The sequence below is a fragment of the Candidatus Alcyoniella australis genome (assembly GCA_030765605.1).
GTDB classification, from domain to species: Bacteria; Lernaellota; Lernaellaia; order JAVCCG01; family Alcyoniellaceae; genus Alcyoniella; species Alcyoniella australis.
The window spans coordinates 1-53,771 of record JAVCCG010000146.1; the positions used below are offsets into that span (position 1 = coordinate 1).

The 53,771-nt window shown below is 62.3% G+C and carries 50 protein-coding genes; 18 read left to right on the top strand and 32 right to left on the bottom strand.

What is annotated here, in order from left to right:
* Nucleotides 1-456 precede the first annotated feature (456 nt).
* Entirely contained in the window at nt 457-2,685 is a 2,229-nt protein-coding gene (locus P9M14_17545; GenBank protein MDP8257554.1) for a S8 family serine peptidase, read from the bottom strand.
* 156 nt (nt 2,686-2,841) lie between these two features.
* On the opposite strand from P9M14_17545, the gene P9M14_17550 reads away from it, so the two are divergent.
* Both P9M14_17550 and P9M14_17555 read left to right on the top strand, forming a co-directional pair.
* The gene (locus P9M14_17550; GenBank protein MDP8257555.1) at nt 2,842-3,444 is read left to right on the top strand and encodes a class I SAM-dependent methyltransferase; all 603 of its coding nucleotides are present in this window, start codon (nt 2,842-2,844) and stop codon (nt 3,442-3,444) included.
* Nucleotides 3,441-4,001 carry a hypothetical protein gene (locus P9M14_17555; protein ID MDP8257556.1) on the top strand — a complete coding sequence of 187 codons (561 nt, stop codon included), beginning with the start codon at nt 3,441-3,443 and terminating at the stop codon, nt 3,999-4,001. Before P9M14_17550 ends, P9M14_17555 begins: the two co-directional genes overlap by 4 nt.
* Here the strand turns inward: P9M14_17555 and P9M14_17560 are convergent.
* The 4 genes from P9M14_17560 to P9M14_17575 form a co-directional block, all read right to left on the bottom strand.
* Nucleotides 3,998-5,707: a metallopeptidase TldD-related protein gene (locus P9M14_17560; GenBank protein MDP8257557.1), complete on the bottom strand. Its 1,710-nt coding sequence runs from the start codon at nt 5,705-5,707 to the stop codon at nt 3,998-4,000. The genes P9M14_17555 and P9M14_17560 overlap by 4 nt on opposite strands.
* A gap of 57 nt (nt 5,708-5,764) precedes the next feature.
* Nucleotides 5,765-6,091, bottom strand: coding sequence for a DUF3467 domain-containing protein (locus tag P9M14_17565; protein ID MDP8257558.1), 327 nt, complete (start codon nt 6,089-6,091; stop codon nt 5,765-5,767).
* Nucleotides 6,091-7,440 (bottom strand): M20/M25/M40 family metallo-hydrolase, encoded by a 1,350-nt coding sequence (locus P9M14_17570; GenBank protein MDP8257559.1) that lies wholly within the window; start codon nt 7,438-7,440, stop codon nt 6,091-6,093. Before P9M14_17570 ends, P9M14_17565 begins: the two co-directional genes overlap by 1 nt.
* 73 nt (nt 7,441-7,513) lie before the next feature.
* Entirely contained in the window at nt 7,514-8,599 is a 1,086-nt protein-coding gene (locus P9M14_17575; protein MDP8257560.1) for a CoA ester lyase, read from the bottom strand.
* A gap of 394 nt (nt 8,600-8,993) precedes the next feature.
* Between P9M14_17575 and P9M14_17580 the strand changes: the two genes are divergently transcribed.
* Nucleotides 8,994-10,037, top strand: coding sequence for an SGNH/GDSL hydrolase family protein (locus P9M14_17580; GenBank protein ID MDP8257561.1), 1,044 nt, complete (start codon nt 8,994-8,996; stop codon nt 10,035-10,037).
* On the opposite strand, the gene P9M14_17585 is transcribed toward P9M14_17580, so the two are convergent.
* From P9M14_17585 to P9M14_17605, 5 genes are all read right to left on the bottom strand, one after another.
* The gene (locus tag P9M14_17585; protein MDP8257562.1) at nt 10,034-10,693 is read right to left on the bottom strand and encodes an HAD family phosphatase; all 660 of its coding nucleotides are present in this window, start codon (nt 10,691-10,693) and stop codon (nt 10,034-10,036) included. The two genes, P9M14_17580 and P9M14_17585, sit on opposite strands and share 4 nt — an antisense overlap.
* 97 nt (nt 10,694-10,790) lie before the next feature.
* Entirely contained in the window at nt 10,791-11,879 is a 1,089-nt protein-coding gene (locus tag P9M14_17590) for a hypothetical protein (protein MDP8257563.1), read from the bottom strand.
* 320 nt (nt 11,880-12,199) lie between these two features.
* Nucleotides 12,200-14,326, bottom strand: coding sequence for a GMC family oxidoreductase (locus P9M14_17595; protein MDP8257564.1), 2,127 nt, complete (start codon nt 14,324-14,326; stop codon nt 12,200-12,202).
* Nucleotides 14,323-14,769 carry a hypothetical protein gene (locus P9M14_17600; protein MDP8257565.1) on the bottom strand — a complete coding sequence of 149 codons (447 nt, stop codon included), beginning with the start codon at nt 14,767-14,769 and terminating at the stop codon, nt 14,323-14,325. The genes P9M14_17595 and P9M14_17600 overlap by 4 nt, the downstream gene beginning before the upstream one ends.
* 107 nt (nt 14,770-14,876) lie before the next feature.
* The gene (locus P9M14_17605; protein MDP8257566.1) at nt 14,877-16,079 is read right to left on the bottom strand and encodes a hypothetical protein; all 1,203 of its coding nucleotides are present in this window, start codon (nt 16,077-16,079) and stop codon (nt 14,877-14,879) included.
* Between the two features lie 191 nt (nt 16,080-16,270).
* Here P9M14_17605 and P9M14_17610 point away from each other — a divergent pair, with 191 nt between their 5' ends.
* The 4 genes from P9M14_17610 to P9M14_17625 all read left to right on the top strand — a co-directional run bounded on the left by P9M14_17610 (nt 16,271) and on the right by P9M14_17625 (nt 20,212).
* Nucleotides 16,271-17,107 (top strand): QueT transporter family protein, encoded by an 837-nt coding sequence (locus P9M14_17610; GenBank protein MDP8257567.1) that lies wholly within the window; start codon nt 16,271-16,273, stop codon nt 17,105-17,107.
* Between the two features lie 14 nt (nt 17,108-17,121).
* Nucleotides 17,122-18,819: an energy-coupling factor transporter ATPase gene (locus tag P9M14_17615; protein MDP8257568.1), complete on the top strand. Its 1,698-nt coding sequence runs from the start codon at nt 17,122-17,124 to the stop codon at nt 18,817-18,819.
* A complete protein-coding gene (locus P9M14_17620) occupies nt 18,819-19,595 on the top strand; it encodes an energy-coupling factor transporter transmembrane component T (protein MDP8257569.1) in 777 nt (258 codons plus the stop codon). Before P9M14_17615 ends, P9M14_17620 begins: the two co-directional genes overlap by 1 nt.
* A 368-nt stretch (nt 19,596-19,963) precedes the next feature.
* Nucleotides 19,964-20,212, top strand: a complete 249-nt coding sequence (locus P9M14_17625; GenBank protein MDP8257570.1) for a hypothetical protein — start codon at nt 19,964-19,966, stop codon at nt 20,210-20,212.
* Nucleotides 20,213-20,254: 42 nt separating this feature from the next.
* On the opposite strand, the gene P9M14_17630 is transcribed toward P9M14_17625, so the two are convergent.
* Nucleotides 20,255-20,728 (bottom strand): ferritin family protein, encoded by a 474-nt coding sequence (locus P9M14_17630; GenBank protein ID MDP8257571.1) that lies wholly within the window; start codon nt 20,726-20,728, stop codon nt 20,255-20,257.
* Between the two features lie 111 nt (nt 20,729-20,839).
* Here P9M14_17630 and speB point away from each other — a divergent pair, with 111 nt between their 5' ends.
* Both speB and speA read left to right on the top strand, forming a co-directional pair.
* The gene (gene speB / locus P9M14_17635) at nt 20,840-21,742 is read left to right on the top strand and encodes an agmatinase (GenBank protein ID MDP8257572.1); all 903 of its coding nucleotides are present in this window, start codon (nt 20,840-20,842) and stop codon (nt 21,740-21,742) included.
* A complete protein-coding gene (gene speA, locus P9M14_17640; GenBank protein ID MDP8257573.1) occupies nt 21,742-23,643 on the top strand; it encodes a biosynthetic arginine decarboxylase in 1,902 nt (633 codons plus the stop codon). Before speB ends, speA begins: the two co-directional genes overlap by 1 nt.
* Nucleotides 23,644-23,659: 16 nt before the next feature.
* Here the strand turns inward: speA and P9M14_17645 are convergent, their stop codons facing one another.
* From P9M14_17645 to rhaD, 3 genes are read right to left on the bottom strand one after another with little or no spacing between them, the layout of a single operon-like run.
* Nucleotides 23,660-24,928: an L-rhamnose isomerase gene (locus P9M14_17645; GenBank protein ID MDP8257574.1), complete on the bottom strand. Its 1,269-nt coding sequence runs from the start codon at nt 24,926-24,928 to the stop codon at nt 23,660-23,662.
* Nucleotides 24,929-24,931: 3 nt separating this feature from the next.
* Nucleotides 24,932-26,401 carry a rhamnulokinase family protein gene (locus P9M14_17650; GenBank protein MDP8257575.1) on the bottom strand — a complete coding sequence of 490 codons (1,470 nt, stop codon included), beginning with the start codon at nt 26,399-26,401 and terminating at the stop codon, nt 24,932-24,934.
* A 3-nt stretch (nt 26,402-26,404) separates the two neighbouring features.
* On the bottom strand, nt 26,405-27,217 hold the full coding sequence (gene rhaD / locus P9M14_17655) for a rhamnulose-1-phosphate aldolase (GenBank protein ID MDP8257576.1): 813 nt from the start codon (nt 27,215-27,217) through the stop codon (nt 26,405-26,407).
* A gap of 216 nt (nt 27,218-27,433) precedes the next feature.
* Here rhaD and P9M14_17660 point away from each other — a divergent pair, with 216 nt between their 5' ends.
* From P9M14_17660 to P9M14_17670, 3 genes are all read left to right on the top strand, one after another.
* Nucleotides 27,434-29,041: a VWA domain-containing protein gene (locus tag P9M14_17660; protein ID MDP8257577.1), complete on the top strand. Its 1,608-nt coding sequence runs from the start codon at nt 27,434-27,436 to the stop codon at nt 29,039-29,041.
* A 233-nt stretch (nt 29,042-29,274) separates the two neighbouring features.
* Nucleotides 29,275-31,035 carry an OmpA family protein gene (locus P9M14_17665; GenBank protein MDP8257578.1) on the top strand — a complete coding sequence of 587 codons (1,761 nt, stop codon included), beginning with the start codon at nt 29,275-29,277 and terminating at the stop codon, nt 31,033-31,035.
* Nucleotides 31,036-31,178: 143 nt separating this feature from the next.
* The gene (locus P9M14_17670) at nt 31,179-32,282 is read left to right on the top strand and encodes a Ca2+-dependent phosphoinositide-specific phospholipase C (protein ID MDP8257579.1); all 1,104 of its coding nucleotides are present in this window, start codon (nt 31,179-31,181) and stop codon (nt 32,280-32,282) included.
* Nucleotides 32,283-32,497: 215 nt separating this feature from the next.
* Here P9M14_17670 and P9M14_17675 read toward each other — a convergent pair whose 3' ends face one another.
* The 4 genes from P9M14_17675 to P9M14_17690 are packed head-to-tail and all read right to left on the bottom strand — an operon-like array spanning nt 32,498 to nt 36,147.
* The gene (locus P9M14_17675) at nt 32,498-33,268 is read right to left on the bottom strand and encodes a zinc-dependent peptidase (protein ID MDP8257580.1); all 771 of its coding nucleotides are present in this window, start codon (nt 33,266-33,268) and stop codon (nt 32,498-32,500) included.
* Nucleotides 33,269-33,291: 23 nt separating this feature from the next.
* Nucleotides 33,292-34,971 (bottom strand): tetratricopeptide repeat protein, encoded by a 1,680-nt coding sequence (locus P9M14_17680; protein ID MDP8257581.1) that lies wholly within the window; start codon nt 34,969-34,971, stop codon nt 33,292-33,294.
* A gap of 44 nt (nt 34,972-35,015) precedes the next feature.
* Nucleotides 35,016-35,243: a hypothetical protein gene (locus P9M14_17685; protein ID MDP8257582.1), complete on the bottom strand. Its 228-nt coding sequence runs from the start codon at nt 35,241-35,243 to the stop codon at nt 35,016-35,018.
* 22 nt (nt 35,244-35,265) lie between these two features.
* Nucleotides 35,266-36,147 (bottom strand): ion transporter, encoded by an 882-nt coding sequence (locus tag P9M14_17690; protein MDP8257583.1) that lies wholly within the window; start codon nt 36,145-36,147, stop codon nt 35,266-35,268.
* A gap of 162 nt (nt 36,148-36,309) precedes the next feature.
* On the opposite strand from P9M14_17690, the gene P9M14_17695 reads away from it, so the two are divergent.
* The 5 genes from P9M14_17695 to P9M14_17715 are packed head-to-tail and all read left to right on the top strand — an operon-like array spanning nt 36,310 to nt 39,321.
* Nucleotides 36,310-36,525, top strand: coding sequence for a 4Fe-4S binding protein (locus P9M14_17695; GenBank protein ID MDP8257584.1), 216 nt, complete (start codon nt 36,310-36,312; stop codon nt 36,523-36,525).
* The gene (gene vorB, locus P9M14_17700) at nt 36,518-37,600 is read left to right on the top strand and encodes a 3-methyl-2-oxobutanoate dehydrogenase subunit VorB (protein ID MDP8257585.1); all 1,083 of its coding nucleotides are present in this window, start codon (nt 36,518-36,520) and stop codon (nt 37,598-37,600) included. The genes P9M14_17695 and vorB overlap by 8 nt, the downstream gene beginning before the upstream one ends.
* A complete protein-coding gene (locus P9M14_17705; protein ID MDP8257586.1) occupies nt 37,600-38,355 on the top strand; it encodes a thiamine pyrophosphate-dependent enzyme in 756 nt (251 codons plus the stop codon). Before vorB ends, P9M14_17705 begins: the two co-directional genes overlap by 1 nt.
* Nucleotides 38,349-38,885, top strand: coding sequence for a 2-oxoacid:acceptor oxidoreductase family protein (locus tag P9M14_17710; GenBank protein ID MDP8257587.1), 537 nt, complete (start codon nt 38,349-38,351; stop codon nt 38,883-38,885). Before P9M14_17705 ends, P9M14_17710 begins: the two co-directional genes overlap by 7 nt.
* A gap of 10 nt (nt 38,886-38,895) precedes the next feature.
* Nucleotides 38,896-39,321, top strand: coding sequence for a hypothetical protein (locus tag P9M14_17715; GenBank protein ID MDP8257588.1), 426 nt, complete (start codon nt 38,896-38,898; stop codon nt 39,319-39,321).
* 81 nt (nt 39,322-39,402) lie between these two features.
* Here the strand turns inward: P9M14_17715 and P9M14_17720 are convergent, their stop codons facing one another.
* The 14 genes from P9M14_17720 to P9M14_17785 form a co-directional block, all read right to left on the bottom strand.
* A complete protein-coding gene (locus P9M14_17720) occupies nt 39,403-39,858 on the bottom strand; it encodes a Zn-ribbon domain-containing OB-fold protein (GenBank protein ID MDP8257589.1) in 456 nt (151 codons plus the stop codon).
* 10 nt (nt 39,859-39,868) lie between these two features.
* Nucleotides 39,869-40,354 (bottom strand): OB-fold domain-containing protein, encoded by a 486-nt coding sequence (locus P9M14_17725; protein ID MDP8257590.1) that lies wholly within the window; start codon nt 40,352-40,354, stop codon nt 39,869-39,871.
* A 2-nt stretch (nt 40,355-40,356) separates the two neighbouring features.
* Complete coding sequence (locus P9M14_17730) at nt 40,357-41,550, bottom strand: hypothetical protein (protein ID MDP8257591.1); 1,194 nt, start codon at nt 41,548-41,550, stop codon at nt 40,357-40,359.
* A 10-nt stretch (nt 41,551-41,560) separates the two neighbouring features.
* Nucleotides 41,561-42,703, bottom strand: a complete 1,143-nt coding sequence (locus tag P9M14_17735; GenBank protein ID MDP8257592.1) for a thiolase family protein — start codon at nt 42,701-42,703, stop codon at nt 41,561-41,563.
* Nucleotides 42,704-42,731: 28 nt separating this feature from the next.
* Nucleotides 42,732-44,597, bottom strand: a complete 1,866-nt coding sequence (locus P9M14_17740) for a long-chain-fatty-acid--CoA ligase (GenBank protein ID MDP8257593.1) — start codon at nt 44,595-44,597, stop codon at nt 42,732-42,734.
* 16 nt (nt 44,598-44,613) lie between these two features.
* Nucleotides 44,614-45,753, bottom strand: coding sequence for an acyl-CoA dehydrogenase family protein (locus P9M14_17745; GenBank protein ID MDP8257594.1), 1,140 nt, complete (start codon nt 45,751-45,753; stop codon nt 44,614-44,616).
* Nucleotides 45,753-46,907, bottom strand: coding sequence for an acyl-CoA dehydrogenase family protein (locus P9M14_17750; GenBank protein ID MDP8257595.1), 1,155 nt, complete (start codon nt 46,905-46,907; stop codon nt 45,753-45,755). Before P9M14_17750 ends, P9M14_17745 begins: the two co-directional genes overlap by 1 nt.
* A 66-nt stretch (nt 46,908-46,973) precedes the next feature.
* Nucleotides 46,974-47,525 (bottom strand): PHP domain-containing protein, encoded by a 552-nt coding sequence (locus tag P9M14_17755; GenBank protein ID MDP8257596.1) that lies wholly within the window; start codon nt 47,523-47,525, stop codon nt 46,974-46,976.
* A 1-nt stretch (nt 47,526) separates the two neighbouring features.
* Nucleotides 47,527-48,180: a TetR/AcrR family transcriptional regulator gene (locus tag P9M14_17760; GenBank protein ID MDP8257597.1), complete on the bottom strand. Its 654-nt coding sequence runs from the start codon at nt 48,178-48,180 to the stop codon at nt 47,527-47,529.
* Between the two features lie 94 nt (nt 48,181-48,274).
* Nucleotides 48,275-48,991, bottom strand: a complete 717-nt coding sequence (locus P9M14_17765) for a hypothetical protein (protein ID MDP8257598.1) — start codon at nt 48,989-48,991, stop codon at nt 48,275-48,277.
* 134 nt (nt 48,992-49,125) lie between these two features.
* Nucleotides 49,126-49,422, bottom strand: a complete 297-nt coding sequence (locus tag P9M14_17770; protein ID MDP8257599.1) for a hypothetical protein — start codon at nt 49,420-49,422, stop codon at nt 49,126-49,128.
* 30 nt (nt 49,423-49,452) lie between these two features.
* Entirely contained in the window at nt 49,453-51,000 is a 1,548-nt protein-coding gene (locus P9M14_17775; protein ID MDP8257600.1) for a GMC oxidoreductase, read from the bottom strand.
* Nucleotides 50,990-51,604, bottom strand: a complete 615-nt coding sequence (locus P9M14_17780) for a hypothetical protein (protein MDP8257601.1) — start codon at nt 51,602-51,604, stop codon at nt 50,990-50,992. The genes P9M14_17775 and P9M14_17780 overlap by 11 nt, the downstream gene beginning before the upstream one ends.
* A 9-nt stretch (nt 51,605-51,613) precedes the next feature.
* On the bottom strand, nt 51,614-52,456 hold the full coding sequence (locus P9M14_17785; protein ID MDP8257602.1) for a CxxxxCH/CxxCH domain-containing protein: 843 nt from the start codon (nt 52,454-52,456) through the stop codon (nt 51,614-51,616).
* 181 nt (nt 52,457-52,637) lie between these two features.
* Between P9M14_17785 and P9M14_17790 the strand changes: the two genes are divergently transcribed.
* Nucleotides 52,638-53,585 carry an EFR1 family ferrodoxin gene (locus tag P9M14_17790; protein ID MDP8257603.1) on the top strand — a complete coding sequence of 316 codons (948 nt, stop codon included), beginning with the start codon at nt 52,638-52,640 and terminating at the stop codon, nt 53,583-53,585.
* The last annotated feature ends 186 nt before the right edge of the window (nt 53,586-53,771 follow it).

The following is a 53,771-nucleotide window of genomic DNA, read 5'->3' on the forward strand; positions in this document are numbered from 1 at the left end:
GCAACTTACAGACCTGCGAAAACTCAACCTATGCGATCAACTAAGCCCTATCGTACTTAGGCGGAATTACAGGGAAATCGCGGATTTTTTCGAAAGATTATCGCATGCGTGCGGTTTCAGGATTATCCTGATTAATCAGCAACTTACGCGGCAGAGGAAAGCAGTATATGAACATCGCATGGAGCCAAATCGCGATTACTTTGCAATTTCAACGACTATACGCGCGCCGTAACCTATACGAAATCTGTGATTTGAAATCCCAATTCGCATGCAAGTCCTAAAGTATTTTACCAAGGACGGAGGCTCAACTAGTTGCTTAGCAACGGTTATCAGCGTAAAAAACGGCAAAACCGACAGGTAAGGTATTACTTGACCTTTTGCGCTCTATCAGTCGATATTGCAAGCTGTTTCCCGAGCAGCAGCGGCGAGAAGCCTGCATCGCGATCAAGGAATCAATCAGCCGCAGCACTCCGAGTCGTCGTCGTCGTCGCCCGAGACGTCGTCGTCATCATCCTCGCCGCTCTGGCAGGCCGGGTCGTCGGCGTCGATCAGGTCGTTGCAGTCGTTGTCAATGCCGTCTTCGCACAGCTCCTCGTGGCCCGGGTAGGCCTGGTCCGACTCGTCGTTGCAGTCGTCGCCGCCGCAGTACAGGGCCTCGTGGCCGTCGGCGTCGCCATCGCACGAGAGCACGCCGATACCCGTGCCGGTCAGGCCGAAGTCCTGGGGCCCCTCGGGAATGCCCGAGCCGATGATCTGCACCATGTAATAGCCAGGGGTCGGGCCGGGAATCACGATCTGCTCGATGTTGTCCAACACGTTGACGCCGCTGGTGGCAGGCGCGTCCGGGCTTCCCGGGTTGAGGGTCCAGGCATTGTAGACCGTGGCGCCGTCAGCGCCGATCACGGTCAGGTCCAGGTTGTTGACGTTCATCAACACAGCGCTGGGAGTGGCCGGAGCATCGTCCCAGGCCAGGGTGACTTTGAACTCGGGTTCGGCCGTGATCTCGACAGGATAGCGCAGTACGTCGTCCTGCTCGATCGAGCCTTGAAGCACGGTCTGGTTGACAATTAAATCCACGGCGGGGACCGCCTGGATCTTGCCGTAGCCGTACTTGTAATCGGGCCCGGGGTTGCCCAGGTCCAGGGCGCTCTGCGCCAGGATCGCCTTGATTGTGGCCGGCAGCGGCTCCGGGGTCTCGGGGAAGTGGATCCTCCAGGCCTGGATCAGCAGCGAGCCCACGCCCACGGCCGTGGGGCAGGCCATGGAGGTGCCGCACATCTGGCTGTAGCCGTTGGGCGGAACCGTGCTGGTCACGCCGCCGTCGCCACCGGTCTGGCAACCCGGCGCGCAGACATCGGGCCGCATCCGGCCGTCGTCAGTTGGGCCCCACGAGCTGAAGTCGGTCATGGTGTCGTCATCGGAGTTGATCGCGCCGATCACGATCGCGTTCTTGTTCGGCGCGGGCGGAGCCGAAGTGTAAAAGCTCGATCCGCATGAACCGCCGCGCTCGTTGCCCGCGGCCCAGAAGATCGGAATGCGTCGGCCCAGGGAGCCACGAACAATGGAATCGATCAGCGCGGCCGAGCTCTCGTAGTCGCCCTCCCAGGAACAGGGGTTGCCGTTCCAGGCCACGTTGGAGCCGATGGAGTTGTTGGACAGGTCGACCAGCCGGGTATTGATCGCCTGGTTGTAGTCGGCCTGGATATCGCCGGGGTTGTTGTAGAAGAAAGGATACGTGCCGTCGAAGGCCATTGAGTAGATGAACGTGGCCGGGGCCATGCCCGTGTACGTGGCGTTACCCGTGCCGTTGCCCGCGATGCTGCCCGCCACGTGGGTCGGATGGCTGTTCTGAGTTCCGCTCTGTCCCCATTCGACGTGACCGGCAAGGTCGGAGTGGCCGGTTGCAACCATGCCGCCGTCGAACACAAAGGCTGTGATGCCCGTGCCGTCGAACCCGTAGGGAGCGGCCCAGAGGGGCTCCACGCCAACGTCGGCGCGGTTGGAGTCGTTGAGATGGGTTAGGCCCGGCGCGACCTGGTCGACCCACAGCACCGCGTCGTCCGCGGCCAAAGAGTCGATCTCGTCCGCAGGCAGGGCCACGCTGAGCATGTTGATCGCGTCCGCACCGTTGATCACCTCGCCGCCGTAGAGTTCGGCCACGTCCATCGCGCGCTCAAAGGGCACGTCAGCGCAGAACATCACCGCCAGGTGCACGCGCTGCTGCTGATCAACGGCAAACCCGTCGAACTCGCGCTCGGCCACGCGCCCGGTGAGCTTGTACTCGGCGAGATATTCGCCCGCCCAACGCAGCTCGGAAAAACCGTTCGCCTCAAGCCGGATGTCGCGCGGCACAGAGGCAATCCAGGCGTGATCCGGCACGTAGTGCAACAGCTCGATGCCGCGTCGCTCCAGGTCCGCGCGCTGAGACAGCGAGGGGAACTCGCGCAGTTGCACCAGCAGATGCACACGGTCGGACTTGGTCGCGATCAGGCTGGGCGCGATGTTGCTCACCAGCTCGGGGTCCAATCCCTGCGCGGGCAGGAAGCTTTGGGACTTGAACTGGATCGTGTAGGCCTCGGCCGATCCATAAATCGGGGACTGGTCCGCGGCGAGCGCGCCGAAGCTGAACAGGATTATCGCTGCGGCCAGCAGTGCGCCGGTCGACCTGGTCGTTGGTTTTCTCATTGAGAGGCTCCTTAAAAGGGGCAAAGGGGCGTGTTCGGACCGGAGACTACTTGTTTTGCTAACGTCGTTCAAGCATTGCTCTCTACGTCAGCCGCGTAGATTAATCCGTTGCATCGCCTTTGTCAGTTATCCCACCACTCGGGTATTATCATCAACATGCCGCAGACAAGACCGCTCTCTCCGCGCCTGTATTCCGGTTTGCGCCGGGTGGTCGAACTCGGGTTCGGCCGCGACTTGCGGCTGCTCGAACCGCTGCTGCGCGGCTACGCGCATGTCGCTGACCTCGGTTGCGGCAGCGGGGAATTGACCCCGGCCATTGCGAGCGGCAGCTACCTGGGGCTCGACTGGGACCTGGGACAGCTTGGATACGCGGCTGATAAATACGGCACTCAAGCAAAGAGATTTGCCTGCGCTGATCTGACCCGGCTGCCCTTGGCCGATGCCGCCCTGCCCGCGCTGCTGTTCTCCAAGGCGGCGCATCACATGGATGACGACCAGGTGCAGGCGGTGCTGGCTGAGGCGTTGCGGATCGCGGTTGTCGGGGCAAAGCTGGTGATCGTGGACGTCTATCCCGCGGGCCACGGCCTGATGCACGACCTGCTGGTCAACCGCGAACTAGGCGAGCATCATCGTCAACCCGGCGAGCTCGAGCGCCTGGCCATCGAGGTCGGCTGGACCGCCATCGAGCGGCATGAGCTGCGCAAGCCGACCCTGGCCTGCTACGTGCTGGTGATGCGCAAGCCCGAGGAGTTTGGATGAGCATGATCCAGCCCCGGCGGCAACGGACCTCGGCCCAAAGCCGCAAATTACGGATTATCGGGATGATCGTGGTGGCCTGCCTGACCCCGCTGTGCTGCCTGGCCCTGTACGCAGGCCGCGTTGCCCAGGACGAGCAGCTGCGCACTTGGCAGCAGGCCAACCTACTGCTGGCTCAGGGACTGAGCGCAGGGGATTGCCGTGTAATCGCGCAGGCCGGGGAGGGCTATGACGAGGCACTCAGCGCGTTGCGGCTCTACGGCAACCCCGTACCCCGCGCACGCGTGGTGTTTCGCGCCTCGTTGGCGCGCAGGCTGAGCCAAGTGTGCGGAAGCGACCTGGACCAGCGGCTGCAACAAGCGCAACAGACCGTGGATCTCAATCCGGGGAACGCCGAGCTGCTGTTGGAGCTGGCCGTAGTGCAGTTGGCCCGCGGCGAACTTATCGACGCTACGCTCAGCGCGCAACAGGCCCTGGCATTGGGTGATGATCAGCGCGCCGCGCACGAGCTGCTCGCGCTGCTGGACGAGCTACAGGCGTACCGCGATAGTTCCGATTAATCGCCGGGCGGCGGCAGGATCGGCGGCCGCTGTGGTACGTCGGCGACTTTCTGCAACTCGAGCTCACTGACCAGGATCGCCGGAGCCACGGCGCTGACCGGCACGTATCCGCTCTCCGCACCGCAGAAGCCGTTGAACACACCGTCGCGCGAGCCGGTGGCCACGATCTTGTTGATCGAGGTCAGGGGCGTGCCCACGATCTCCGCACCGCGCACCAGAGTCTCCTCGCCGGTTTGGGCATCGACCTTGTAGATCTGCAGCGGCCGGTGGCTGAACGCCTGGTAGTTCCAGGTGCTGGTCGAGGTGTGGCCGCCCACCGAGCCGCGGATGATCAGGCCGTAGGGCTTGCCCGCCTCGCGGGTCAGCTCCATCAGCCGCTGCTTGAGCTGCTCGTCGCTCAGCCGATTGTCGCTGAGCACGATGGTGTTGGCCATCCGCGCCATCGGGTCCTCATAGGATGCGGAGCGTCCGTGGCCGTTGGATTTGTCAAAGCCCTCCACCGGCGCGCGCGACAGCAGGTAGTTCCTGAGCACGCCGTGGTCGATCAGCTCCACTCGCCACGCCTTAACGCCCTCGTCGTCGTAAAGGTAGTGGCCGTTGAGCTGCGTCCCATCGAAGCTCGCCAGGGTCGGATCGTCGATCACGCTGAGAAACGTTGGGATCACCTGCTCGCCGACTTTATTGGCGAAGGTCTGGCCCTCGTCCTCGTTGCGCTGGCGCTCGCCCTCAAGTCGATGGCCCACCGCCTCGTGGAAGAAGACCCCCGCGACCTCGGGGCCGAGGATCGCCGGGCCGGTGTAGGGATCGATCACCTCGGCTTGGCTCAGCGCTTTAAGGTCGTCCACTAACTGCGTCAGCTTGGTGTGCAGTGCGCGTTGATCGATAAACGTCGCCGGATCGCGGCCGTACTCGGAGAGCGTGCCGAGCAGCAGCATGCCGTCGTCCGCGCGCAGCGAGGCCCTGCCGCTGACGCTGAGCAGCACGCTCTCGGTGATCAGCCGGCCGCCCTCGGAGTTGACGTAGATCCGCGTCTGACGTCGGGCGTGGAACATCAGGTCAAAATCGATCAGCCCCGGCACCGAGGCCAGGTAGGCCGACTCCTGGGCAAGTATCTTCTCCCACGGCTGGCGCAGCCCCTGTAGATCGATCTTGGGCACCGGATCGACGTGGCGCGCCGGCTGCTCGCGGGTGAAGTCGTCCACCTGCACCTTGGGGTCGATCTCGAAGATTTGCCGCGACTTTTTCTGTTGGTAGGCGCTCAGCGCGCCTTTGTAGCGCAGGTCCGTGACGCGCCACAACATACGCCGCAGGGCCTTGCCGTCGTCGATGGGCGCGTCGAGGTAGTCCAGGTACGTCTCGTAATCCATCTCCGGGCCCATCGAGAACTCGAATCCGCCCTTGCCCGAGTTATCGAAGGAGTAGTCGCCCACGCGCACCTCAACGTAGCCCCTGCGGTTGCGTCCGCCGTGGGAGCCCAGCAGTGCGCCGTAGGCCGCCTCAACGGCCACACTCTGCACGTCGCGTAGCAGGTAGCTGATGAAGTACGGCCCGTCGAACCCGGGCAGCTCAATGCGTTCCATCGAACGCTCGAGTTCAGCCTGCATCGCTTCGAGAGTGAGGACTCGCGGATCGTCCGCAGCAAGGGCCGCGGTCGCGGCGAGCAGCACCAACAGGATCGACAATATGCTGCGGCAGAAACGCTTCATCTGTTCTCCGTGGATGTAGGCCATAAGACTATCGACCGGTCTGCCGCAAAAAAGTTCCTAGTTGACGATCTCCACGTCACCTTGATCCGGGGTCTTGATCGACAGCGGGCCGAAGCGCGCCTCATAACGCCGCAGGTGCTCGCCGAGGATAGTGTGCAGGCGCTTGGCGTTAAGCGGGTTGAGGATGATCCGGCTGATCACCTTGGCCACCGGCCGCTCAGGCTGTAGGAAAAGGAAGTCGACCACGAATTCGGCCTCGGAGTGCTTGAGCACGGCCATGTTCGAGTAGTGTCCCGCGGCTGTCTGGTCGTCGATCTTGACGTTGATCTTGACCGCCTTCTTTTTTTTATCGCCCATCGGCTGATCCAATTTATCCTCCGTCATTACGTTGCCAGCTCCCATACCAGCTCGACAAAGGCGCGCAGGCCGAAGCGGAACCCCTCGAGTGGAATCCGTTCGTCGTGGCCGTGGAAGCGTTTGGTGAATTTCTCGTCCGCGGGCAGTCGGATCGGGCCGTAGCCGAAGCAGCGGGCGCCCAGCGTCGAGAACCAGTTGGAATCGGTGAACCCGGAGACCAGGAACGGCACCACGTGCCCCTCGGGATCGTGGCGGCGGTTGACCTCGCTGATCTTATGAAACACCGGGTCGTCGTGGGGCGTCTCGTAGGCCGGGACCTCGCGGATCACCTCGATCTCGATTTCGGGGCCGATCAGCTGCTGCACCTCGCGCACTAGGTCGGCCGGGAGCTGTCCGGGCAGCAGTCGGCCGTCGCACTCGGCCTGGGCCACGGTGGGCATCACGTTGATCTTCTCGCCGGCGCGCAGGACCGTGGCGTTGACCGTGTTGTGCAGCTGGGCGGTGAAGCTCGGGCGCACCTCCTCGGGCAGCGCGCGGTCGATGATCAAGTCCGCGGTCTGCGACAACAGCAGCCCTTTGAGCAGCGTGCCCACGGCCGGGCCCTGGAGCTGCGCCACTTGGCTGACGAAGTCGCGCATGGTGTCGGTCAGGCGGTAGGGCAGCAGCCGCGATCCCAGTCGCTCCAGTGCGTGGTTGAGTCGGATCACTGCGCTGTCGCGGCGCGGGAAGCTGCCGTGTCCCGGCTCGCCGCGCGCTGTGAGCCGCAGCCAGGCCACGCCCTTGGCCGCAGTCATCACCGGATAGAGCCGCACCCCGCGAAAGTCCATGCTGAACCCGCCGACTTCGCCCAGGGCGATCTGGGCGCGCACCTTGTCCGGGTGGTTTTCGACCAGCCAGCGACTGCCCAGCTCACAACCCTCTTCCTCGTCGGCCACCGCGGCAAGGATCACGTCGCGCCGCAGTTGCGCCTTGTGGCGCTTGAGCAGCCGCACGGCCATCAGCTGGTAGGCCACGATGTTCTTCATGTCCACCGTGCCGCGGCCGTAGAGGTAGGTGCCGTCGTCCTCGGCGGCGAACGGTGGATGGCTCCAGTGCTCGGGCTCGGCCAGCACCACATCGGTGTGGCCGTTGAGCAGCAGCGGACCATCGGACTCGCCCTTGGAGCCAAGCCGCGCCAGCAGGTTGCCGCGGCCGCTGCGGGGCTCGATGATCTCGGAATCGATCTTGTCGGCCTTGAGTTGCTCGGCAATGTACTGGGCCGCGACGGTCTCGCGGCCGGGAGGATTGGTGGTGTCGATCCTGATCAGATCGCGCAGCAGGGCCAACCCTTCCTGGTAAATCTCGTCCCATTGTTTGTCGCTAAGTTCGAGCCTCATGCTTATCCTCCGACGCTTGTCTGCGATATACGATAGGCCAAGCTTGGCAGTGTAGCAATCGATCGACCAGCTCTCAGTCGTCGATGCCCAGCTCGCGCACCTGCTGCGGATCGAGGCGCCCCAAGGCCAGAGCGACCCGCAACAGCCTACGGTTGATGCGGTCCGTGGCCCGATCGGCCATCCGGCCGTTGATCATCGTCGCTCCGCGGCCGGATTGGTTGGCTCGGCGGTATTCCAGCGCCTCGTGCAGCGCACGTTCGATGGCGGCCTGGTCCGGCGCGAACGCCTCGAGCACCACGTCGACCTGGGCCGGGATGCCGGTCCACTTGCCGCTGAAGCCCAACCCGCGGGCCAGCTCGCAGTCGCGCCGCAGCTGTTCCAGGGCCTGTGTTCGCTGCTGCTCGGTCTTGTCGCTGGTAGGGTAGTCCAGCGTCATCTCGGCAATCGCCGGCACCCCGATTCCGGCCGCGGCCTCGACGATCCGCACCCGGGCCGCGTTGACCAGCGGATGGTCGGGTCGGTATTCCTCGGCGGGCATTCCCAGGTCGGCCCAATAATCGAAAGCGCCGAAGATCAGGCCCCGCAATCGACGGCCGACATCGGCAATCTCGTGGGCACGCTGGCAGGCCTGGACCGATTCGATCAGCACCTCGACCTTAATCCGCCCCGGCTCAAGGCCGTGAGTTTGTTCAAGCTCGTCCAGGCATTGCTCGAGGCTGCGCAGCTCGTCCGGGCCCTCGATCTTGGGGTAAACCAGGCCCTCGAGGTTGCGGCCCGCCGCGGCCACAACGATCGCCAGATCCTCGAACCCCGGGTCCAGGCGCATACCGCGCGGCCGAAAGAAGCGCAGCCGCGGACCCCAGTCCAACTCGTTGAGTGCGCGAATCACGTTGCTCCGCCCCTGGGCCAAGGCCCGATGATCGCCCTCGGGGATCGAGTCCTCGAGGTCGAGCATCACCAGGTTGGCGCGGCTGCGCTGCACCGCGCCTTCAACGTACTTCCAGACCGTGGCCGGACAGGTCAGGTGGGCGGTCTGCGCCATGTAGCGCGGCTCGAGCTCGATGCGGCGTGCGTCATCGGTTGCGAGCAGCAACGCGTTGCGCTCCGCAGCGCGCTGTGTGATTCGGCCATCGAACTGAAACTTCGTTTGATCGTCCATGGTCGCCCCCCTTGCCGTCCGCATGATGTTAACCTATCAGTGGCCGTCGTAAGACGCCATTGGGTCAAATGCCCGACATCTTTCAACGACCGCTTGACCGATAATTGGTCGGCGATTGGGTGTCTCGCTCGATTGCGAACGATAAAGGATCAGCATGGACGATTATTCGATTCTGATATTCGTCGGCGTTTTCGTCGGCTGGCTGTTGTTGCAAAAGGTGATCCTGCCGCGCCTGGGCGTCAGCACCTGAATGAGTCCTGACGCCGCCTCGTGCAGGCGGCCCGACTCAAAGGACGACCAGAAACCGCAGACCCCGGAGCGCTGAACAAGCACTTGGCCCAACCGTTGACGGGCTTTGGCCCGGCCCGTTGATCCTGCTAAGATCTGCGGCGTAATGAGCAACAAGCGTACCCCGCATCCGAAGAGATCCAACCTGCTGTTCGTGGTGCTGGCCGTGCTGCTGGCGTTGGGCGCGGCCGAGGTTGTGCTGCGCTTGGTCGAACGCTTCGGTTCCGGGCCGGAGCAATTCTACTCGGACATCTACGACGTCGAATACGTGATGTCTCAAGACGCTCGCAACCCCTACGGCGAACAGCACGACCCGATGAACGCCTGGGGTCTGCGCGGTCCGGACTTCCCGCGGGCCAAGCCGCAAGGCGAGCTACGGCTGGTCTGCCTAGGCGACTCCACGACCTACGGCTTCACCTCGCTGGAGGATTCCTTCCCCGGCATCCTTCAACGGCTGCTCGATCAGCGCGACGGCCCGGGCCGCTGGCGCGTGATCAACGCCGGCATCCCCGGCACGGGATTCTTTCAGCAACTGCTGTTCTTCAACAAGACCCTGCTGCCGGCCTCGCCGGATTGGGTGGTGGTCTTCTCCGGGCCCAACTATTGGCCCGCGGTCAAGACCTACCGCGACCGGATGGAGTCACGAATCTACCGCTCGACGCGGCCGCTGCAGCTCGTGCTGCGGCGGCTGGCGCTGTACCGCGGACTGCGGCGGCTGATAAAGGGCGGAGTCAGCCCCGAGATCCTCGACGACAGCCAGATCGAGGACAACCCGGAGTTGCAGTACGACTCGGCCGAGTACAAGGCCGACTACCGCAGGGACCTTGAAGCGTTCGGCCGCTTGGCCATTGAGCATGGGTTCAGGCCGATCTTCATGCGGATCCCCGACGAGCACAACATCCCGCAAGTTTTGGAGCAGGGGGTAGAGCCAGGGGACGAGTGGTTCGAGCAGGCCTGCGACAAGGTGCACTCCGAAACTGTAACCAAGCGCTTCGCCCTGGAACAGGGCCATCCTTGGCTGGACATGTACGCCGACTTCATCGAGCGCCGTGACGCGCCCGGGCTCTACGCCGACGACACCCACCCCGACGCCCTGGGCAACGAGATGATCGCCCGGCGGCTGCTGGAATTAATCCCTAAACCTGACTAATCAGTCTGGGCAATACGGTCGAGCAACCCAGGCACCTGTTCAATGGAATCAAGGTAGAAGTCCGCGCCGGGAAGCTGGTCGATGGGCAACGAGGTCGGGACCACCGCCACCAGGGCTCCGGCGTCCTTTGCCGAGCGCAGCCCGAACGGAGCGTTCTCCACTGCCAGACACACCTCGGGGGCCAGACCCAGGCCCATCGCCGCTTTGAGATACGGCTCGGGGTTGGGCTTGCCGTGAAGCACAGCGTCGCCGGTAATCAGCACCTTGAACATCGACCGGATCGGCGCGGGCAGCACCGTCTCCAGTTCGTCAGCGCTGGTGCCGGTGACCAGGGCCATGGCCAGGCCGCGGCGGGCAACCTCGGCCAGCACCTGCTCGATGTTGGGAAACGGCCGCGCCGGTCCCATGGCGGCGAAGATCTGTTCTTTGGTCTCGAGCAGCTGCCGGACCCGCTTGCGCGTGGGCATCATATCGTGGGCCTTGATGAAATCGCGGGCGCTGACCTCCCCCCTTTCACCCTCGCGGCGTAAGATTTCCTGGGGGTCGATCTCGTTCAGGCCCAACTCGCCCGCGGCCCTGATCCAGGCCTGGGCGTGGCGGTCCATCGAATCGATCAGCACACCGTCCATGTCCCACAACACAGCCCGCAGTTTCATTCACGCTCCTCGCCACTGGGTTATAAATGATTGACGGGATCGAAAAAAAGGCCCGGGAAAATCCCGGGCCCTTTGAAATATCAGCAGTTCAGGTCGCTTAGAAGGACCACTGCATGTGAACGTACACGAGGGTGTCAGGATCGATGGTGTTCTCGTCCGCGTCCTCGGCAGTGTAAGCTTTCTGCTGGTAGTCCAGCGCGATATCCACGGACTTGTGGATCTGGTAGCTCACACCGGCGATCAGCAGGCTCGTCTCGTCCAGGTAGCCGATGCCCTTGTCTTCGTCGTTCTCGGTGTTCGGGTCGCTCATGTCGTAGCGCACGAACAGCGCGGCGCCCTTGTAGAAGCGGAAGCGCAGCCAACCACTGTAGGCCATGTAGTTGGTGTCCTGGTAGTCTTCGTCGGCGATGGTCTCGTCGGTGTAGGTGCCCATGAAGGCGCCGCCGCCGACGTTGATGCCCATGTTGTCATTGATCTCGTAGCGGTAGTTCAGCCATCCGCCGTAGAGCATGTCGGTCTGGTTACGGCCGCCGGCAATCTTGTCGTCCTTGTCGTAACGCGCGAACAGGGAGATCTCGAAGCCCTTCATGGCGTCGACCATCTGGATCGGGGTCACGGTCACGCGGAGCTCAACAGCCTTGTACTCGTTGTCGGACAGGCTCTGGACGCCTTCGCCGTTGACCACGGAGATCTGGTACTCACCGAAGTTGCTCGGGAAGCTACCGTGGACCGCAACACCGAGGTCGGCCGAGGGGATTCCGCTCCACAGGTTGACGAAGTCTTTCTGCACGTAGCGGTATTCCCAGGCACGGCAGGCGGCGCCGACGATCGGGGTCGGATGCGCACCAGCGGTGATCTGGAAGAACGGGAAGATCTTGAAGGTTACGTACGCGTACTTGATGTACAGCATGTAGCCGCCGCCACTGATCGAAGCGGACTTACTTTCGCCTTCGCCCTCGTCCTCGTCCTCGACAACATCCACGCCGAGCTTGGTGATGTCAGCGGTGATGTTGGCGCTGATTGCAGGATGCATTTTGGCTTTGAGGGTGATGTAGGAACGGGTCAGATAGAAGCCGTTGTAGTCTGTGGAGGGGAACCGGGGATCCGGTGCCGTATCAGCGTCTCCCTCTTCATAGGCCTGAACGTTGTACTGGTAGTGGAAGAACACTTTGCCGCTAACCTTCACTTCCGGCTGGAAGTCGCCGGCAAAGGCCGGAGCAACCGAAAGCAGGAAAAGGGCAGCGATCGCCAATGTTACGATACGCTTCATACCGTTTCTCTCCTCTTCAAGTTATTAAATTATCTCGGGTTGCATGCTGCCGCCCGAGACGGAAGGTGTAATGCAGGGTACACCTTCCTCCCCTTTGTTTACTTCTTGGCGCGGAACATATCCCCGAATCCGCACTTCGTCAAGCATATATATTTATTATACGTCAACCGGTAGAAAATCATTCTTGCCCAATTGTCGGTAGATGCGATAGCCTTGGTTCTTCCCCTTTTTACAGCTTACAGCCGGTGGCCCTTTGGATCCTGCGCCGGATCGTAGGTCGCTTGGTTGTAGCGCTCCAAAATAAAGAAATTGGAGAAGACCCGTAGCGGCCCCAGGGCGAGGTATGCCTTGCCCAGGTAGAGATCTGGATTATCGGGGTCCACCTGCACCAGGTAGTCGCGCAGCAACCGCGGCGGCGCCAGCCCGTTCTTGCGCACCCCGTAGTTCAGCAGCAGCGCGTGGGGGGCCTTGTTCTCCTTGGAGTCGGCGTCCACCGGCGCTACCGAGTACCAGCCGAAGGGCTTGGAACGGGCCTCGGTGGGCTTGCCGGTGTGCGGCAGATCCAGGCCGTTGACGCGGATCGGCCGGTTGTACCCCATGAAGCGCTGCTCCCCGGGCACCCGGTAGAAGCCCTTCTTGAATTTCTGGATGCCGACCAATTTGGTGAAATACGGAGTGTTCCAACCGCGGAATTCCCACCCGGCCAGCTTGTCCGGGTCGGGGCGCACGCCTTGATCAAAAAGTCGCTTGAGCCTGGACGTGCTCGCCTTGGCCAGGTTCTCGAAGGTCAACAGCGGGTTCGCGCCCTCGTGCCGCTCGGGCTTTTGATCGGCGAACAGCCGGCGCTCCTCCTGGTGCAGGTGGGTGGCCATGCGCAGGGCCATGGCCATGATCGGCAGCTGGCTGTTGACGCTCAGGGCCGTGGGGAACACGCTGCCGTCGATCACGTACAGCCCCTGCATTCCATGCACGCGGCCCCAGACGTCGACCACTGAATCTTCGGAGCTGTGTCCCATACGCGCGGTGCCCAGGGGGTGGAACGCGGCGCACTCGATCTGATTGCCCTTGATCTGATCAGCGTCCACAGCGCGCACTTGATCCATGTTCTCAAAGCGTTCCAAGCCGTGGAAGCCCGTAAGCACCTGCTTGGCCCCGGCCGCGAAAAAGATCTCGGCCAGCATCTGCATCGCCTTGACCGCCAGGTTCTTCTCCGGCACGGGCATGCGGTAGAGGATCATCGGATCTGGTCCGGATGTAGGTACGATACGGCCGTTGGGCCCGTCGTGGATCATCGCCCCGAACGCCGCGATGTTCGGCCGTTGCTGCGCGAACTCGCGGTTCTTGGCGCCGATCCCCGGCAGGGTGGCCATCATAATCGCCTCGGGAACGTAGATCGCGTTGAAAGTGATGTCGGGCATGAACTTGTCGACGTAGATCGGCTGCAACGCGGACTGATTGGCGTTGAGCTCCTCGTCGAACAGTCCGTAGGTGCGGAATCCCGGATGGAGCGTCATGCCCCGGCCGAGCTGCCCCGAGCCGTTCCCCACGCCGTTTTTAAGCATGAACGCCGAGGTGTGCACGCTGCCCATGGCCAGCAGCACGGTCTTGGCCTTGATCTTGAAACGCGCGTGGGGTTTGCGGTGCTCGTTGAGCAGCACGCCCGAGAGACCCGTGGCCCGGCAATTGCGGACCTGCAGCTTCGTGGCCCGTGCCTCGCAGATTAGGGTCGCGCCGCCCTGCATCGCATGCGGCAGCGCCGAGATATCGACGCTGGTCTTGGCGCCGTGGGGACAGACGAAGTTACAGCGCCCGCAGCCGCGGCAGGCGTCGGTCATGTTGCGATTGATCACCTTAACTTCGTAGTCGAGCTTGTTGCAGCCCTCGATGATCTTGCGGTTGCCCTTGCCCCACATCTTTTCCGGCGTGGGCCCGATCGACAGCCAGTCTTCGATCGTCTCGTAGAATGGGGCCATCTTGTCCGGTGCCAGATCGCTCAGGCCCAGCCGACCGACCCAATCGTCGACCACGGTATCGGGCACGCGGTAGCACACCCCGCCGGTAAGCACCGAGCTGCCGCCGGGACCCCAGCCCATTGTCAGGCTGATGCTCGGCGATCCGCCCAGGCCCATGGTGAAGGTCGCGCCCTGGTTGCGATAGAGCCGGTACATCGACTCGGTGACCGAGAAGTTGCGCTTCTCCTCGTTGGAAAACCACGGGCCCTCCTCGAGCACGATCACATCGAGACCGGCCGCGGTCAGCTCGCGCGCCGCGATCGCGCCCGAGGCGCCCGATCCGGCGATAGCAACGTCGCAGGAGAATTCGTAATCCCGTCCGCCCAGTGCGTCGCGCCCCTTGATGATCATTGGGGCACCTCCTCGAGCACGTCGAGCAGGCAGCGTTGGTCGCTGCCCAGATCCTTTTTAACCTCGTCCAAATCGAAATAGACGATCGCACCCATCAGGTAGATGCCGAACAACAGCATCCGCACCGGGTAGAAGTCGAGGTTCAGCCAGCGCTCGACCAGCCGCAGCTTGCTCTCGTCGCTCAGCGAGACAAAGCGCCGCAGCTTGCCCAGGAACAGCAACGGGGCGATCCAGTTCAACGCCCAGATCGCGAATTTAAAGCCCAGCAGCGTCAGCTTCTCGCCTTGGCTGAGCCAATGGCTGAAACGCCCAGCCACATCGACCTGCGAGGGCTTGGTGTGGTTCGGGTCGTCCGAGGCATAGACCGTGTCGAAAAACGCCTGTAGCACCCGGCGTTGCCTGGCGCTGATCGCGTGTCCAAGAGGGAGGTGATCGTTGCTCATAGCTGTCTTTCCTCTGGTTGAATGTGCCTGCCCGAAGATATCGCAATCGCCCGCCGGGCTCGTCGCGGGCTTGGTCGTCTGTGTTTGCAGTCCATCGGCGCTCCTGGCTATTTGGGCTCGATCAGGCCCAGTACGCTGCGATCCGCGCCGGTGATGCGGCCATCGTTGTTAACGTCGCTCCACAGGTCGATCAGAAAGCGCCGCGAGTTGGGACTCGGCGCTAGATAGACCTTGAGCGCACTGTTGAAACAGCAGTAGATTTCGGATGCCTTGTCAGCACCCAGCGGCGCGGCCATCAGCCGGATGCCGCGGAAGTGCTCATAGGTCGAGGGCGCCGCGCTGAGATACAGTACTCGGCCGTGCTCGGCCCAAACTCCGCCGAGCAGGTTGCCCGTGGGCGGAGCCAGGGTCAGCGACTCGACATCGCCGGTGTGCACGTTGACCACCAGGATCTGCCCCGGCTCGTCAAGGGCCACGTTGCCGTCGCCGTCCGCGTCCACGCCCACGTGGGCCAGCACACGCGTGCCATCGTCGGACCAGCGCGGGGCGAAGTAGAGCAGCGAAACTCCTTCGAGCAGGCTACGGCGGCTGTAGTTGTCCGCCGGGTCGACCAGTTCCAGCGCCATACCCGCCTGGCCCTCGATCACCGCGACGAACCGATCGCCCTCGGGCGAAAATACTGCCGAGACCATCCCGGGAATCGGCACGCGCACCGGGCTAGCGCCGGAGGCGGTGGCCAGATAGAAGTCGCGCCCGAGGCCGACGTTGCGCACCGAGTAGAGAATACGCTGCGCCTGCTGCGAGACGTCGGCCAACCGCGGGTTGCCCTGCGCAATCAACGACCGCTGGTCCGAGCCGTCCCGGGCCATCGACCACAGCTCGACCTTATCGGCGGTGGTTAAAAGTCCGTCGCCGTCGCTGTCCGCGCTCACGCGATGAAACAGGATCCGGCCGTCGATCACTGGACGTGTACCGATGGCAAAACCCGAGTCGGGTAAAAAGCAGTTGGAGCTCTGGGAGTCGGTCAGCTCGCTCCAGCGCCCGCTATCCAGGTCAATGCTCCAGATCGCGCTGCGGTCCGCGCCGGTGAGCAGTCCGTCGCCGTCGAAGTCGCGGATGAAAGCGGCGATCACGTGGTTATCGTCAAAGAACGCCGCGGCCTGGACCGTGGTTGACGCTTGCAATGATACCGGCGGAATCAGCTCGCTGATCTCGACCCGCGCGTTCTCTAAAAAGCGTGGACCGCAGTGACAGCCGCCGATGGTAACGGTAAACAACAGCAGCGAGATCCAGAGCCTGGCGTGTCTCATCCGCCTCCGGTGATCTGTGGGGTGGGTCCTAACGCCCTGCGTCAATTCAAACGTTGCGCAAGTCGGAGTGGTGCGGGCTGGAAATGAATACTACATTTTTTTCTCGATATTTCCAATGCCGATAGTCGTGGGTTGACAGTGCGCCGCGACCACGGCATCTATGCAACTGGATCCAAGGGGGCGCGTTTACCATGAAAGAGCTGTTGACGATCTGGACCAATACCCGGGGCATCGTGCTGATCTCGGTCTGCGCCGCGGTATACGTGGCGGTGCTGCTGCCCTTCAAGCTGTTCACCATCGTGCCTGGACTGACTGAGTTTCGTCCGGGCGCGGCGCTGCCGATCTTCCTGAGCTTTATGTTCGGCCCGGCGGCCGCCTGGGGCGCCGGCATCGGCAACCTAGTGGGCGACCTGCTCGGCGGGATGTTCGGTCCGGCCTCGTTGTTCGGCTTTGCCGGCAACTTCTGTATGGGCTATATCCCCTATCGCGCCTGGCGGGCCTGGACCGGCAAGGTCGATCCGCGGCCGCAAAGCGCGAGTCAGTGGCTGTTGTTCGTACTGATCCTGTTACTGAGTTCCGCGGCCTGCGGGCTGTTCGTAGGCTGGGGCGTTCACATGCTCAAGCTGTTCCCGTTCATCGTGCTGGGCAACGTGATCACGATCAACAACTTCCTCGTAAGCGCCATTGTCACCACGGCCCTGGTCTTCGCGGCCTCGGCGCGAATCACCAAGTGGAACATGCTCTACACCGACATCCTCGAGCCGCGGCAGATCTCGTCGTTCCGCTTTTCCAGGGCCGCCTCGATCGTGCTCGCCGTGGCGATCGTCGGCGGAATGGTGCTCGCCAACTGGATCAGCGTGGCCAACCTGGGCAGCGATATGGGCGTGCAAGGCGCGAGCGTGGACCTGCTCGACACGTTCCAGCAGGGGGTCGGCGGCTATTACGGCAAGGTGCTCTCCACCCAATCGCTGGGACTGGGCGTCGCTCCGGCGATCGTGCTGCTGATTGCGGCGCTGATCGTACTCTAGCCGTTGCACAACAGATGCAGGATCACGACGGCGTAAAGCTCTCCGGCGTCGGCTTCTCCTACCGCAACAGCGACCGGCAGGCCCTGGGGCCGATCGATCTCGAGCTGCGGCCCGGTCAAGTGCTGGCCGTGCTCGGGGCCAACGGCGCGGGCAAGTCGACCCTGGTGCGCACGCTCAACGGCCTGGTGCCCAAGTTCTTTCACGGAGAACTCCGCGGCCGAATCCGCGCGGCGGGCCTGGACCCGGCCGAACACTCGGTGGCGGGCATGGCCCGCGGCGTGGGCATGGTGTTCCAGGATTTCGAGAGCCAGCTGTTCAGCACTACCTGCCGCGCAGAGGTCGCCTTTGCCATGGAGAACCTCGGACGTCCGCGCGAGCAGATGCAGCAGCGGGTGCCCGAGCTGCTCGAGCGCGTGGGCCTGGGTGGATTCGATCAGCGCTCGCCCGCCTCGCTCTCCGGCGGACAGAAGCAGCGGCTGGCCATTGCCAGCGTGTTGGCCCTGGACACCCAAGTGCTGGTGCTCGACGAGCCGACTACCGACCTGGACCCTAAGGGCCGCCAGGAGGTCTGGGCGCTGATCCGCGAGCTGCGCGACCAGGGCAAGACGATGATCATCGTTGAACACGGCATCGAGGCACTGAGCGACGCGGACCTGGCGCTGGTGCTCGATGGCGGAAAGCCTGCCTACCTCGGGCCGCCCGAGCCGTTGTTGCTCGATCCCGAACTGCTGCTGCGCAACGGGGTCAAACCCGCCGAAGGCGCGCTGCTTTTGCAACGTCTGAATCTACCCATCGAACACTGGAGGCCAACGCAGGTGGCGCACAGCGTGCGCCAAGCCGGGTTCACACCGCTATCCAGGCCGGAGATCCCGCCGCAAACCGACTCCCAATTGCTGTTCGAGGTACGCGGATTGAGCTTCGCCTATCCCGGTGGACCCGAGGTGCTGCACAAGCTGAATCTGCAAATCGACCGCGGCGAGATCGTGGCCCTGCTGGGTCCCAACGGCTCGGGAAAAACCACGCTGGTCAAGCTGATGACCGGGCTGATGCAACCCCAGCTTAAGGGTAAAGCCCAGCCGCCGCTGCTCTATGATGGAAAACCTCCCGGCATCCGAAGGTCGGCCCAAGCCCTGGGTCGCTCCATCGGGTTCGTGTTCCAGAATCCCGACGCCCAGATCTTCAGCCCCACAGCCTTCGACGAGGTGGCCTTCGGCCTACGCAACTTCGGCGTGGATCACGAGCAAATCCCCCTACGTGTTGCCCAGGCTCTGGAGACCGTGGGTCTGGCCGGCCAGGAGCAGCAGGATCCGTTCGTGATGACCAAAGGCGACCGCCAGAAGCTGGCCGTGGCCTCGGTGCTGGCCTGCGAGCCCGAGACGATCGTGCTCGACGAGCCGAGCACCGGGCTGGACGAGCGCGAGCTGGCCGGAATGTGCGGACTGTTGCGTCGGCTGCACGAGCGCGGGCACACGGTGGTGATGGTCACCCACAGCCTGGCGTTCGCCGCACAGCTTGCCCGACGCTGCATCGTGTTGGACCAGGGCCGGATCTTGGCCGACGCCACGCCCGACGAACTGTTCGCCGATCCCCAGACCTGCGCCGCAGCCAACCTGGTGCCGCCCGATGCGGCGCTGATCGCACGTGAACTGGGCCTCAAGGCCAGCACGGTCGAGAATCTGGCCGCAAGCCTGGCGATCAAGGAACAGGGCTGATGGCCGGCGATCTGTACCTACACCGCTCAAGCCCGATGCATCGATTGCACCCGGTGACCAAGATCGTGCTGCTGCTGTTGATGTTGGCCACGCCGTTTTGCGCCGAGCATCCACTCTACGTGGCCGTGCCCTTTGCAATCGCCGCGGCCCTGGCCTTGATAGCCGGAGCGGCGCGCACTCTGTGGCGGGTGCGCTGGCTGATCTTGGTGTTCTTCGTACTAAGCATGGTGCTGTGGAGCCTGTTCACCCGCGACGGTGACCCGCTGTGGACCCTGGGCGGCCTGAGTATTACCCGCAAGGGGCTGCTGTTCGGCCTCAGCGTCGGCCTGCGGCTCAATACGTTTTTCCTGGCGGCCATCGCCGTGCTCAGCAGTACACCCAACGAGGATCTGGTCTTCGCCCTGGGGCGTATCGGCCTACCCTACCCCTTTGCCTTTGCGATCTCGCTGAGTTTCCGCCTGGTTCCACTTTTCCTGGAGACCGTGTCCACGGTGAGCCTGGCCCAACGCGCCCGCGGGCTAGATCTGGAGAGCGGAAATTTCATTGTCCGTGCCCGACGTCACGTGCCGGTTTTACTGCCGGTCCTGTTCCTGGCGATTCTGCGCACCAACCGATTGGCCATGGCCCTGGAGAGCAAGGGATTCGGCGCCACAGGTAAACGCACGCGCCTGGCGGAGCACAAAATCAAGGCCGCCGACATGATTACAGCTTTGCTGATGGCGCTGCTCGCCGTGGCTGGGGCGTTGGTTGTCGTTCACAGCCTTGGCGGACTTTAAATTCTATTATTTCAAAGGTTTAATCTCCTTTAGGTTTTATACGGCCCGCGGTAGTTACAATACTGTAATTTTCACCTCAGGCTATTCCTCTTTGTTTTATGGTCACTTTACTTAATGTTGCTTCCCCTTAAAACGTTATAGTAATAATTGTTACGAAAAAGGATAGCCAGCGAGCCGGCAATGGATCAGCCACAGAAAGAATACCCTTTACAATCAACGCTTAGCAATCTTGGCACAAAGGCTGCTTTATTCACTTGTAAGCGAATAAAGGCGAGGTAAATTCAAAGAGCAACACCATGTCATTATCTCCCGTACACTCCACTGCCCCCATGAGAGATTCCCTGATCGCCCCTCTAGCTAAGCGGGGAATGGGAAGACGCTCCGCAGTGGTCTACCAGTCCAGCGAGGGACTGGGATCAATGCGCATCGTCCTCCTGCTGCTAATTGTGTTGACTCTGATGGCTACGATCATGTTCCTCGCCACCCTCGGCGACCGTCCGTTTGGTCAATCCACCCCCGACCAAACGGCGGCCCCGGGGGACCACAGCACTGTCGCCGTGATTGGAACGGCGGCCTGGATCAGCACCCCATGGTTGGCGGTAGTCCCGGCCGGGTAAGAACGGCTCCCGGGCTCGGTCGGGCTCCGCCTGCTTTTTTCCTTACGTTTTATTTTGCAATGATTCCAGCAGCTTGCCTACCACGGCAAGATGATCGGCCTCGGACTTGACAAAGCGTTCGAAGATCGGCTTGAGGTTTTGTCTAAGCCCCGAGAGCAGCCCGACGTAGAAGTCGTGTGTCTCCTGCTCTACTGCATGGGCTTGCTCCACAGCCTGTCTCAGGCTCCCTGATGCGCTTTTCATGGGTTTAAGCGTTTCCAACACCGCATCGAGGGAGCCGCGCAAGGCGATCCAGTCGATCTCGCTTTTAAGCACCTCGAAATGCAGCTGGCCGGTGTCGCGCCACAGCTTGTAGCTGTCCTGCAGGTATCGCAGGTGATCGTGCTCATCGTGGGCCAACGCTCCGAGGATCTTCTTAATTTCCGGGTTCTGGGCCTGCTTCATCGCCTGTTGATATGCGTCGCGCACACGCTTCTCGTAGGTAATGGCCGTCTGCATCGCCTCTTTGATATTCATAGTTTTATTATAGCACGAACGAAAAACCGCCAACGTCAGCCAGCGGCATTGACCGCACGTCAAGGCGGTCCGATAATACCGCCCCCGTCGCACATTCGAAGTCGAGGCGAGATGAAACAGGTCGAATACGAACACACTCCACACAACTTCCTCGGGCTCGATCCCGAGGATTGCAGCTTGGAGACCAGCCGCAACGTGGTGCTGCCGATTCCGTACGACCGTACCGCATCTTACGGTGTTGGTGCGCGCAACGGCCCGGCCGCAATTATCGCCGCCAGCGGGCAGGTCGAGTGGTACGACATGCGCCTGGACTGCCAGCCGCATAAAAGCGGCATCGCCACCCTACCGCCGCTGACTCCCTCGGCAGCCGGCCCCGAACAGATGTGCGCCCAGATCCGCTCCTGTGCGGCAGGGCTGCTCGACGAAGAAAAAATGCTCGTGGGACTGGGCGGCGATCACAGCGTGACTATTGGCTTGGCCCAGGCACACTCCGAGCGTTGGCCCGAGATCGGGTTCGTGCAGCTCGACGCCCACGCCGACCTGCGCGACAGCTACCAGGGCAGCCGCTATAGCCACGCCTGCACCGCACGCCGCCTGAACGAGATCGGACCGCTGCTGCAGTTGGGCATCCGTAGCGCATGCAAAGAGGAACTGGAACTGGACCTGCCCACGCCGCATCCGCTGATCACGCTCCAGGCCCGCGAGCTGCTCCAGGGCAGGGACTGGAGCGTCGAGCTGGATCGACTGCCCGAGCAAATCTACCTGACCATCGACGTCGACGTACTCGACCCGGCGATTATGCCCTCCACCGGGACTCCCGAGCCCGGCGGCCTGGGCTACTACCAAACGCTTGAGATCCTTGAACGGTTGTTCGACTCTAAGCGTATCGTGGGCATGGATCTGGTCGAACTGGCGCCGATCAGCGGCATCAGCGGACCGGACGTGATCTGCGCGCACCTGGTGCAAACCGCCATCGGCCTGCGCTGGCGCAGCCTGTTGAGGGAAAATCGATAATGGCCCGACATAAAAAGAGCATTACGCAGGTCTACGGGATCGAGAATTGGGGCACGCCCTATTTCAGGATCAACCGCAAAGGTAACGTCTGCGTCGACGTCCACGGCCGCGACGGCCAAACAATCGACCTGCTCGAACTGATGGAGCAGGTCCGCTCCAAAGGCATCGATCCGCCGGTGCTGCTGCGCTTCCCACAGATCCTCGAGACCCAGATCCAGCGCCTGCACCAGTGCTTTCAAAACGCGATCCAGGAATTCGAATACAGCGGCAATTACCAGGCCGTGTTCCCGATGAAGGTCAACCACCGCCGCGAAGTAATCGAGGATATTTTATCGGCGGGCAAAAAGTACCGCTACGGCCTGGAGGTTGGCTCCAAGCCCGAGCTGTTCGTAGCCCTGGCGCTGCAGATGCACCCCGAGGCGTTGCTGGTCTGCAACGGTTACAAGGATTCGACATACCTTCGACTAGTGCTGGACGCCCACGACATGGGACGTAGCGTCGTGCTGGTAATGGAATCGCTCGACGAGTGCCGCCTGCTGCTCAAAATATTCAAGCGTGAAAAGCGCGAGGACCTACCGATGTTGGGCATGCGCATCAAGCTCACCAGCCGCGGCTCGGGCAAATGGGAGCAATCCGGCGGCGACCAAAGTAAGTTCGGCTTGACCTCGAGCCAAATCCTCGAGGCGATGAAACTGCTGGAAAAGGCCGGCTGCAACCGCTACCTAAAGATGCTGCACTTCCACATCGGCTCGCAGATTACCGAAATCCGGCGCATTAAATCCGCGATCCGCGAGGCGGCTCGTTTCTACTCCAAGCTCAAGCGCATCGCGCCGTCGCTGCAATACCTTAACGTGGGCGGCGGACTCGGCGTGGACTACGACGGCAGCCGCACCAGCTCGGACGCCTCAGCCAACTACACCATGCAGGAGTACGCCAACGACGTGGTCTACACGATCATGGAGGTCAGCGACAACGAGGACGTGGAGGAGCCGACGATCGTCAGCGAATCCGGTCGGGCGGTCGTCTCCTACCATTCGATCCTCGTCTCTAACGTGTTGCGCGATCTCGACGGATTTAACAAGGATCTGAACCGAATCGAGATCACCGACGAGCATCCGCAGGTGCTGATCGAGCTGCACGACATCTTCAAGAAGACCTCGGCCAAGAACTACCGCGAGTACTACCACGACGCCATCGAGAAACGCGAAGAGCTGCTGAGCCTATTTAATTTGGGCTACCTCAGCCTGGAGGACCGAGCGCTGGGCGAAGACTTCTTCTGGGCGATCTGCCATAAAACCCTGGGCTACAGCCGTCGCGCCAAGGGCACGCGCGAGGAATGGGACGCCCTGGCCCGTTCGCTGACCGGGAAGGTGATCGTCAACCTCTCGGTCTTCCAGTCGTTGCCCGACTACTGGGCGCTGGAGCAGCTCTTTCCGATCATGCCCCTGCATCGCCACCACGAACCGGCCGACCGCAACGTGGTGCTGGCCGACATCACCTGCGACTCCGATGGCGTGATCGACCGCTTCATCGACATTAAAGAGGACAAGGAGTTCCTGGAGCTTCATCCGCCCAGCAAAAAGCCCTATTACATGGGGTTCTTTCTCGTCGGCGCGTATCAGGACATCATCGGCGACTTTCACAACCTGTTCGGCAAAACCAACGAGGTGCACGTTCTGGCCGATCCCAAGGGCGGGTTCCTGATTAAACGCAACATCGCCGGCGACACGATCAACGTGGCGCTACGGCACGTGCGCTACGACGCCGACGCTCTGCTCAAGGGCTTCATCTCCATGGTCGAAAACGCGGTGGAGCAAGGGAATTTGAGCAAGACCTCGGGCAAAAAAACAATCGATTTCTACCGCGAGGGACTTACCGGGTATACCTATCTAAAGGACTGAGCGGCAGGCTTCGATACTATCCGCGTTGGGACAGGATGGACCGCTCGTACTCGCGTACGCTGTCGATCCATTGCTCGGCAGGCGGCACATCGCTTTTCAGACAAAAGTAATCCCATACAGCGCCCAAGGGCATTAATTTCATTTCATCGAGCAGTCCCAGCCTGGCGAATAGCTCGCCGTTACGCTCGATCTCGCGCAGCTGGTCGGTGGGCTCGAGCAGGGCGAACAGCAGCGCCTTGAGCGTGGCGCGCGCGCCGATCACCCAGGCGCCGATGCGGTTGATCGAGCCGTCGAAGAAGTCGAGCGCCAGATAGACCCGCCCCAGGGCGCGGGCGCGCACGATCTCGAGCATCAGCTCGCGCAGCTCGTCGCCGTACAGCACCACGTGGTCCGAGTCCCAGCGCACGCCGCGGCTGACGTGGATCAGCAGCTCGGGCAGGAACGGCAGCAGCGCGCTGAGCTTGTCGGCCACCGACTCTGTGGGGTGGAAGTGCCCCATGTCCAGACAAAGCATCGCGCTGTTGGCCGCGGCCCACGCCAGGTAGAAGTCGTAGGAGCCGACCACGAACGATTCCGAGCCCAGGCCGAACAGCTTACTCTCCACAGCGTCCCGGAGCTGCTCGGCCGGATGCTTGACCGCGTAGATCTCGTCCAGGCTGGTTTTAAGCAGCTCGCGGTGGGCCAGCCTGCTGACGGTCAGGTCCTTGGTCCCGTCGGGAATCCACAGGTTGTGGACGCACGGCGTGTCCAGCTTGTCGCCGAGCCAGGCGCCGATTTCGCGACAGCGCTGCACGTGCTCGATCCAGAAGCGCCGCACGCGCTCATCCGGACTCGAGAGCGTGAACCCGCCTTCGGCCAGCGGATGCGAGAAGCAGGTGGCGTTGAAGTCCAGGCCAATACCGAGGCCCTCGGCCCAATCGACCCAGCCCGCGAAGTGCTCGGGCCGAATCTGGTCGCGGTCCACGCGCTCGCCGCGGAAGTCGCCGTACATCGCGTGCAGGTTGACCCGATGTCCGCCGGGTACCAGCGACAGTGCGCGCTCAAGGTCTGCCTGCAGCTCGTCGATGGTGCGCGCCTTGCCCGGGTGGTTGCCGGTGACAGCGATGCCGCCGCCCTCCAGGGCCGCTTCCGGGGTCTCGAACCCGCCCACGTCGTCGCCCTGCCAACATTGGATCGACAGCGCGACGCAGCTCAGCAGTTCCAGGGCCGCGTCCACGTCAACGCCGATCTCGGAATAGCGCTGCTGGGCAGTGCGAAAGGCTTGCTCGACCTGCTTCTCATTCATCGATCACTCCTGTGCGCCGACCAGCTGTTGCAGCCGCTGGTATGCCTCGTCCAGTCCCGCTACCGGCTGCGGCTCGTAGCGCTTGACCTCGAACGATTCGGCCACGACTCCACGTAGGTGAGCCAACGAGTCAATGGCTCCCAGGGCTCTGGCCTGCATTAGCAGATTGCCCACGGCCGTGGCCTCCACCGGCCCGGCGAGCAACGGCAGGCTCGTAAAGTCGGCGGTCAGTTGGCACAGCAGCCTGTTGCGAGCGCCGCCGCCGATCACGTGGATGCGCTCGATGGGTTCGTCCGTGGCCTGACGCAGTTGGTCGAGCACCAGCCTGTACTTCAGCGCCAGGCTCTCGAGCACGCAACGCACCATTGCCGGCTGCGTCTCGGGCACGGGCTGGCCACTGCGTCTGCAAAAGGCGCGGATCGCATGCGGCATATCTGTGGGATTGAGAAACGACGGGTGGTCAGGGTCGATTACGCTGCAAAGCGGCGCGGCCTCGCGGGCCGCGCGCGTGAGCTCGGCGTAGTCCGCGCCGCCCCAGGCCGCGCGGCAGCGCTGGATCAGCCAAAGTCCCATCACGTTCTTGAGCACGCGGAAGGTGCCTTCCACGCCTCCTTCGTTGGTCAGGTTGGCGGCCCTGGTCTGCTCGTTGATTAGCGGCTGGGCCGACTCGATCCCCATCAGCGACCAGGTGCCCGAACTGATGAACGCCCAGCCCTTGCCCTGGGTCGGCGCCGCGACCACGGCCGAGCCGGTGTCGTGGGTCGCCACTGCCACAAGCGGCAGCGGTCCGACTGCGGTCTGCTGCGCAACGTCGTCGCTCAGCTCGCCCAGCACGCTGCCGGGCTGCACGATCGGCTGCAGCAGCGAACGATCGAGACCCAAGGCCGCGAGCAGTTCGGGCTCCCACTGCTTGGTAGTCGGATTGTAGAGCTGCGAGGTGGTGGCAAAGCTGAACTCCGTGGCCTTGACCCCGCTCAGCAGGTAGTGCAGCAGGTCGGGGATGAACAGCAGATCCCGGGCCGCCTCGAGTAACGCAGAGCCCTCGCGCACCATCGACTCGAGCTGAAACAGCGTGTTGATCGGCAGTAGCTGAATGCCGGTCAGCTCGTACACGCGTTCCAGCGGCACCTTGCGCGCAAACGATTCCATGGCCCCGCGGGTGCGGTCGTCGCGGTAGCTGTAGGGCGGGCCGAGGATGTTCCCCTGGCAATCGAGCAGGCCGAAGTCCACGCCCCAGGTGTCCACGCCGATGCTCGCGGGTTTGATCCCCTGGTCCGCGCAGAGCCGCAGGGCGTGCAGCAGCTGCTCGAACAGCCGGAAGATGTTCCAATGCTGATGCCCACGCAAGGTGAGCAGGCCGTTGGGGAAGCGGTGCAGCTCGCGCACGCGCAGGCGTCCCGAGTCGAGCTCGCCGAGCAGCGCGCGGCCGCTCTCAGCCCCCAGGTCGAACGCCAGGTGGGTTTGCGCGGCCATGGGCTAATCCAGGTTGAACTCGACGGCCAGCTCGTTGAGCTGCTCGCTGCTCAGGCCGCGGGGTTTGTGCCCCGTTGCGTGCACCAGTAGCAGCACCTTGGCCGACTTGTTCAGCGCGTCGATCAGGTCAAAGGCGACCTCGATCCGCTCGTTGACCGCGACCACGCCGTGCCATTGCCACAGGGCCACGCACAGGTCGCGCTTAAAGACCTCCACCGTGGCCTGTGCCAACGCCTCGGTCCCCGGCACAGCGTAGGGGACCAGCCCCACGCCGCGCGGCACGTTGACTTTGACCTCGGGGTGCGTGCAGAGCAGGGCCGCGTTGAGCGCCCGCTCGTCGGCGTACTCGGGCAGGTGGGTCAGGGCGATCAGCTCGGTGGGGTGAGTGTGCAGCACCACCTGCTCGGGCCTGCCCGCCTCTCGCAGGTGCTCGTGGATCCGCAGGTGCGAGGGGAACTCCGAGGTCGGCCTGAACCCCACGTCCGCATCCCCGCCCCACAGCAGACCGTAGCTTGACCCCTGGTCGTCGATACGCAGCATGCAGGCGTTGGCCGCCGCATCCTGAGCCAGGTCGCGGTAGCGCCGTCCCGTGCCCGTGACCAGAAAGCTACGGCCGGCCAGCGATGGGTAGCGCTGATCAAGGGCGATCGCCGATCCGGCTTCGAGATCGGAGCGCTCCAGGCAGTCACTGACGTCCACGGACAGGTTGCCCGCGTTGCGCTCGGCCCAGCCCCTGTCCCACAAGTAGAACGATATCTGCTGCATGCTCGCCAGCCACGCGCTGAGCTTTGGGCTATTCGCGACAAGGTTTTTCACTGCTCTCTCCTAATGGCGACATTTACTTTGAACATAACGTGCGGTTGCGATTGTAGCCCCGGTCGAGCGCCTTGCCAACGTAGGGCGATCAGGACGCGATGGCACCTTTTTTTATTTTCCAGGAGCTAAGTTTGGAACCTTTTTGCACGCATGGCAGTCATAGCCAGGGGTAAGAGGCAGAACGATTTTTAATGAGCAATTGTCCGGAGGTGCTTCGTGAAAAAGGCCGTCGCAATTTTTATCCTGATCAGCATGGCACTGTGGATCGGCGCCTGCACCAAGACCGGCACGCTTGTCGAGCAGCAACAGAATGTTGCGGAGCTTCCGCCGCCCGTTGCTGGCGAATCCAAGGTGCTCAGCCGCGCCGAGGCAGCCGACGGTCTGAGATATTATCAGCCGGAATTCAATACCGAGACCTACGACCGGATTGTCGAAAACAGCTTTAAGATGGTGGGCCAAAATCCGCTGTCAACGTTTTCAATCGACGTTGATACCGCCTCGTACTCCAACGTGCGGCGCTTCCTCACGCAGGGCACTCAGCCGCCGCCGGACGCCGTGCGTATCGAAGAGCTGATCAACTACTTCAGCTACGACTACCCCCAGCCCGCGGGCGATGACCCGTTCTCGGTCAACGTCGAGGTCGCGCAATGCCCCTGGAACCTCGAGCATCGCCTGGTGCGTATCGGCCTGCGCGGCCGCACCATTGAGCAAAAGGAACGGCCGGCGTCCAACCTAGTCTTTCTGCTCGACGTCTCGGGCTCGATGAACAGCCCGAACAAGCTGCCGCTGCTCAAGCGCTCGTTCAACGTGCTGGTCAACCAGCTGGACAAGCGCGACAGCGTGGCGATCGTGGTCTACGCCGGGGCCTCGGGGCTGGTGCTGCCCAGCACGAGCTGCGGCGACAAGAACGCGATCATCGACGCCTTCGAGCGGTTGCAGGCCGGCGGCTCCACCAACGGCGGCGCGGGGATCGAGCTGGCCTACCAGGTGGCTCAGCAGAATTTCATCAAGGGCGGCAACAACCGCGTGATTCTGGCCACGGACGGCGACTTCAACATCGGCACCACCAACCAGGGCGACCTGACGCGCCTGATCGAGGAAAAGGCGCAAAGCGGCGTGTTCCTCACGGTGCTGGGCTTCGGCATGGGCAACTACAAGGACTCGACCCTGGAGAAGCTGGCCGACATGGGCAACGGCAACTACGCCTACATCGACAACTTCCGCGAGGCGCGCAAGGTGTTCGCCGAGCAGATCAGCGGCACGCTGTACACCATCGCCAAGGACGTCAAGATCCAGGTCGAGTTCAACCCGATCAACGTGCTGGCCTACCGTTTGGTGGGCTACGAAAATCGAGTGCTCAACAATGAGGACTTCAACGACGACCAGAAGGATGCGGGCGAGATCGGCGCAGGCCACACTGTGACCGCACTGTATGAGGTGGTGCCCGTGGGCGCCAAGCTCGGCTTCGAGATTCCGGATGTCAACGAACTGAAGTATCAGCAACCGACCCCACTGACAACCGCGGCCATCGGCCCGGAGATGCTGACAGTCGCGCTACGCTACAAACAGCCCGACGGCGATACGAGTAAGCTGCTCTCAATGCCGGTAATCGATCGCGGCCAAAACTTTGACAACGCCTCGGACGACTTTCGCTTTGCCGCGGCCGTGGCCCAGTTCGGCATGCTGCTGCGCGGTTCGGAATTCAAGGGCGGCTCGAGCTACGAGTACCTAATCGAGGTCGCCAACGAAACAAAAGGGCAGGACTCCCACGGCTACCGCGCCGAGTTCATCGAACTGGCGCGACTGGCCCGGGATATTAAATAGCTGAATACGACAGGCTAGCGCTTCATTCTCTCCCCTTTGCCCCCTCGGCCCGCCGGCACCCCTTCGGCGGGCCGAACCTTTATCCCCGCTGAAATTAGTGGAACAGTCCCTTGACTTCCGAGTTCAAGCCGGACTAGCGTTCTGAATTAATCGATTCGAATAGTATTAACCTTTTATTTGCCTGGATCGACCAATGGGCCCTTTGAAAATCCGGGCGGGGGTGAGGGGATAAAATGCGTAAGACAATCATGGCTGTCGTGCTCTGCGCTCTGGTCGTGGGCATCGGCGCTCAGGCCAATGCGGATGACGGATTCAACGCGCAGCTGTTCTGGCCGGCGCTGTTCGGCGGCAACTTCATCGCTGTGGAGGATTCCCAGACCTTGTGTCCGTGGGGCTTCGGCGGCGGGCTGATCGTCAACTACGCCGACAGCCTGGTGGTCCGCGACCGCGGTGAGGACTACGAGATGGGAGTGCTCAACAGCCTGTTGACCACCGACGTGCTGGTCGGCCTGGGCACTTTCAGCTTTCTCAGCGTGGGCGCGGACGTTCCGATCCACTTCTACGCCCGGGGGCGCACGTTCGAGGATCTGGAGCAAAACGCGGACCTCTCGGACCTAGAGACGAACATGACCCTGGGCGACGTGCGCGCCGAGATCAAGGCCCGCCTGTTGGAGCAGGAAAAGCACTGGCTAGGCATGGCCCTGGCGCCGTTTGCAACCTTCCCCACGGGCGATGAGACCCTGCTGCTGGGCGAAGGCCGGATCACCGGCGGCGGCAACCTGATCCTCGAACACGACTTCGGCCTGTTCAACCTGGGGCTCAACGGCGGGTACCAATACCGAGGCGACTTCCAGACCTTGGGGACAAATTTGGGCGACGCCTGGAAGGCCGGCGCGGGCATCTCCCGCGAGTTCGACTCCGGGCTGTCGTTCTCAGTGGAGTACTGGGGTGCCTGGTACGACAGCGGCAGCACCGAGCGCCTGAAATCCAACCCAATGGAGCTGATGGGCACGCTGCGCTATCGCTTCGGCAAAGAAGGCCGGGGTCCGCGGCTGATCGCGGGCGGCGGCGGCGGCATCAGCGAGGGCGTGGGCAGCCCGTCGTACAGGATCGTCGGCGGAGTTGATTACTATTACTGCCGACCCGAGTCCACGGACGGCGCGCTGATGATTACGATTGTCGACCAGGACGGCCAGCCGCTTAACGCGGATCTGACAATCAACGGTCCGATCATGGCCGAGCTTAACGCCTCGTACTTTGAGGAGCTCAAGGCTCCCCAGGGCATGTACGACATATCAGCCGCACTGACCGGTTACCAGCCGGTGACGACCTCGGGTATCGTGGAGGTCGAAGAGGCCACCGAGATCACCATTACGCTGCAGGCGATCCCCACCACCCTGGCGATCGTTGTAACCGATATCCACTACGGCGAGATGATCGAGACCGAAATCGTGGTCAACGCCGGGCAGCCCGGCGAGCAGACCCTGATGCTGGCCCAGGGCGAACTCAGCCAGAATTGGGAGCCGGGCAGCCACACCCTGAGCGTCAGCGCCAAGGGGCACGAGACCAAGCAGATCGAGATCGAGGTGCTGCCCTATCAGCACAACGAGGTCAGCGTGAAGCTGGCGCGGGTGATCGTGCAGATCGGCAAGATCTTCTTCGACTTCAACTCCGACAAGATCCGCCCACAGTCCTACGTGGTGCTCGACGACATCGTGACACAGATCGACACCCTGCCGCCGTGGCGCGTGATCGTGATCGAGGGGCACTGCTCGGACGAGGGCTCGGACGAATACAACCTCAGGCTTTCCAATCGCCGCGCGGCATCGGTGCGCAAGTACCTGATCAGCAAGGGCGTTGACGCGGACAAGCTCGAGTCCGTCGGGTTCGGCGAGGGACAACCCATCGCCTCCAACGAGACCGAGGAGGGACGCGAGAAGAACCGCCGCGTCGAGTTTAAGATCGACTACATCGAGATCGGGATTAGCGAGTAACAAGCTGATTTAGAGTTTACATGCGCCGGCGCGGCTTCTGCCGCGTCGGCGTTTCTGCGTCAGGCAAAAATATTCGTCCGCCAAAATGTTATAAAATAGTTAGCCGTTGGTTAAGAAGCTTTGGTGATGGGAGGATTACCGCAATGCGACTCAGATCGAGTTTGATCATTCTATTATTGCTGCCCTGCCTGGCGATCCTCTGCATCTCCTGCAATGACCAAGCTGACGATGACGACGACTCCGGCGCTGATGCGGATGATGATACTGACGACGACGATACGGCGGACGATGACGACGATGCTGCGGGAGACGACGATGACGCGCCCTACTACCCAAACGACGATGTGCTGCGACTGAACGACCTGCAGGGATTGGGCACGCACAACAGCTATCATCTCGAGCCGCCGGTGCCGTTTCATCAGTCGCATCGCTATTCGCACAAGCCCCTGGACGAGCAGCTCGAGATCGGAGTGCGGCAGTTTGAGCTAGATTTGCAATGGGGTCCGGGGGAGGCGATCAAGGTTTACCACATTCCGGTGGTCGACCAACTGTCGACCTGCGACACGCTGGTCGATTGCCTTGACGTGCTCAAGGGTTGGTCTGACGAGCATCCCGGGCATCACGCAATCGTGGTGTTTTTAGAGCCCAAGGACGATCTGCACGTCAACCACATCGAGGAGCACGTTGGCGACGTGATCGACGACATCTACTCGGTCTGGGAACCGGAGCGGATACTGACGCCCGACGATGTGCGCGGCGACTCTGCGACCCTGCGCGAGGCGATCGTTGGCAACGGCTGGCCGACCTTGGGCCAGGCGCGCAACAAGATCATCTTCCACGCGCATTCTCATGCCGCGTTTCTGGATAACTACCTTGCCGCATATCCCAATCTCGAGGGCGCGCCGATGTTCATGGACGCCAACGAGGCGGACGATATCGCGGCGATCATCCCGATGAACAACTCATTGACCCAGGGAGAGCGGATCACCGCGGCCGTGGAGGAAGGATTCATCGTCCGCACCATGGCGGGCAACTGCTGCGACGAGCCCGCGGCCAACGACTACACCAAGTTCGAGGCGGCCCTGGCCTCGGGCGCGCATTTCATCAGCACCGACTTCCCCGAGCCGGTGGAGGAGTACGGCGACTACCATCTCGCAATCCCGGAGGGCAACCCGTCGCGCTGCAACCCGATCACAGCTCCCGAGTTCTGCGTTTCAGCGGATATCGAAGACCTGATTACGAACTAAAGTTCGCTGAAGGGAATGGCCGCAATCTGCGGCGCCAGGGGCTACTCGTGCAAATCTGCATTCGAAATGCAAAATTGCAAGTCTGTATTTATCTTAGGGCCCGCTTGTCAAACCGGCCGGTCCGGGTGATATGGGAAAACCCCTATAATATTATTAGCATATCCTTGCCAACGAAGCTTTAAAAACAAGTTCGGCGGGAGGAATGCTAGTCTTATTCATCCCTCCAGCCCCGCCGGGTCTTGCTGGTAAAACAGGCGTAATTGCTCGTAGAGTTCCGGGTGGCATTGTTTGAGTTGTCGGCCTTGTTCGAAAAATAGCTCGGTGACAACGGCGAAGAACTCGGCCGGGTTGGTGGCGCCGTAGCTGTCGATGCAGTTGCGGCGGTGCTGTTCCAGGTCTTGCAGGAGCTGCTGGTACTCGGTCGAGAGCACGCGCGCCCAGGAGATGTACATCGAGCGTCGCGGCAGGGCGGGTGCGCCATCGGTCCGGCCATCGGCCTCCGCGTCGAGCTGGTGTGCGAACTCGTGGAACACCACGTTGTGCCCATCGTGCGGATCCTGCGCGCCGCTTAGCACGTCGTTCCACGAGAGCACGACCTCGCCGCGCTGCCACGATTCGCCCAAACGCGCGTCCACGCCCTCGGTGACCGTGCCGTCTGGGTTGCGCACAATGCTCGGTGCGAAGTAGTGGTGCGGGTAGACCAAGATCGAGAGCAGGTCCGGGTAATAGTCGGTTTGGCGGTGCAGCAGCAGGATGCAGGCCTGGGCCGCGATGGTCACGCGGATCTCATCGGTCATCTCCAGGCCGCCTAGCCCCTCGAACTTCTTTTCGGCCAAAAAGACCTGGACGTGCCCTTGCAGTTCGGCCTGGTCCTCGGGGGGCAGTTTCTTAAAAAAAGGCAGGTTGCGCTCGATGATCGCCAGCCACGGGGGTGGAAACGGCTGCTCTTTGAGTTTCTCGCGACGTTTTTGTTTAAAGCCGAACATCTCTCTCCCTCGCGGTTGACCTGTCAGTGGATGGATGCGCCGTGTTGTTCGACGCTGGCAATCAGTTGCCGTACTTGGTCCAGTTTGCGGCCGTCCGGTTCGAGTTCGATAAAGCGTTCCAGCGAGCGCGCCGCACCCTGATAATCGCCGTGCGCCTCGAGCAATACGGCCAGGATCAAATGGCCGTTGGTAAAATGCGGGTTTTCGGCCAGCAGATAGCGTGCTTCGGAGATCGCCTGTTCCAAGTCGCCCGTGTCGCGTTTGCCCCAAGGTGTGATTTGCTCGATGCGCCGCACTTGCGGCATCTCGCGGTTCCTGATGAACACCGCCGAGTATTGACCGAAATAGACCAGGTCCCATTGCCGATTGTCGGTCAGGCAGCGCGCCACGGGTCGCCTGATCGACACCAGCACGGAATCGATCTCGAACGTGTCGAGCAACATCTCCCAGCCCGGTTCGCAGTTGGCGATCTCGTTGTAATCCTCGAGCAGGCCGCTGTCGCCGTAGACCTCGAGCCTTCCGTCGATAAACACCTTGCGCTCGGGCCACAAGCGCCAAATCAAGTAGCCGCCGTAGTTGAAGTCGTTGAACATTCGTCCGCTCAACCCATGGCGCTCGACAAAATCGGCCGCGTCTTGCGGCAAGATCGCGCGGTTGGTATCGAGGCGAAACGCCTGGCCGCTGTAGGTCAGATAGCCGCCGCCAAGCAGCGCGGCGCAGGCCAACGTGCAGCCGAAAGCTGTCGCGGTTCGGCCTTGCAATCGCGCGAACAGTGGTCCGTAGCGGCGCGCTGCCATCGGGGCCAGATAGAGCATGGCTACGATCCCCATGCGTGCGGCGCTTGCCGCCAATCCGAGTAAAAGCGCCAGCCGCAGGCCGTCGAACATCCTGTTGCGCGAGCCGTTGATCACCTGGACTATCAGCGCGGCGCAGTAGGCAAGCAGTACCCACAGGTAGAGGCTGTCCAGCGGATACTGCCGCCATGAGCCGATGCCGCCGGTGTGGCCGCTGATCTTTAGAAAGAAGGGGTAGATCTGCGGACCGTAGGGATTAAGGCAAGGAACGCAAACAAACAGCACAGCCCAGATCAGCCAGTCGCGATCGCGGTGGATGAAAAACTGCTCGATCGCCCAGATCAGACTGAAGGCCACGGCCAAAATGAAGCTGGCATGGCAGTTGGCCCACAGCAACAGAATCGCGGTTACGGCCGGGCCCGATTTGTGGCGCTGGGCCAGCAGCAGTCCGCCGATCAACGCCCAGCACAACATGTCGGGCTGCAACTGAATCCGGCTGTGAGCCACCACTGCGCAAGCCAGCAGAATCAGCGCGCTGAGCAGGGCATCGCCGCGGATCGCCAGCGCGAGCAGACCAAAGGCCAACGCCAGGGCGAGTAATTTGAGCAGCACCAGGCCGGGCACGCCCAATGTGCGGTCGACTAGAAACAGACCGATTTGTGGCAGCCAGGATTGGGCCAGCACATCGACGTGGGTTGCGGTGAAAGAGAACGGGTCTGTCGCGGGCAATGTCCGCTCGTTGGCGATAAGCTCGCCCATCCGGACGTGCAAACCCAGGTCAAGGCCCGACAGCGGTTCGAGACCCAAGCTGAGCAACCCGAACAGCAGCGAGATGGCCAGCAGCAGCACCAGCCATCTGGGTCGCGGCGTCTGGGTCGGCAAGTCGGCGGGCAGGGAGCGTGGATGCATCGGCGGCAAGTCTACTACAACAATCGTAGGCTTATTAACACGAGCTATGACACAAGCAATGCGGACAGCGCCAGCAGCCGCACCTCGACGCCGTTGCGCACCAGGGAGGTAAAGATCAACGCGGGCAGTGTGACGTTGAGCACAAGCTTGGTTAACAAACCGCCGTGTTCGGCCTTGATCATGCCGATGCGTCGCAGGCCGATCGCCAACCCGATGATCCCCAGCAGCACGAATACCGATTGAACCATCTGCCAGTGAAAGTGAGGGTGCATTCGATCCGGTTCCGGCTCCGGCTCAGCTTGGTGATTTATCCAACTTATGCCCGCAGCGTTTACAGAAACGCGCATCAATATCGTGGCTGTCCAGCCCGCACTCGGTACAAGTGCGGCCGCTACGTCGCGCATTGAACAGCTCTACAGAGAAAATGCCAGTGGGCACCGCGATTATTCCGTAGCCCAGGATCATCACCAGCGCGGCCAGCGTCTGGCCCGGCACGGTGCGTGGCGCGATGTCGCCGTATCCCACCGTGGTCATGGTGACGATCGCCCAATACACCGAGCGCGGAATACTGGTGAACCCGCGTGCGGGCCCCTCGATCAGGTACATCAGCGAGCCCACGATCACCACGACCGTCAGCACGGCCAAGACGAAGACCACAATCTTGTGTCGGCTGCTGCGCAACGCCGTGGTCAGCAGACGCGCCTCACCCATGTATCGTGTGAGCTTGAATACGCGGAAAACGCGCAACAGCCGGATCACGCGAATCACCAACAGCGCCTGGGTGCCGGCAGCCAGCAGGCTCAAGTAGGTCGGCAGCACGGCCAACAGGTCGATCACTCCCAGGAAGCTTCGGGCGTAGCGCATCGGCCGCCTGGTGCTGTAAAGGCGGAACAAGTATTCAATCGTGAACAGCAGCGTGAAGCACCACTCGGCTGCCAGCAGCCAGGGCCCGTACTCGCCGCGGATCGCTCCGACGCTTTCGAGCATCACCGCCAGCACCGAGAGTAGAATCATTACCAGCAGCGCGGCGTCGAAAGCCTTGCCCGCAGGTGTGTCGGCCTCGAAGATCACCACGTACAGCGCATCCCGCAACAGCGAACCGGGACGCTGCCCGCGCGTGGAACGCGGCGGGTCCGATGGGGCCTGCGGCCGGGGACGTTTTTTATCGGAACTCATTAGGTTTCTTTTATCACACATTCTGCGCGGCTTGGAGCCCACGACGCGCGTCGGAAATAATCTACGCCTAATGATCGCTCGGCTTGCTATGACGCAGCATGTCATGATAATTTCATCGGCTCGAATGAATCTTAACTACTGTAACCGAGAGCGGAAGGCGACGTGAAGAAGGGCCGAATCGAAATACGTACCGAATTGTGCAAGGCCTGCGAGCTGTGCATCGAGGTCTGCCGCCACAACGGACTGCGGCGCAGCAAGACGCTCAACCGCATCGGCTACGTGCCGATGGAACCCAACCCGGACGGCAATTGCAACGGCTGTGCACTGTGCGCAATCCGCTGCCCCGAGGCGGCGATCGAGGTCTGGCGCGATGAGTGAGCGCGTGCTGTTCTCTGGCAACCATGCCATCGCCGAGGCCGCGATCCTCTCGGGATGCACGGCCTATTTCGGCTATCCGATCACGCCGCAGAACGCCCTGCCCGAGTACATGGCGGCCAACCTCCGCCGCCGCAACAACGGCGTGTTCATCCAGGCCGAGAGCGAACTGGCGGCGATCAACATGGTGATCGGCGCATCGGCCGCGGGCGCAAGGGTGATGACCAGCTCGTCGAGTCCCGGGATCTCGCTCAAGCAGGAGGGGATCAGCTTCCTGGCCGGGATGGAGCTGCCCGCGGTGATCGTCAATATGAACCGCGGCGGCCCTGGGCTGGGCAACATCGCGCCGGCACAATCTGACTACTTCCAGTCCACGCGCGGCGGCGGCCACGGCGACTACCGCGTGATCGTGCTCGCGCCGGGTTCGGTGCAAGAGCTGATCGACGCCACGCGCCGCGCCTTCGAGCTGGCCGACCGCTACCGCACGCCGGTGCTGATCCTCGGCGACGGGATGATCGGCCAACTGATGGAGCCGGTGGTGCTGCCCGAGCCGATCGACCCGGCCCAGATACCAGAGCGCAGCTACACTCTAAGCGGGGCCTCCGGACGTCCGAAGCGGCTGATCAAGTCGCTGATCCTCGACACGGCCAAGATGGAAGAGCACAACTGGAAGCTCTTTCGCAAGTACGAGATGATCTCGGCCGAGATTGCCGACGCCGAGACCGAGTTCGTCGAGGGAGCCAAGCTGCTGGTGGTCGCCTTCGGTACCGCGGCGCGCATCGCCAAGGGCGCGGTCAAGCGCGCGCGCGCCGAGGGGATGGACGTCGGTCTGATCCGCCCGCTCACGCTCTGGCCGTTCCCAAAAAAAGCGCTTGCCAAGGCCAGCCGCAGCTGCTCGAACTTCTGCGTGTTTGAGATGAACACCGGCCAGATGGTCGAGGACGTCAGGCTCTCAGTACAGGAGGGAACCAACGTTGTCTTCTCCGGCCGACCCGGCGGCGTTGTGCCGACCCCGATCGAGCTCTACCGGGCCATCGCCCGTATCCACCATCGGGTGAAGAAGGGGGCCGCGGTCTGATGAGCAAGGTCTTCTCCCGTCCTGAATCGCTGCTCGATACACCGCTACACTATTGCCCGGGATGCGGCCACAGCATCATCCACCGGTTGATAGCCGAGGTGATCGACGAGCTGCAAATCCGCGAACGCGCGATCCTCGTGCCTCCGGCCGGCTGCGCTGTGCTTGCCTATAACTACCTCGACGTCGACGCCATCGAGGCCGCCCACGGCCGCGCCTCAGCCGTGGCCACGGGGCTCAAGCGCTTGCGTCCCGACTGCGTGGTCTTCACCTATCAGGGTGACGGCGACCTGGCCGCCATCGGCATCGCCGAGTCGATCCACGCTGCCAACCGTAGCGAAAAAATTACCGTAATTTACGTCAACAATGCGGTCTACGGCATGACCGGCGGACAGATGGCTCCGACCACGATGATCGGCCAAAAAACCACCACCACGCCGTTCGGCCGTGACGTTGACCAAGCGGGCTACCCGATCCTGATCTGCGAAATGCTCTCACAGCTTCCCGGAGCGACATACCTTGAGCGCACCAGCGTGCATGACGCCAAACATATTCTGCGCACGCGCAAGGCGATCAAGCGCGCCTTCGAGGTTCAGCTCGCGGGGCAGGGATTCTCGTTGGTCGAGGTGCTCTCGCCCTGTCCGACCAACTGGCACCTCACGCCTGCGGAAGCCCACCGGCACGTGCCCGAACAGATGGTCAAGACCTTCCGCCTGGGCGTGTTCCGCGAGCCCGGCGACGGGAGGGTCTCGTGCTGATCAAATCAATCTTCTCCGGTTTCGGCGGCCAGGGCGTGCTGTTTATGGGCTACTGTCTGGCCAACTCGGCCATGGACCAGGGTCTGCACACCACCTACCTGCCCAGCTACGGTGCTGAGGTGCGCGGCGGCACTGCCAACTGCACTGTGGCGGTCTCAGACCAGGAGATCGCCAGCCCCGTGGCCAGCGAGCCGGATTTCGTCGTGGCGATGAACAACCCCTCGCTGCTCCGTTTCCAAAACCACCTGATAACCGACGGCACGCTGTTTCTCAACCAGGACCTGGTCGACATCGAGCCGACGCGTGACGACGTCAAAATCGTGCGCGTGCCCGCAGTGACCATCGCCACACAATTGGGCAACCAGCGCGGAATGAACCTGGTGATGTTCGGCGCGATGATCAAGCACACCGGCCTGGTCGAGTACGAGGTCGCCGAACGCGTTGTCTCCCGCCTGTTCAGGGAGAAGAACGAGAAGCTAGTAGAGCCCAACATCGAAGCGTTACGCGCCGGCCGCAACTACGACGACTGAGGAGGAACCGATGAGGCCGCACCAGATCAAACTGCGCATGCCCGACAAGCCGGGCCATATCTCCAAGGTCAGCGAGCTGCTCGGCGTCAACGGAATCAGCATTAAAGCCATCGCCGAGAACAACGAGGGCGACCAGGGGGTACTGACGATCGTGGTCGACGACCACCAGCGCGGCGTGATGGTGTTGCGCGGCCACGGCTACGAGGTCGAAGAGTCGCCGGTGATCGCAGCCTACGCCCCGGATCATCCCGGCGGGCTCAACGCGCTGTTCAAGCCGCTGAGGGAGGCCGGAGTCAACATCGAGCGGCTCTACCTGTCGGTGGCGCGCAAAAGCACCAACCAGCTGATCATCATCCAGGTCGACGACTGCGAAAAGGGAACCGCCGCGCTACGGGCCAACTACGTCGAGGTCATCGAGGGACGGATTACCTTCTAGCAGCAGGGTGTAAAACCAACGAATGGAAACAAAAGGCCCGGGGAACCCCCCGGGCCTTTTTTATTATTCGTAACAACAAACTCAGAGCGGCTTAAAATACTTGATGTCAAGAATCGATCCCTCGCGCTGGTCGGCGAACTGCGCCTCAACGCGCATGCCGCGAACCACCTGCTCCGGGTCGACCTCGCACAGCAGGTGCGTCAGCGGCGTGTCCGCGCCGTCGAGCTTGATCAGCGCCAATACGTAGGGCGGCTCGAGCGGTTGGTACGGCTCGGCGTAGTTGATCACCGTAAAGTCGGTCACCTCGCCCTGCGATCCGATCTCAACCCAGGCCTCACTCAGGTCGCTCATGCAGCGCTCGCAGGTCTTACGCGGCGGGATGAACACCTTGTCGCAACGCTCGCAACGCTGACCGAGGATCTTCTGCTCATCGCGCAGCGCGATCAGGAACTTGCTGCCGATCTCGCCCGCAAAGTACTGGTAGGGCAAAGCGAGCTTGCCATCGACAACGAACGCGTCTTTGTACTTGTCGTCCATCGCGGCCTCCTTACTCGTTCTCGATGATCTTGAAGTGTTTAATGTCGGTCACCGAGCCGCTACGTTGCTCGTTGAAGATCGCACGCACGCGCATACCGCGCTTGATCTTCTTCGGGTCGGTTTCGTCGAGCAGGTGCCACAGCGTATCCTTGCCCTCCACGCCGTCGAGCAGCACGTTGACCGTGGTGTAGGGTGCCTGACGCGCCTCGCCGGTCAGCGGATCGGGGCTGGCGTAGTAGACCAAGTCGTAGCTCTGGATCACGCCCTCGGGGCCGACCTCGACGAACTCTACGGCCTCCACTCGGCAGATCGCGCAGACCTCCCGCGGCGGCAGCTGGAAGCGTCCGCACTTGGGGCAGCGGTTGGCCATGATCCGCTTGTTGTCGCGCAACTCTTTGAGGAAACGTCCCATCACCGGGCCGGTGCTGAAACGCTGGGGGATCTCGAGGATCATCCGTTTGACGATCAGGTTCTGTTGTACGTTCGACTCAGCCATGATCACGCCTCCTTGAGCTGGGGCGGGTTCTTGGAAAGCAGCATCAGCACGGTCCACAGCGTACCGCCGAAGCCCGAGGCCAGCGCCAAGTTGACCGGTTTGGGAACCTGATGATCGCCCGCCATGCCACGAATCTGCATTGCGGCCTCGGCCGCACGCAGCATTGCCGTTGCACCGATCGGGTTGGTTGCTACCACGCCCCCTGAGGGGTTGATCGGCAACTTACCGTCGATGTCGATCTCGTCGTTCTCGACCATCTTGAGGTGTTCATCTCCCTCGAGTAGCAGGAACTCCCGCATCCAGTCCAGCCCCCACCAGCTCGATGGATCGTACATCTCGAACACGTCGATCTGCTCCACCGGGTTGGTGATGCCGTTGCGCCCGAACAGTTTTTCCGCCGCGTAGCGCATGGTCGTTGCCTCTTCGACGTTGCCGAACAGGTTGAAGGTCTCCTCGCGATGCACGGTAATATGGTCGACCATCCAGGCCGGATTGTCGCAACGTGCCTTGGTGATCTCCTCATTGGCGAAGATCATCGCGCAAGCGCCGTCGGACTGCGAACACATGTGTACGATGCGCAGCTCGCCGACCAGCGGCGGAACGTTCTCGACCATCGCCGGGATCATCTCCTCGGAGAAGTTAAAGCGCCGATGCGCATTGGGGTTGCGCATCGCATGCTTGTCCATGATCACCCGGTGCTTCATCGCCGCGTTCTTGGCGCGTTCCTCGCCGAACTCCTCGATCACCGCGTCGGCGGTCATGCCGGTCAGCGCTCCGGTCTGCAGCTCGCGGCCCCACAGCGGATCGGCCATGTTGGTGATCCCGCCGGTGGTGTGCCCTTCCTGCAGCTTTTCAAAACCGATGGCCAGCACTACGTCGTGCAGTCCACTGGCCACCAGGTTGTCTGCGGCACAGACCAGCGTGGCGCCGGTGGTGCCGCCGGTGGTCAGCCGCAGCAGCGGCTTGCCGTAGGAGCCGTCGCCGATCACGTGCCACATGTCCGGCTGGAACACCATCTCGAACAGTTCCATGTTGCCGTGCACGATGCAGTCGACATCGTCGATAGTCATGCCGGCGTCATCCAGGGCCTGTCGCACCGCCTCGTGGATCATCTCCGGCTGGTTGACGTCCTCGCGGTGGCTCGAATGCTTGGTCTGGCCGATGCCGATGATTCCAACGTTTCTGTTTCTAGCCATTTGCCACCCCCTATCCTTCCAGGACCACGACGGTCTGCATTTGTCCGGCTGGCCCGGTGATGCCATGGGCCACGGCGCGTTTGGCGTCGGCCACCTGGCGCTGACCGGCTTCGCCGCGCAGTTGCAGCGTGCATTCAGCCACGCGCGCCAGTCCGCCGAGGATCATCGGCTGCCCCGCGAGCAGTCCGCCGGAGAGGTTGACATTGAGCGCATCGGGGCCTCCGGCCGCGAGCCAGGCCGCTGCGCCCTGCGGGCACAGACCCAGACCCTCGGCCCACTGCGGCAGCATGTAGGCGTGGCGGTCGGAAATCTCAAACAGATCGACCTGGCTTAGCGGGTCGGACACTCCGGCCATCGAATATGCTTTTTGTGCTGCCTTGCCCAGCTGGAAGCAGCCGACCAGATCGCGCTCCCCAAGGAAGAAGCTGTCCATGCAGTTGCCCACACCGCTTATCCAGACCGGCTTGTCCGTGATCTCGGGAACGCGCTCTTCGGCAGCGATGATCAGGCCGATCGCCCCATCACTTACCGGGTAGGTCATCAGCTCGCGGATCGGGTCGGCGAGCATCGGCGATTGGAGCACCTGCTCGACGTTGACCTCGGGCAGGTCCTTGATCGACGGGTTGAGCTGCGCGTTCTTGCGCGAGCGCACCACAAGTTGGGCCAACTGCTCGGCGCTGACGCCCGAGGCGTCCATGTAGGCCCGCGCCTGGATTCCCTCGGCCGCCAGATGGTCGAGCCCCACAGGCCGGGTGAAGAACGGATCGAAAACCAGGTGCGTCACCATGTTGCGGCTCTTGGCCTGGCTCTCCTTGCAGTGCCCGACCACCATTACTAGGTCCTGGTGTCCGGAAAGCACCGATGCCAGAGCGTAGTAGACCGCCTGGGCGCCGTCTTGCGAGACTTTCTCCTCGCAACGGTAGTGCGCGCCGATCACGTCGGTCATCGCATTATCGGAGATCGTACGTGCGTCGAAAATATCATCCGAGGTAGTGACAACTTGGCCGATGCCGCGCTCCTCGGAGAAGTCCAGGCCCGTGGAGTCGATCATCGGTTTGACCACCTCCCAGGCCATGCCCTGCATTCGTTGGTACCATTTGTCGCGCTCGAAGCTCGTTTGAGCGACTGCGACAATTGCAGCTCGTCTAGCCATGTTCGGTTCCTCCTGCTCTGTTAATCTTCTAGGGCTGATAGGGATTGAACAGTTTGGTCAGGCCCATCAGCAGGCTCAGATCGCCCTCGGCCTTGATCTTGCCCGCGCCGAACGCGGTCATGCCATCGAGAGTGCCCAATGTCAGACCGATCCAATCGCGTGCGGCGATCATCACCCGGACGTCGACCTCGCCGATCCCTTCGCTTACTTTGCAGACGCTGTCGATCACGCTGACCGTCCAACTGCCGCCGCCCTCGCCCGTGATCTCGTAGCCCACGCGGCCGTTAAAATCGCCGGCGCGCTCGGAGTTGAAACGTTGCTCCATCGTGCCGAAGATGTCCGCCACCTCGACCTGTGGCTGCTCGAGCTGGGGCACACCATCCACGGCCCAGCGCTTAAGATCTTTTTTAAGCACCTTGCCGATCGGATTGCGCGGGAAATCACGTTCGAGGAACTCGACATAGCGCGGCACCTTGAACTCCGCCAGATGCTGGGCGCACCAATCGCGGATCTCTTCTTCGGAGGCCTGCTTGCCGTCGCGCAGCACTACGAACGCCTTGACCTCCTCGCCCATGTCGGTGTCGGGCACGCCCACGCAAGCCGCCTCGAGCACCTTGGGATTGGCGGCGATCGCGTTGTCGATCTCTTTGGGGTAGATGTTCTCACCGCCGCGGATCACCATCTCCTTGATCCGATCGACGATAAAGATGTAGCCGTCTTTATCGCGATAGCCCACATCGCCGGTGTGCAGGCACCCCTCGGCGTCGATCGCCTCGGCGGTTTCCTCGGGGCGGTTGTAATAGCTGAGCATCACCGCATTGCCGCGGATCAATATCTCGCCGGGCTCACCTACGGGCTGCTCCTTGTTATTCTCGTCGACGATCCGCACCTCCTGGCCCGAGATCGGCAGGCCGATCGAGCCGACCTTGCGTATACCGTCGCGCGGATTGAGCGTGCTGACGCAAGTCGCCTCGGTCAGGCCGTAGCCCTCGACGATCGGAATGCCGAAGGTGCGTTCGAAGTCGTTGAAAGTCTGCACCGGCATCGGCGCCGCGCCGCAGATGCCGAACATCAGCGAGCTGGTATCGAACTTGGCACGGTCTGGATCCTTGAGCAGGATCGAGTAGACCGCCGGCACGGCGGAGAAAAAGTTGACCTTGTACTGCTCGACCGTCGGCCAGAAATCTTTGGCCGAGAACTTGGTGCGCAGTATAACCGCGTGCCCCTTCTGCATGCTCGAGACGCAGGAGAGCATCGCGTTGACGTGAAACAGCGGCAGGAAAATCATTACCCGGCACAGCTCGGGCACATTGAGGATATCCTGCACGCCCTCCAAGTCGGCGATCACGTTACGGTGCGAAAGCAACACACCCTTGGGCTGCCCGGTTGTGCCCGAGGTGTAGAAGATGTAGGCCGGATCGCTGTCGAGCACCAGCTCGGCAATCCGCTCGGAGGGCGAGTCCTCGATCAGCGACTCGAAGGACACATGGTCCGAGCGCGTAGGGCCGTCTATTTCGATCACGGTCTGCAGGTGTGGGCAGTGGACGCGAATCTTGTCGAGGGTCTCAAGGTAGTGCGGCCCGATGATCAGCGCGCTGCCCTTAGAGTCGTTGAGCAGGTAGCGTATCTCCTCGGCCTTCCACCAGCCGTTGATCGGCCCGGCCACCGCGCCCAGATGCTGGATCGCGAAGTAGCTCAGCAGGGTCTCGGGCGAGTTCTCGACCAGGATATGCACGAAATCGCCCTTGCCGATACCGAGCTTTCGCAGGCCGTGGGCCAGGCGATAAACTTTGTCGGCGAACTGGGCGTACGACAACTCCTGGCCGTAGAAAAACAGGTATGGTTTGTCAGCGTATTGGGCGGTCTTTTCAGCGAAATAATCGAGCAGGCTCATGGTCTTCCTCCGATCTTCACTTGAACGGGCGTAGGCATTGGGCGGCGATCTCCATGCGATGCAGCTCATTGGTTCCGCCGCTGATCTCACCGGGTTTGGCATCGCGGTACAGTCGTTCGACAACAGACGTAGTCAGGCAGCCGTATCCGCCGTGGACCTGCACCGCCCAAGAGCCGACCTTGGAGGCGGCCTCGCTACAGAAAACCTTGGCGCATCCGGCCACGGTAGTTGCGTCGGGGGCGTTGCTGTCGATCAACCATGCGGCGTTGCGCGTGATCAGCCCTCCGGCGTCGATCAGCATTTTCATGTCCGAGAGCTTGAAGCCCACCTCTTGGAAACGGTGGATCGGCTTGCCGAACGCCTTGCGTTCGCGCGAGTAGGTCACCGCCGCCTCGAAGCCCGCGCGGCACAGCCCGACCGCAGTAGCAGCGCGGAGCGCCAGTGCCGGCAGCAGCAGCTCATCGCGCTGAGACATCCCACTGTCGGGCTCGCCCAAGAGCACAGCCTCGCAGCCGTCTAGCCGGAGCTCGCACATTAACGCCCCTCGGCAGCCCAGCATGTCTAAAGTAGGTCCGGCCTTGAGTCCCGGCACCCCGCTCTCGACTAAAAACATGCCGAATTGCTCGTCGCCGGTTTTAGCCAGCACCAGCGCGACATCGGCCAGCGGGCCGTTGGTGACCATTGTCTTCACGCCGCGCAGGTTCCAGCTTTGGCCCTCGAGAGTTGCCCGGGTCTCAATCGCGGCGACATCCGAGCCGCAGCCGGGCTCGGTCACGGCAAAGGCGCCGATCAGCTTGCCTTGGCGTAGGCCGGGTAGCAGCCGCTGCTTGGCGTCGTCCGCGGCAAAGCGCCCGATGCCCTTGGCGCAGAGAATTGTGGCCAGGGCGCTGCTCGCCGTGGATTGGCAGGCCTGGCCCAGCAGCTCGGTATAAACCACTATCTCGGTCAGCGGCGCACCGCCGCCGTCCGGCGCAGGGATCTGCATCTCGAAATAGCCGAACTCGCCTAGGGCGGCGACGTTTTCGCGCAACAGTCGTTCGCGCTCGCTCTGGGAGCCCTTGTCCAGGCCATCGGCATTGGGTGCGATGCGCTCGGCACAGAACTTCTCGAATTTGCCAAAAGCGGCCTTCTGGTCGTCGGTATAGTCGTAATTCATCAGCGCTCTCCCTGGACGAAGCGCGAGATGATCATCCGCTGGACCTCGCTGGTGCCGCCGCCGATCGAGGTCAGCTTGGCGTCGCGGAAGTAGCGTTCGACCGGGTACTCGTGCATTAATCCGTACCCACCGAAGATCTGCACCGCGTCTGACGCCGCGAGCATCGATTGCTCTCCCATGTAGAGCTTGGACACGGCTGCGTCGAGATGGTTCATCGGACGGCCCTGATCCTTATTCCAGGCCACGCGATAGACCAGCAGCTTGCCGACTTCGTAGAAAATCCGCAGGTCGGCCAGTTTGTGCTGCACCGCCTGAAACTGGGCGATGGGACGGCCGAACTGTTTACGTTCACAGGCGTACTGCGCGGCCAGGTCGAGAATCCGCCGCGTGCCGCCGATTCCCGGCGCGAGCAGCGCTGAGCGGTCCCACTCCAGCGCGCCCAGGGCCACGAGAAATCCGGCGCCGATCTGTCCCAGCACGTTCTCCTCGGGCACCAGCGCGTCCTCGAAAATCAGCTCCGATGTCGTGCTGGCGCGCACGCCGAGCTTGTGCAGCACCTTGCCCACCTTGAATCCCGGCGTATCCTTCTCCACGAAAAAGGCGGTGATCCCCATCGGCCCGGCGTCTTTGTCAGTCACGGCGAAGACCACCACAACGTCGGCCAGCGGGCCGTTTGTGATGAACATCTTGGTGCCGTTGAGCACCCAGCCCCCGTCGCGCTTCTCGGCGCGGGTACGAATCGAGACCGCGTCCGACCCGGCATCGGGCTCGGTCAGGCCCATGGCGCCGATCCACTCGCCGGTGGCCAACTTGGGCAGGTAGCGCTGCTTCTGCTCCTCGGTGCCGTGCTTCATAATCGTGTCGCCGCACAGAAAAGAGTGTGCGCCGTAGGCCAGCATCAGGCCGCCGTCCGCACCCCCCTCGGCCAGCGCCTCACCGGCCAGGCAAGCGGTGACCACGTCGGCGTTCGAACCGCCGTATTCCTCGGGAAAATGCAGACCGAGAATGCCGAACTCTCCGAGCTTGCGCCAGGCCTCGGCGCACCACTCGCTCTTGAGGTCCGATTCCTCGGCCAGCGGTTCGATCTCTTTGGATGCGAACTTGAGCACCTGCTCGCGGAAGGCGAGCTGTTCAGGGGTAAACGAAAACTCCATCGACACCTCCGTTAACGAATGCGCTGTTGGTACTGCACCGCATCTGCGCGGGCAGTCGCGCCGCCATCAACTGAAACAAGGCTTGGCTTCCCCTCGTTTGATCGCGCGGATTATCTCGTCGCGATCACGCACGCAGTCGATCTCGACCCAGGCCCTGCCGCAGCCGAACGAGGTGTGGCTGTCGTCTGAGGCGACCTTGGGGTAGGGGATTTCGGAGGTGTCGTATTCCGGGGTGTAGAACCCCTTGGCCGAGACCTCGACTGCGTCGAGTGGATACTTGTGCGACACCGCCTCGATGATCTCGATCAACTGCTTGAGGCTGTAGTCGTACTCTCCCGGGTGATTGAAGATGTGCAGCTGCTCGTGCTCGCCGAAGATCTGCGAGACGTGAACATAGCCGCGCTCGAAAATCGTCAGTTCGATCCCGGCGAACACCAGCAGGCCGTTGTTCGAGGTTGGGACGTTCTCGCGCCAGTCGGGCCGCAGCAGATAATCGTGGTCAGTGATCGCCAGGAAGTCGAACCCCAGTTCGGTGTAGCGCTTAACGACCTGCTCGGGGCTGAGCTCTCCGTCGGACAGTGTGCTGTGGTTGTGTAGCGCTCCGCGCAGCCGGGGCATCTCAGCCTTCCTTGGGCAATGCGCTGCCCAGGCCATCGAGGATGAAGGCCAACGCCTCCTGCTCGACCTTGCGCAAATCCTTGGAGCCGATCTGCCAAATATAGTAGTGGTAGGCCATGCGCTCGAGCATTCCCAGAATGCTCACCGCGACCACCTCGGCCTGGCGCCGCGCGCGGCGCCCGCCGCTGCCGCTGACCCGCAGCAGCGCGTTGGCGATGTCGTGGATCAGCAGCTCGAATACGCGCATGCGCTGCTGTTCGATCTCCGGGCTGAGCCCCACGGATTCGCGCAGCACCAAAATCAGCATCTCGCGCCGGTCGTTGCAGAACTCGCGAAAGAACGCCCGGCCGCTACGCTCGAAGCTGTCCAGCGGCCCGCGGCCGCGGGCGAAGGCCCGGCCGAGGATCTGGCGCAGCCGAGCGATGGCGTCGTCGAGCAGCGCCAGCAGCAGCTCGTCCTTGTTCTCGAAGTACAGATAGAAGGTGCCGACCGAAATCCCCGCGGACTCGGCGATGTCGGCGATGGCCGCTCCGGAGACCCCACGCTCGGCAAAGAGCACCAGCGCGGCGTCCATGATCTGTCCACGGCGCTGGTCCTTGAGCCTGCGGAACTTGACGTTTCCGCGGTTGTCACGCTTTTCGGCAACGTTTGACATAAATGAAAGTGAATTTAGCTTCAGTTATTTCCGGCAGACAATTTTCTACACCGAACGCCGATCGCAGTCAAGGCCGGTCCGCAAGCCGCCGAAATTATTGCGAGGGGATTCGCTCGATCCGTCCGGCGATCAGCCGTTGGCCCTCGGGGTTGGGGTGGATGTGATCGGCGAAGTAGCGGCTGCTGACGATCCCGTTCCCATCGCGGCAATCGTTTGCGCGAAAGATCTGCTCCAGGTCGAGCAGCGGCGCGTCGAATTCGACGGCCAGTTCGCGCAACAGACTGTTCATCTGCGAGGTGGTTCGCCCCAGGTAGGGTTCGCAGTCGATCGCCGCCTGATAGTGCCGCGTCGCCGCGCGACAGTCGCCCAGCGCCTCGTAGGCCCAGGCCGTTACGTAATGCGCTTGCAGGTTGATCGGCTGCTCGGCAATCGAAGCTTTCAACAACCCGATCGCCCGTTGCGGCTCGCCTGCCTCCAACGCCGCGACCCCCTGCTCGTAGAACGACTCGGCGCGCATGGAATCCAGGGCGGATCTGTAGTTCGTCTCGGCATGCAGTTGAGTGGGCACGCTGAACAGCACCAGGTCGGCGTTGTTGGCCCGGCACAGCGAATCGATGGCGCGCAGGTTGCGCTCAAACGAGTCGAGGGAAAGCACGCCGTTGCGCCGGGGGATCGAATCACAGATCAGTTCCGAGGAGAGCATCCAGTTGCGCAGCACAGTGATGAAGTATGAGCGATAGAGCGAGCGTTTGAATTGCAGCAGCAGATTGTCGGCGTGCACCTGGGACGGCGAGTCGAACTCGCCGTACATCTCGTTGTTGCCCAGATAGACACCACGTCGGGCTGCAGCTTGATCAGCGTGCCCTCAACGCCTGGTAGCTGTTGTAGCCCGGCACCGTAGCGTTAACCACCTGTACGCCGTCAATGCCGAGGCGCTCGCGCGTTTTACTGTGCCGCGTGGCACTCCAGGCACTTGTCTGGAATGGTCTCACTGTTATAGGCGCCGTCGTGTGCGCCGCTGTGACAGGTCACGCAGTTCGAGGCCGGGTCATGCCCGACGGGCAGAGGCGTGGCATCGTCGTCGTCATCATCATCAACAGTATCATCATCGTCGTCGTCGACGACGTCGTCGTCATCATCACCGTCGTCATCGTCGTCACCGCTGTTGCAGGCCACGGAGCCCAGCACCAGCCCGAAGGACAGCAGAAGCGCCAACAAGATCCATAAAAAGTCTTTACGCATCGCTAGCCCCCTTTATCGTGTGAGATAGGTTTATTGCTTTTTCTCCGGCGGATTCATCCGGCTCGGTCGGCCCAACATACCATCGGCCACCTTGTAGGCCAACGCGTAGATGATGAACGCGCAGTTGGCCAACAGGGGCGCGGGGAACAGGCTGCCGTCCGCAATCCAGAGGTTGTCCATGTCGTGGACCTTGCCGTCGAGGTCAGTCACCGCCTGCGTGGGATCGGTCCCCATGCGGCAGGTGCCGACCTTGTGCACTACGTCGATGCCGCCGGCGAAGGTGTACTCGTCGATCACCCCGGCCTTGCGCAGGAACGAGCGTGAGTGCTCACAAGAGGTCTCGACCCATTGGCGCTCCTGGGCGTTGGGCTCGAACTGCACCACGGGCAGCGGATCGCCGTAGCGGTTGGTCTTGGACGGGTGGGGCAGCACGAAATTCTCGGTGAAGCCGTTGTCGTAGGAGCGGCACAGCGGGGCCGAGCAGGCGATGCGCGGGAAGTAGCGCATCAACCGTTTGAACTTCAGACCCAGCAAGTCGATCAGGTCGGCGGTCTCCATCACCTCGACCATGCCGCCCATGTAGGTCGGCGGCGAGGCCATGTTGTATTCCATCAGGAAGCCGTTGTCGTAATTCTTGTAGTTGTCGTTGAGTTCGACCACCTGGCCCTGATATGTGCGCACGTCCTCGCGCTGCAGCACGCCGTAGGTGGCGCGGAAAAAATGTCCGCGCAGGTTCCGGCCGACCTGGCCCGAGGAGTTGGCCAACGCCTCGCCGTTCTTACCCGACCAGTGCAGCAGCATCGGGGTGATCATCGAGCCCGAGGCGAGCACAAAGCGCTCGGCGTAAATCGTGTGCTCCTCAACATGCTCGCCCATACCCATCGCGTTGCCGCCGGTGCGCTTGAGATAGGTGATGCTCTCGATCTTGGTCCCCGCGGCGTTGGTGTTCAGCCGCGTGACCCAGCAGTTGTCGCGCACCTCGGCGCCGAACCACTTGGCCTTGGGCAGGGTGATAGTCAGCGCGTTGGCCTTGGCGTTGTAGCGGCAGCCCAAGATGCAGCAGCGGCAGCGGCGACAGCGGTCGTGGTACACGCCGTATTCGAACCACGGCTCGCGATTAAAAGCCGACTGGATCGGCACCAGCTCGCCGCCCGAGACCTCGTTGAACAGCTTGGCGTAGTGGCTCATCTCGTCGACCGGCCAGCGGTAGACGTGGAAGCGTTCTTTAACTAGGTCGATGTATGGCAGAAATTCGTGGTGGCTGAACGGCCACTGGGAATAGTCGCGCGGGGTCGACTCCTCGAGCACGCCGCCGTAAGTCGTAGTGCCTCCGCCTGCGCATTCGCCCATGTCCGTGCGCCAGCGCCGACCGGCGAACTCCTCGTGCCAAAACAGGTTGATCGTCGGCAGGAACTGTTGGCTGTCGGCGAAGTGGTCGGGCGAGCCAAAGGTAATATCCAGGTCGTCGCCGGCCTCGAGGAATACGACCTTAGCCCCGGCCTCGGCCAGCTCGCCGCCAAGGGTAGCGCCTCCGGCGCCAGCTCCGACGATTACGACGTCAGCTGTATCAATCGCCATTTCTCAACCCCTTCCTCAGCGCCACCGGGAACTGTTGGCAATCCGGATACCCCTCGCACGGGTAGCGGAAGGTGCCGGTGGGATCTTGCGGGTCGTACCAGTTCATTGACTCGAACAGTACCTTCCACTCCTCCTCGGTGTTCTCCTCGAAGGTGCCGATCATCGAGATCGTCAGCAGGCCGGTGAGCATGTCCTTGATCAGCGGCGCAAGCTCCTCGCGCTCGGATACCCAGGCACGGATCGCGGCCAGACGCTCGGCGTCGTCGCAGTCGAGGAAGAACGACTTGCCCACGGCCTGCTTGGAGTACTTGTTGAGCATCAGCGCCACGGCGTACTGCCCCACGTTCTCGAGGTAGGCCGCCAGCACCCAGTCGCCGTGATAGTCCGAGCCCTTGAAGTCGTTGGGAATCTCCGGGTCGGCCGGGACGATGACGTCAACCGCCGCGGTGATCTCGGGCAACGGCGCGGGGCCGCTCTTGTTCAGCGGATCGCCCGGCCGCCAATCCTGGAAACCCAGAGGCAGGTCCTGGGCCATGATCGAGGTCGAAAGCAGAGTCGAGAAAAGCCCGACGGTCGTGGTCGTGATAAACGTGCGTCTGTCCATCGGCCCCTCCTATTGCTCGCCGGGCATGTCGATGTGGCCGTTGATGTGGCTGCCCAACGGCAATATCTGCTGGTTCTCGTCCACCGAGCTGGGGTGGCACGAGTTGCAGTCGGCGTCGGCGTTGCCCTGGGGATCGGTTAGGCGGTGGCAGGCGCCGCAACGTGAGGCGTCGCCGCTTTGATCCCACCAGCCCGGCTGCTTGTGATCGCCGCCGCTGAGGGTCGCGCCGTGGCAGTAGACATTGGAACAGGTCTCGCCATCGTAGCTGGGCTGCGCGCCGTCGTGTGTCGCCATGAAGCCGAAGTTGATCTCGGCCACGTTGTCGCCGTCGATGTGCCCAGGCTTCCAGGTGCCGTTTGGCACCACGTGGCAGTTGACGCAGTTGACCTTGTGCGCGTCAATGGCGTCTCGCCGCATGGCCGCGTGCGCGCCCACGCCTTGCTCCTGCACATCGCACGAGCCCTCGAGGTTCTGCGGCGGCGAGGTCCCCAGGTTCCAGCCGTGGCACGAGCTGCAGCCCACTGCATAGTCGACCTCGCCGTTGTTGTGCCGCTCCGCATCGACGAACTCCCAGTTCTGGTCGACAACGTAGCCGTGGCAGCGGTAGCAACGGATGTTGTCCGGGTGGCGGCTGGTCTGCGGAGGAGCCCCATGACAGCTATCGCAGCCCTCGGGGACCTCCATCAGCGCAAAGCCGCAATCGTCGAGTTCGCCTTGGTCGTTGTCATCGTCATCGTCGCCATCAGTGCAGGTGGCCAGCAGCGCCAGCGCAAGCACGGCGATCAGCGCGACAATGACCAACCACCAAGACGCGGCTTTTACTTTAGGTCGGTGTATTGTGTCGGTTTTCATCCTGGCTCCAAAAAAAGGCTCAAGGCCGGGCGCAGCCGCCCGCTCAATAGAATGTTTTACGGGTCGCGGTACGAGTGGTCAAGGCCTTAGCATTCAAGTCGGCAGGATGGGGTCATTATTAGAGTTTGAAACTATCGAGAGGCCAGCGTAGAGTTTAAGCACGCCCGTGGAGAGGATAAACATGAGCAGCCGCAGAAAATTCATCATCGGCTCGACCGCGGTCCTGGGCGGCGTGGCGGCCGGGGCGCATTTAAGCTCCTGCTCGGCGCACGACGCGCCGCGGGCGATCGGCAACACCGATCCGAAAACCGCCCTGGTGGCCTGGTACAGCCAGACCGGCCACACGGCGCGCATGGGCAAGCTGATGGCCCAGACCTGGCGCGCGGCAGGGCTGGAAGTGCTGGCAAGCGACATCCGTAAAGTCGATCCACAGCAGGCAGCGCAATACGACCTGCTGCTGCTGGGCGCGCCGGTCAACTTCATGGATCTGCCACCCAACGTACTCCAGTGGCTCGATCGCCTGCCCGACCTGGGCAAGTCCGCCTGCGCCTCGTACGTCACCTATGGCAACGACGGGCACAACGAGCACAACACCGCCTGCCATATCCTGGAGATCGCGGCGGAGCGGGGAGCGGCCACGGTGGGCATGGAGCTGTTCTCCAACATGAACACCTTTTCGCCGTTCTACCTCACGCAAAGCGGGCTGAAACGCGTGCTGCGCTACAGGAACCTGCCCGACGAACAGCAGTTCGAGCGCGCCCGCAACTTCGCCGCCGATGTATTGCAGGCGGTGCGCGCAGGACGGATCACGCCGATCGAACACAAGTTCGACATCGCGGCATTGGGCACGATGTTCGCCCCGGTCTGGTGGACCAAGCAGGCGATCAACCTACACCGCATCGACCCTGAGACGTGCATTGAGTGCGGCGCCTGCCAGGACAAATGCCCGGTGGGCGCCATCGACTTGGCCGCGCGCAGCATTGACCACGACAAGTGCATCGCCTGCATGGGCTGCGTCAACAACTGCCCCACTACGGCCCTGGAGATGGAGCTGTTCGGCCGACGCGTCACCGGATTCAAACGGATGTGCGAGCAACAGGACATCGTCATTGCCGAGCCGGAAGTTTAATCCAAAATAAGCCGCCGACGTGGGGCGGGTCGTTGCTCAACGACCAGAAAAGTACGCGAGCCTTGCTGCGTATACATGAAAGAGGGCTGTCCTCGAGGTCTGTTTGATAAAACAGCCTCAAACGTTAAACGTGCTCATACGACACAAACTTTGAGGAGGACAGCCCAATGCAACTTTACATCGGCC

Excerpts from the sequence above, each read along its gene's own strand:
- P9M14_17785 (MDP8257602.1), bottom strand. The coding sequence starts at position 52,456 with ATGAAAACCGACACAATACACCGACCTAAAGTAAAAGCCGCGTCTTGG.
- P9M14_17670 (MDP8257579.1), top strand. The coding sequence starts at position 31,179 with ATGCGACTCAGATCGAGTTTGATCATTCTATTATTGCTGCCCTGCCTG.
- vorB (MDP8257585.1), top strand. The coding sequence starts at position 36,518 with ATGAGTGAGCGCGTGCTGTTCTCTGGCAACCATGCCATCGCCGAGGCC.
- speB (MDP8257572.1), top strand. The coding sequence starts at position 20,840 with ATGAAACAGGTCGAATACGAACACACTCCACACAACTTCCTCGGGCTC.
- P9M14_17770 (MDP8257599.1), bottom strand. The coding sequence starts at position 49,422 with ATGCGTAAAGACTTTTTATGGATCTTGTTGGCGCTTCTGCTGTCCTTC.
- P9M14_17715 (MDP8257588.1), top strand. The coding sequence starts at position 38,896 with ATGAGGCCGCACCAGATCAAACTGCGCATGCCCGACAAGCCGGGCCAT.
- P9M14_17705 (MDP8257586.1), top strand. The coding sequence starts at position 37,600 with ATGAGCAAGGTCTTCTCCCGTCCTGAATCGCTGCTCGATACACCGCTA.
- P9M14_17620 (MDP8257569.1), top strand. The coding sequence starts at position 18,819 with ATGGCCGGCGATCTGTACCTACACCGCTCAAGCCCGATGCATCGATTG.
- P9M14_17560 (MDP8257557.1), bottom strand. The coding sequence starts at position 5,707 with ATGAAGCGTTTCTGCCGCAGCATATTGTCGATCCTGTTGGTGCTGCTC.
- P9M14_17610 (MDP8257567.1), top strand. The coding sequence starts at position 16,271 with ATGAAAGAGCTGTTGACGATCTGGACCAATACCCGGGGCATCGTGCTG.
- P9M14_17625 (MDP8257570.1), top strand. The coding sequence starts at position 19,964 with ATGGGAAGACGCTCCGCAGTGGTCTACCAGTCCAGCGAGGGACTGGGA.
- P9M14_17675 (MDP8257580.1), bottom strand. The coding sequence starts at position 33,268 with ATGTTCGGCTTTAAACAAAAACGTCGCGAGAAACTCAAAGAGCAGCCG.
- P9M14_17550 (MDP8257555.1), top strand. The coding sequence starts at position 2,842 with ATGCCGCAGACAAGACCGCTCTCTCCGCGCCTGTATTCCGGTTTGCGC.
- P9M14_17775 (MDP8257600.1), bottom strand. The coding sequence starts at position 51,000 with ATGGCGATTGATACAGCTGACGTCGTAATCGTCGGAGCTGGCGCCGGA.
- P9M14_17580 (MDP8257561.1), top strand. The coding sequence starts at position 8,994 with ATGAGCAACAAGCGTACCCCGCATCCGAAGAGATCCAACCTGCTGTTC.
- P9M14_17650 (MDP8257575.1), bottom strand. The coding sequence starts at position 26,401 with ATGGCCGCGCAAACCCACCTGGCGTTCGACCTGGGGGCTGAGAGCGGC.
- P9M14_17780 (MDP8257601.1), bottom strand. The coding sequence starts at position 51,604 with ATGGACAGACGCACGTTTATCACGACCACGACCGTCGGGCTTTTCTCG.
- P9M14_17585 (MDP8257562.1), bottom strand. The coding sequence starts at position 10,693 with ATGAAACTGCGGGCTGTGTTGTGGGACATGGACGGTGTGCTGATCGAT.
- P9M14_17555 (MDP8257556.1), top strand. The coding sequence starts at position 3,441 with ATGAGCATGATCCAGCCCCGGCGGCAACGGACCTCGGCCCAAAGCCGC.
- P9M14_17755 (MDP8257596.1), bottom strand. The coding sequence starts at position 47,525 with ATGCCCCGGCTGCGCGGAGCGCTACACAACCACAGCACACTGTCCGAC.
- P9M14_17765 (MDP8257598.1), bottom strand. The coding sequence starts at position 48,991 with ATGTACGGCGAGTTCGACTCGCCGTCCCAGGTGCACGCCGACAATCTG.
- P9M14_17615 (MDP8257568.1), top strand. The coding sequence starts at position 17,122 with ATGCAGGATCACGACGGCGTAAAGCTCTCCGGCGTCGGCTTCTCCTAC.
- P9M14_17690 (MDP8257583.1), bottom strand. The coding sequence starts at position 36,147 with ATGAGTTCCGATAAAAAACGTCCCCGGCCGCAGGCCCCATCGGACCCG.
- P9M14_17595 (MDP8257564.1), bottom strand. The coding sequence starts at position 14,326 with ATGATCATCAAGGGGCGCGACGCACTGGGCGGACGGGATTACGAATTC.
- P9M14_17685 (MDP8257582.1), bottom strand. The coding sequence starts at position 35,243 with ATGCACCCTCACTTTCACTGGCAGATGGTTCAATCGGTATTCGTGCTG.
- P9M14_17740 (MDP8257593.1), bottom strand. The coding sequence starts at position 44,597 with ATGAGCCTGCTCGATTATTTCGCTGAAAAGACCGCCCAATACGCTGAC.
- P9M14_17750 (MDP8257595.1), bottom strand. The coding sequence starts at position 46,907 with ATGGAGTTTTCGTTTACCCCTGAACAGCTCGCCTTCCGCGAGCAGGTG.
- P9M14_17545 (MDP8257554.1), bottom strand. The coding sequence starts at position 2,685 with ATGAGAAAACCAACGACCAGGTCGACCGGCGCACTGCTGGCCGCAGCG.
- P9M14_17745 (MDP8257594.1), bottom strand. The coding sequence starts at position 45,753 with ATGAATTACGACTATACCGACGACCAGAAGGCCGCTTTTGGCAAATTC.
- P9M14_17760 (MDP8257597.1), bottom strand. The coding sequence starts at position 48,180 with ATGTCAAACGTTGCCGAAAAGCGTGACAACCGCGGAAACGTCAAGTTC.
- P9M14_17565 (MDP8257558.1), bottom strand. The coding sequence starts at position 6,091 with ATGACGGAGGATAAATTGGATCAGCCGATGGGCGATAAAAAAAAGAAG.
- P9M14_17735 (MDP8257592.1), bottom strand. The coding sequence starts at position 42,703 with ATGGCTAGACGAGCTGCAATTGTCGCAGTCGCTCAAACGAGCTTCGAG.
- P9M14_17600 (MDP8257565.1), bottom strand. The coding sequence starts at position 14,769 with ATGAGCAACGATCACCTCCCTCTTGGACACGCGATCAGCGCCAGGCAA.
- P9M14_17605 (MDP8257566.1), bottom strand. The coding sequence starts at position 16,079 with ATGAGACACGCCAGGCTCTGGATCTCGCTGCTGTTGTTTACCGTTACC.
- P9M14_17630 (MDP8257571.1), bottom strand. The coding sequence starts at position 20,728 with ATGAATATCAAAGAGGCGATGCAGACGGCCATTACCTACGAGAAGCGT.
- P9M14_17790 (MDP8257603.1), top strand. The coding sequence starts at position 52,638 with ATGAGCAGCCGCAGAAAATTCATCATCGGCTCGACCGCGGTCCTGGGC.
- speA (MDP8257573.1), top strand. The coding sequence starts at position 21,742 with ATGGCCCGACATAAAAAGAGCATTACGCAGGTCTACGGGATCGAGAAT.
- P9M14_17680 (MDP8257581.1), bottom strand. The coding sequence starts at position 34,971 with ATGCATCCACGCTCCCTGCCCGCCGACTTGCCGACCCAGACGCCGCGA.
- P9M14_17730 (MDP8257591.1), bottom strand. The coding sequence starts at position 41,550 with ATGGCTAGAAACAGAAACGTTGGAATCATCGGCATCGGCCAGACCAAG.
- P9M14_17665 (MDP8257578.1), top strand. The coding sequence starts at position 29,275 with ATGCGTAAGACAATCATGGCTGTCGTGCTCTGCGCTCTGGTCGTGGGC.
- P9M14_17720 (MDP8257589.1), bottom strand. The coding sequence starts at position 39,858 with ATGGACGACAAGTACAAAGACGCGTTCGTTGTCGATGGCAAGCTCGCT.
- P9M14_17725 (MDP8257590.1), bottom strand. The coding sequence starts at position 40,354 with ATGGCTGAGTCGAACGTACAACAGAACCTGATCGTCAAACGGATGATC.
- P9M14_17645 (MDP8257574.1), bottom strand. The coding sequence starts at position 24,928 with ATGAATGAGAAGCAGGTCGAGCAAGCCTTTCGCACTGCCCAGCAGCGC.
- P9M14_17575 (MDP8257560.1), bottom strand. The coding sequence starts at position 8,599 with ATGGACGATCAAACGAAGTTTCAGTTCGATGGCCGAATCACACAGCGC.
- P9M14_17570 (MDP8257559.1), bottom strand. The coding sequence starts at position 7,440 with ATGAGGCTCGAACTTAGCGACAAACAATGGGACGAGATTTACCAGGAA.